This window comes from Natronoflexus pectinivorans (genome assembly GCF_004345615.1).
Classification (GTDB): Bacteria; Bacteroidota; Bacteroidia; order Bacteroidales; family Marinilabiliaceae; genus Natronoflexus; species Natronoflexus pectinivorans.
In genome coordinates, this window is sequence record NZ_SLWK01000016.1 from 1 (window position 1) to 57,671 (window position 57,671).

At 39.7% G+C, this 57,671-nt stretch carries 51 protein-coding genes (1 of these 51 running past the window's edge); 35 read left to right on the forward strand and 16 right to left on the reverse strand.

Going from position 1 to position 57,671, the window contains the following annotated elements; genetic code table 11:
* Positions 1-14 precede the first annotated feature (14 nt).
* Positions 15-302 carry a VOC family protein gene (locus tag EV194_RS14955; protein WP_132435027.1) on the reverse strand — a complete coding sequence of 96 codons (288 nt, stop codon included), beginning with the start codon at positions 300-302 and terminating at the stop codon, positions 15-17.
* A 472-nt stretch (positions 303-774) separates the two neighbouring features.
* On the opposite strand from EV194_RS14955, the gene EV194_RS14960 reads away from it, so the two are divergent.
* The 3 genes from EV194_RS14960 to EV194_RS14970 all read left to right on the forward strand — a co-directional run bounded on the left by EV194_RS14960 (position 775) and on the right by EV194_RS14970 (position 2,585).
* Positions 775-1,146, forward strand: a complete 372-nt coding sequence (locus EV194_RS14960; RefSeq protein ID WP_132435029.1) for a hypothetical protein — start codon at positions 775-777, stop codon at positions 1,144-1,146.
* Between the two features lie 98 nt (positions 1,147-1,244).
* A complete protein-coding gene (locus EV194_RS14965) occupies positions 1,245-1,769 on the forward strand; it encodes a hypothetical protein (protein WP_132435031.1) in 525 nt (174 codons plus the stop codon).
* Positions 1,770-1,823: 54 nt separating this feature from the next.
* Positions 1,824-2,585, forward strand: a complete 762-nt coding sequence (locus EV194_RS14970; RefSeq protein ID WP_132435033.1) for a metallophosphoesterase — start codon at positions 1,824-1,826, stop codon at positions 2,583-2,585.
* 225 nt (positions 2,586-2,810) lie between these two features.
* Here EV194_RS14970 and EV194_RS14975 read toward each other — a convergent pair whose 3' ends face one another.
* Positions 2,811-3,938: an FAD-dependent monooxygenase gene (locus EV194_RS14975; protein ID WP_132435035.1), complete on the reverse strand. Its 1,128-nt coding sequence runs from the start codon at positions 3,936-3,938 to the stop codon at positions 2,811-2,813.
* A gap of 314 nt (positions 3,939-4,252) precedes the next feature.
* A complete protein-coding gene (locus EV194_RS14980) occupies positions 4,253-4,876 on the reverse strand; it encodes a hypothetical protein (protein ID WP_132435037.1) in 624 nt (207 codons plus the stop codon).
* A gap of 150 nt (positions 4,877-5,026) precedes the next feature.
* Between EV194_RS14980 and EV194_RS14985 the strand changes: the two genes are divergently transcribed.
* The 14 genes from EV194_RS14985 to EV194_RS15050 all read left to right on the forward strand — a co-directional run bounded on the left by EV194_RS14985 (position 5,027) and on the right by EV194_RS15050 (position 21,874).
* Positions 5,027-5,974: an aldo/keto reductase gene (locus EV194_RS14985; RefSeq protein WP_132435039.1), complete on the forward strand. Its 948-nt coding sequence runs from the start codon at positions 5,027-5,029 to the stop codon at positions 5,972-5,974.
* A 166-nt stretch (positions 5,975-6,140) separates the two neighbouring features.
* Positions 6,141-6,455, forward strand: coding sequence for a single-stranded DNA-binding protein (locus EV194_RS14990; protein WP_132435040.1), 315 nt, complete (start codon positions 6,141-6,143; stop codon positions 6,453-6,455).
* Positions 6,456-6,722: 267 nt separating this feature from the next.
* The gene (locus EV194_RS14995; RefSeq protein ID WP_132435041.1) at positions 6,723-8,633 is read left to right on the forward strand and encodes a RecQ family ATP-dependent DNA helicase; all 1,911 of its coding nucleotides are present in this window, start codon (positions 6,723-6,725) and stop codon (positions 8,631-8,633) included.
* An 80-nt stretch (positions 8,634-8,713) separates the two neighbouring features.
* Entirely contained in the window at positions 8,714-9,358 is a 645-nt protein-coding gene (locus EV194_RS15000; protein ID WP_132435042.1) for a DUF5063 domain-containing protein, read from the forward strand.
* A 6-nt stretch (positions 9,359-9,364) separates the two neighbouring features.
* A complete protein-coding gene (locus EV194_RS15005; protein WP_132435043.1) occupies positions 9,365-9,973 on the forward strand; it encodes a 3'-5' exonuclease in 609 nt (202 codons plus the stop codon).
* 14 nt (positions 9,974-9,987) lie between these two features.
* Complete coding sequence (locus EV194_RS15010; protein ID WP_132435044.1) at positions 9,988-11,172, forward strand: class I SAM-dependent rRNA methyltransferase; 1,185 nt, start codon at positions 9,988-9,990, stop codon at positions 11,170-11,172.
* A 24-nt stretch (positions 11,173-11,196) separates the two neighbouring features.
* On the forward strand, positions 11,197-12,441 hold the full coding sequence (locus tag EV194_RS15015; protein WP_132435045.1) for a DEAD/DEAH box helicase: 1,245 nt from the start codon (positions 11,197-11,199) through the stop codon (positions 12,439-12,441).
* Between the two features lie 93 nt (positions 12,442-12,534).
* Positions 12,535-12,831 carry a type II toxin-antitoxin system HigB family toxin gene (locus EV194_RS15020; protein WP_132435046.1) on the forward strand — a complete coding sequence of 99 codons (297 nt, stop codon included), beginning with the start codon at positions 12,535-12,537 and terminating at the stop codon, positions 12,829-12,831.
* A 9-nt stretch (positions 12,832-12,840) separates the two neighbouring features.
* The gene (locus EV194_RS15025) at positions 12,841-13,209 is read left to right on the forward strand and encodes a helix-turn-helix domain-containing protein (RefSeq protein ID WP_132435047.1); all 369 of its coding nucleotides are present in this window, start codon (positions 12,841-12,843) and stop codon (positions 13,207-13,209) included.
* A 265-nt stretch (positions 13,210-13,474) separates the two neighbouring features.
* On the forward strand, positions 13,475-15,589 hold the full coding sequence (locus EV194_RS15030; protein ID WP_207916083.1) for a Tex family protein: 2,115 nt from the start codon (positions 13,475-13,477) through the stop codon (positions 15,587-15,589).
* Positions 15,590-15,869: 280 nt separating this feature from the next.
* A complete protein-coding gene (locus tag EV194_RS15035) occupies positions 15,870-17,309 on the forward strand; it encodes a sensor histidine kinase (RefSeq protein ID WP_132435049.1) in 1,440 nt (479 codons plus the stop codon).
* Positions 17,263-18,561 (forward strand): APC family permease, encoded by a 1,299-nt coding sequence (locus EV194_RS15040; protein WP_132435050.1) that lies wholly within the window; start codon positions 17,263-17,265, stop codon positions 18,559-18,561. Before EV194_RS15035 ends, EV194_RS15040 begins: the two co-directional genes overlap by 47 nt.
* A gap of 15 nt (positions 18,562-18,576) precedes the next feature.
* A complete protein-coding gene (locus EV194_RS15045; RefSeq protein WP_132435051.1) occupies positions 18,577-19,794 on the forward strand; it encodes a glycosyltransferase family 2 protein in 1,218 nt (405 codons plus the stop codon).
* A gap of 367 nt (positions 19,795-20,161) precedes the next feature.
* A complete protein-coding gene (locus EV194_RS15050; protein WP_132435053.1) occupies positions 20,162-21,874 on the forward strand; it encodes an alanine/glycine:cation symporter family protein in 1,713 nt (570 codons plus the stop codon).
* Here EV194_RS15050 and EV194_RS15055 read toward each other — a convergent pair.
* On the reverse strand, positions 21,871-22,128 hold the full coding sequence (locus EV194_RS15055; RefSeq protein ID WP_132435055.1) for a hypothetical protein: 258 nt from the start codon (positions 22,126-22,128) through the stop codon (positions 21,871-21,873). The genes EV194_RS15050 and EV194_RS15055 overlap by 4 nt on opposite strands.
* A gap of 130 nt (positions 22,129-22,258) precedes the next feature.
* Here EV194_RS15055 and EV194_RS15060 point away from each other — a divergent pair, with 130 nt between their 5' ends.
* From EV194_RS15060 to EV194_RS15070, 3 genes are all read left to right on the forward strand, one after another.
* Positions 22,259-22,546 carry a LysO family transporter gene (locus EV194_RS15060; protein ID WP_132435057.1) on the forward strand — a complete coding sequence of 96 codons (288 nt, stop codon included), beginning with the start codon at positions 22,259-22,261 and terminating at the stop codon, positions 22,544-22,546.
* 79 nt (positions 22,547-22,625) lie between these two features.
* On the forward strand, positions 22,626-23,234 hold the full coding sequence (locus EV194_RS15065) for a lysine exporter LysO family protein (RefSeq protein ID WP_132435059.1): 609 nt from the start codon (positions 22,626-22,628) through the stop codon (positions 23,232-23,234).
* 40 nt (positions 23,235-23,274) lie between these two features.
* Positions 23,275-24,165 (forward strand): polyphosphate kinase 2 family protein, encoded by an 891-nt coding sequence (locus tag EV194_RS15070; protein ID WP_132435061.1) that lies wholly within the window; start codon positions 23,275-23,277, stop codon positions 24,163-24,165.
* Positions 24,166-24,170: 5 nt separating this feature from the next.
* Here the strand turns inward: EV194_RS15070 and EV194_RS15075 are convergent, their stop codons facing one another.
* Positions 24,171-25,406 (reverse strand): PLP-dependent transferase, encoded by a 1,236-nt coding sequence (locus EV194_RS15075; protein ID WP_132435063.1) that lies wholly within the window; start codon positions 25,404-25,406, stop codon positions 24,171-24,173.
* Between the two features lie 452 nt (positions 25,407-25,858).
* Here EV194_RS15075 and EV194_RS15080 point away from each other — a divergent pair, with 452 nt between their 5' ends.
* From EV194_RS15080 to folK, 5 genes are all read left to right on the forward strand, one after another.
* Positions 25,859-26,377, forward strand: coding sequence for an RNA polymerase sigma factor (locus tag EV194_RS15080; protein ID WP_079558109.1), 519 nt, complete (start codon positions 25,859-25,861; stop codon positions 26,375-26,377).
* Positions 26,378-26,993: 616 nt separating this feature from the next.
* Positions 26,994-27,458: a GAF domain-containing protein gene (locus EV194_RS15085; RefSeq protein WP_132435065.1), complete on the forward strand. Its 465-nt coding sequence runs from the start codon at positions 26,994-26,996 to the stop codon at positions 27,456-27,458.
* Positions 27,459-27,461: 3 nt separating this feature from the next.
* Positions 27,462-28,184, forward strand: coding sequence for an SDR family NAD(P)-dependent oxidoreductase (locus EV194_RS15090; protein WP_132435067.1), 723 nt, complete (start codon positions 27,462-27,464; stop codon positions 28,182-28,184).
* A gap of 4 nt (positions 28,185-28,188) precedes the next feature.
* Entirely contained in the window at positions 28,189-28,539 is a 351-nt protein-coding gene (locus EV194_RS15095; protein ID WP_132435069.1) for a FolB domain-containing protein, read from the forward strand.
* Positions 28,540-28,549: 10 nt separating this feature from the next.
* Entirely contained in the window at positions 28,550-28,924 is a 375-nt protein-coding gene (gene folK, locus EV194_RS15100) for a 2-amino-4-hydroxy-6-hydroxymethyldihydropteridine diphosphokinase (RefSeq protein ID WP_132435071.1), read from the forward strand.
* Here folK and EV194_RS15105 read toward each other — a convergent pair.
* From EV194_RS15105 to EV194_RS15115, 3 genes are read right to left on the reverse strand one after another with little or no spacing between them, the layout of a single operon-like run.
* Positions 28,921-29,592 carry a DUF4956 domain-containing protein gene (locus EV194_RS15105; protein ID WP_132435073.1) on the reverse strand — a complete coding sequence of 224 codons (672 nt, stop codon included), beginning with the start codon at positions 29,590-29,592 and terminating at the stop codon, positions 28,921-28,923. The two genes, folK and EV194_RS15105, sit on opposite strands and share 4 nt — an antisense overlap.
* 15 nt (positions 29,593-29,607) lie before the next feature.
* On the reverse strand, positions 29,608-30,348 hold the full coding sequence (locus tag EV194_RS15110) for a polyphosphate polymerase domain-containing protein (RefSeq protein WP_132435075.1): 741 nt from the start codon (positions 30,346-30,348) through the stop codon (positions 29,608-29,610).
* 5 nt (positions 30,349-30,353) lie between these two features.
* The gene (locus EV194_RS15115) at positions 30,354-31,430 is read right to left on the reverse strand and encodes an HlyD family secretion protein (protein ID WP_132435077.1); all 1,077 of its coding nucleotides are present in this window, start codon (positions 31,428-31,430) and stop codon (positions 30,354-30,356) included.
* Positions 31,431-31,888: 458 nt separating this feature from the next.
* On the opposite strand from EV194_RS15115, the gene EV194_RS15120 reads away from it, so the two are divergent.
* Both EV194_RS15120 and EV194_RS15125 read left to right on the forward strand, forming a co-directional pair.
* Positions 31,889-32,944 carry a linear amide C-N hydrolase gene (locus tag EV194_RS15120; RefSeq protein WP_132435079.1) on the forward strand — a complete coding sequence of 352 codons (1,056 nt, stop codon included), beginning with the start codon at positions 31,889-31,891 and terminating at the stop codon, positions 32,942-32,944.
* Between the two features lie 776 nt (positions 32,945-33,720).
* On the forward strand, positions 33,721-36,159 hold the full coding sequence (locus EV194_RS15125) for a TonB-dependent receptor (RefSeq protein ID WP_132435081.1): 2,439 nt from the start codon (positions 33,721-33,723) through the stop codon (positions 36,157-36,159).
* 73 nt (positions 36,160-36,232) lie between these two features.
* Here EV194_RS15125 and tsaA read toward each other — a convergent pair whose 3' ends face one another.
* Positions 36,233-37,339, reverse strand: a complete 1,107-nt coding sequence (tsaA, locus tag EV194_RS15130; RefSeq protein ID WP_132435083.1) for a tRNA (N6-threonylcarbamoyladenosine(37)-N6)-methyltransferase TrmO — start codon at positions 37,337-37,339, stop codon at positions 36,233-36,235.
* A 149-nt stretch (positions 37,340-37,488) separates the two neighbouring features.
* Between tsaA and EV194_RS15135 the strand changes: the two genes are divergently transcribed.
* Entirely contained in the window at positions 37,489-37,869 is a 381-nt protein-coding gene (locus tag EV194_RS15135; protein WP_132435085.1) for a hypothetical protein, read from the forward strand.
* Here EV194_RS15135 and EV194_RS15140 read toward each other — a convergent pair.
* The 4 genes from EV194_RS15140 to nikR are packed head-to-tail and all read right to left on the reverse strand — an operon-like array spanning position 37,858 to position 41,148.
* Positions 37,858-38,613: an ABC transporter ATP-binding protein gene (locus EV194_RS15140; protein WP_132435087.1), complete on the reverse strand. Its 756-nt coding sequence runs from the start codon at positions 38,611-38,613 to the stop codon at positions 37,858-37,860. The two genes, EV194_RS15135 and EV194_RS15140, sit on opposite strands and share 12 nt — an antisense overlap.
* Position 38,614: 1 nt before the next feature.
* Positions 38,615-39,613, reverse strand: a complete 999-nt coding sequence (locus EV194_RS15145) for a FecCD family ABC transporter permease (protein ID WP_165921909.1) — start codon at positions 39,611-39,613, stop codon at positions 38,615-38,617.
* 29 nt (positions 39,614-39,642) lie between these two features.
* Positions 39,643-40,725 carry an ABC transporter substrate-binding protein gene (locus EV194_RS15150; RefSeq protein ID WP_132435091.1) on the reverse strand — a complete coding sequence of 361 codons (1,083 nt, stop codon included), beginning with the start codon at positions 40,723-40,725 and terminating at the stop codon, positions 39,643-39,645.
* Positions 40,726-40,749: 24 nt separating this feature from the next.
* A complete protein-coding gene (nikR, locus tag EV194_RS15155; RefSeq protein WP_132435093.1) occupies positions 40,750-41,148 on the reverse strand; it encodes a nickel-responsive transcriptional regulator NikR in 399 nt (132 codons plus the stop codon).
* 133 nt (positions 41,149-41,281) lie between these two features.
* Here nikR and EV194_RS17170 point away from each other — a divergent pair, with 133 nt between their 5' ends.
* A complete protein-coding gene (locus tag EV194_RS17170; protein WP_262708680.1) occupies positions 41,282-41,416 on the forward strand; it encodes a hypothetical protein in 135 nt (44 codons plus the stop codon).
* A 544-nt stretch (positions 41,417-41,960) separates the two neighbouring features.
* On the opposite strand, the gene EV194_RS15160 is transcribed toward EV194_RS17170, so the two are convergent.
* Positions 41,961-43,376, reverse strand: a complete 1,416-nt coding sequence (locus tag EV194_RS15160; RefSeq protein WP_132435095.1) for a LamG-like jellyroll fold domain-containing protein — start codon at positions 43,374-43,376, stop codon at positions 41,961-41,963.
* 394 nt (positions 43,377-43,770) lie between these two features.
* Here EV194_RS15160 and EV194_RS15165 point away from each other — a divergent pair, with 394 nt between their 5' ends.
* The 4 genes from EV194_RS15165 (at position 43,771) to EV194_RS15180 (ending at position 48,248) form a co-directional block, all read left to right on the forward strand.
* Positions 43,771-46,149 carry a TonB-dependent receptor gene (locus tag EV194_RS15165; protein ID WP_132435097.1) on the forward strand — a complete coding sequence of 793 codons (2,379 nt, stop codon included), beginning with the start codon at positions 43,771-43,773 and terminating at the stop codon, positions 46,147-46,149.
* Between the two features lie 53 nt (positions 46,150-46,202).
* Positions 46,203-46,670, forward strand: a complete 468-nt coding sequence (locus EV194_RS15170; RefSeq protein ID WP_165921911.1) for a DUF4625 domain-containing protein — start codon at positions 46,203-46,205, stop codon at positions 46,668-46,670.
* 170 nt (positions 46,671-46,840) lie between these two features.
* On the forward strand, positions 46,841-47,323 hold the full coding sequence (locus EV194_RS15175; protein ID WP_132435101.1) for a DUF4625 domain-containing protein: 483 nt from the start codon (positions 46,841-46,843) through the stop codon (positions 47,321-47,323).
* 160 nt (positions 47,324-47,483) lie between these two features.
* Positions 47,484-48,248 (forward strand): Eco47II family restriction endonuclease, encoded by a 765-nt coding sequence (locus tag EV194_RS15180; protein ID WP_132435103.1) that lies wholly within the window; start codon positions 47,484-47,486, stop codon positions 48,246-48,248.
* Here EV194_RS15180 and dcm read toward each other — a convergent pair.
* Positions 48,224-49,462 carry a DNA (cytosine-5-)-methyltransferase gene (gene dcm / locus EV194_RS15185; RefSeq protein WP_132435105.1) on the reverse strand — a complete coding sequence of 413 codons (1,239 nt, stop codon included), beginning with the start codon at positions 49,460-49,462 and terminating at the stop codon, positions 48,224-48,226. The two genes, EV194_RS15180 and dcm, sit on opposite strands and share 25 nt — an antisense overlap.
* A 348-nt stretch (positions 49,463-49,810) precedes the next feature.
* Between dcm and EV194_RS15190 the strand changes: the two genes are divergently transcribed.
* Both EV194_RS15190 and EV194_RS15195 read left to right on the forward strand, forming a co-directional pair.
* Positions 49,811-55,702 (forward strand): alpha-2-macroglobulin family protein, encoded by a 5,892-nt coding sequence (locus EV194_RS15190; protein ID WP_132435107.1) that lies wholly within the window; start codon positions 49,811-49,813, stop codon positions 55,700-55,702.
* A 112-nt stretch (positions 55,703-55,814) separates the two neighbouring features.
* Positions 55,815-56,795, forward strand: a complete 981-nt coding sequence (locus EV194_RS15195) for a tetratricopeptide repeat protein (protein WP_132435109.1) — start codon at positions 55,815-55,817, stop codon at positions 56,793-56,795.
* A gap of 107 nt (positions 56,796-56,902) precedes the next feature.
* Here EV194_RS15195 and EV194_RS15200 read toward each other — a convergent pair whose 3' ends face one another.
* On the reverse strand, positions 56,903-57,671 hold the final stretch of the coding sequence (locus EV194_RS15200) for a glycoside hydrolase family 15 protein (RefSeq protein WP_132435111.1). It continues 1,052 nt past the right edge of the window; only the last 769 of its 1,821 coding nucleotides appear in the window; the start codon falls outside the window, past its right edge; its stop codon occupies positions 56,903-56,905.

The following is a 57,671-nucleotide window of genomic DNA, read 5'->3' on the forward strand; positions in this document are numbered from 1 at the left end:
TAAAAAATTAATTCCTATTTTTGAAAAAAATGCAGACCTAAAAAGTGTCCGGATAAATCCGGAATGGGTGTCCGAATAAAACAGAATGTGCAGCACATATCCGAGGCCATAATGTTCAGATTTTCATTGGTTAAGGAGGCATGCATAACCTGGTTGTATAACTCTTTCGGAAACTGTTCTTTGGCAGGAGAGTCTCCAACAGTCATTACTTCCAGCTCTCCATCAAAAATGGATTGATAAAACTTCATTGCTTCGATGCAGTTGTCATTAAAATGCAAATAGGGTTGAATGGCTTGTTTCATAATTTTGATTTTTAATTTGGTCGTTATTTAAGTCGTTCAATTTGTCCTTTTCTTTTCACGATATACTCTAATTTGTTATTACAATGATCACAATTTGTCCCGATTTTTCGGGATAGCCTTCCGATTTGCGGAACAGGTCGTCTTGACTTGTCGGGAAATTTAAATTCCTAGAATCGGAAACTCGCTATTCCACTCATTGGCTAGGCCGATCTTCGATTCTTCTGTGTGAGAAAGCCTTTGACTTCGTCGATCTTTCGATTCTCATGGCTCGTTTCATGAGCAAATAATTTTGTTCGGGTTTTTAATTAAATTTGTTGAAACTTAACAATCAAGAGACCAATATGTTTTTATTGAATGCATAGCAATTTATCGATAGACCGCTTCTAACGGCACATACTTTTCAACTTAAATGAATTATTTCGCATTTGGTATATTAATTGATAAATGAACTTTATAAGACTATCTTTACATCATGACTAAACGTTTCAGAAATATCGCAATTTGCTTGTTTGCAACAATCTATTGCTTTGCAATGGTTGTTGTGCCAAGTTCATTGGCTGCATCTGATTCCTACGATGAGCAAACAGTTAATCAGGAGAGATTTATTTCCGGACTTTCTGTCATTAACTTCAACCACACTTCCCAAACGGATAGTTCTTTAAGTATTTTTACAAATTTATCTATCACCGATTCCCCTATCCCTTTTATTGGATATCATTCCATCGTCGATTTAATCAATCAGCTTTTTAAAGAAAAGCTGATAAAGTCAAGGTTTTTCACTGAAAACGTACTGATAAACCATCGCAAATCGGATATCATTTTTCCATTTCATTACTTCTGGTAAAATCAATTTTTTCTTTCCATGCCATACTGGCATAGTACTCTTTCAGGCTTATCAATATTGATGAGCTCAAATATTTAATACAATAAATTTAATAGCATATGGATACCGGAAGTACCATTATTGGTGCAATCATATTACTTGCTTGCATCGCTCCTTTTTTCCTGATTTATGTTTCCAGGAAAAGAAAAGAGAGCTTGAAACTGCAAATCATAAAAGGGTTTGCACAACAAAATAACTGTGAGATAGATGATTTTGAATTTGATGGAGATTATACCATTGCAATAGACAAAAATCAAAACTACATATTTTTCATCAAGGAGACCAAAAATGGAGTTATCAATCAGTTTGTGGATTTATCCGAAATTCATTTTTGCCGATCTGTTGTAAGCACGAGAAAGGTTCAAAATGGGAATAAATATTATGATGTGATTAATCGGGCTGAACTCTGTTTTGTCCCAAAAGATAAATTCAGAAGTGAAGTGCGATTTAACCTTTTTACAGATGATGAAGACATGCAGATTGATAATGAATTGCAGGTGGCTGAGAAATGGTCTCAGATTATCAACAACCAAATTGAAGTAAAGGCCCATTCTGCCAGAGGGTTTATACCGCCAAGCTGTTAGTTCCATTCAAAATCGTATATTTGATAAGTGATTTATAAAAAATCTTTCTCTTTTATGACGGTACAGTACTGCTCAGATTTGCATCTGGAATTTGCACAAAACGCTTTGTTTCTTCATAAAAATCCCATCAAACCTGTTGGGGAAATTCTTATTCTGGCCGGAGATATTACCTATTGGGGGCAAAAACATTTTAAACATTGGTTTTTCGATTACGTATCTGATCATTGGAAAGCGGTCTATTATGTACCGGGAAACCATGAGTTTTACTCCGGTAAAGACCTGAGGGTGTTGGATCATCCAGTATATGAAAACATCAGGGAGAATGTTTTTATTGTGAATAACAAGGTCGTATCGGTAAATGAATGTGATCTCTTTTTTACGGTATTATGGTCACATATTCCACCAGATAAAAGCCTGATTGTGGAATACGGTGTGAGCGATTTTCATTTAATTAAATATAGAGGGAGAAAACTGAAGAGTAGTGACTTTAATCATCTGCACCAGGAGAGTGTTGAATTTTTACGAGATGGATTGTCCAAATCAAATGCCAAACATAAAATTGTGGTAAGCCACCACGTTCCCAGTCAAATAGTAAATCCACAGATTTACAAAAATTCTGAAATCAACAGCGCATTCGTATCTGAGCAGTCAGATCTGATGTTTGAACTGCAACCCGATTATTGGATTTATGGCCATCACCATGCCAATATACCAGATACATTGTTGGATAACACCAAATTGGTTACCAATCAGCTCTGTTATGTGCATTTAGCAGAGCACTTCAATTATCGGAATGCAGCTGTTATTCTGGATTAATTGCATTAGATTTTAATCTGTGATTAAAGTGAACCATGTTATTGTCTCGAGATGAGAAAGCTGAATCCAGAATAAAAATACATTGACTAGATTTTGCTTGCTTTAATTTTGTGAATGATCCAATATAATTATAATCACCAACTGCTATATGTAAAACAAAACCTACAATAACACAATAGATATAGTTGTTGAGACAAATCGGGAATTTACATTCTCGTCAGCATCTTAATCCAATTTAAAAATCATAGCCATTTGCCTTTTATTGATTACTCTTGGTAAGTATTTTATAGTCGTGTTCCGTATCCATAGGCCAATACGATTTTCCCAATGAGCTATTTTTCCAACTGTCCAGCTCCTATTTACGATTCTGTGGGCTTTATTCCGTCTCAACTGCTCAAATTGCTCAAAAGACTGTTCAATCATAAATCCATCATCAATTAGCTTGCCCAAAACATAAGCGTCTTCAATGGCTTGACAAGCCCCTTGCCCCAGGTTTGGCGTAGTAGCGTGTGCTGCATCTCCTATAAGACATACATTTTCGCTTTGCCATTTGTAGATTGGCTTTAGGTCAATAATCTCATTTGTTATGATTTGATCTTTGGATGTTGATGAAATAATGGAGGGAATGTCCTTATGAAACTCATCAAATAGGTTCACTAAGTTGACTTCATTAGTTGTTACATTTTTTGCATTTGCCAAAGCGTACCAATACACTTTTTTTTCGTTGAGTTTTACAAATCCAAAGCGTTTGCCTCTTCCCCAGGCTTCATTGAGCTCTTTTTGGTAGTTTTCGGGCAGATCAATCTCACATACTCCTCTCCAGCAGATTTGGTTTGCATTTCGCAAGGTGTTTTCTGAGAATAATTGATCTCTTACGATTGATTTAATTCCGTCTGCCCCAATCAGCGTTTTAATCGCAATGGTCGAATCATCTTCAAAAGTCAGTTTGAAAAGCTCCTCCTTTTCAATTTTTATCAATCGCTTTGAAAGTTTTATGTTTTCATAGCCAATTTCTTCAGCAAGCAATCTTTGTAACTCGCCCCTATGAATTGCAATGTTTGCTACTCCATATTTTTGTTCATATTCAGAAAGGTCAACTACAGAAAGTGAATTTAGTTGGCTATCAGTAATTTTTATTTTTGAAATTCTGTTACCTGCCTTTTCTATTTTGGCTTGCATTCCCAGTTTTTGAAAGACCTGCATTGCATTGTTTGCGATAATTATACCTGCTCCAACCGGCTTGATTTCTGAGGAGCTTTCAAATATCTCCACATTAAACCCTTTTTGTTTCAGCATTAATCCAATTGTTAGTCCACCTATTCCTGCACCGATAATGGCTATTTTGTCTTTCATTTGTCAGAAATTTATTTTAATGATCTCCTTTTGTGGTTTTTATTTTTTTCAAAAACATAGTCAGGTGAATAATCCCTTTCTTGCTATGTTTTCCACCATGCAAAATTACATAAGTCCGAAATTAGGCGTTGTATAAACGTCTATTCAAAGATGCGAAAATCTGAAATTGAAAACTATTTCGTGTTCAAACCTACGATTGGTATAGTGGATATGCAACAAATATCGAGAATTCAGACGAAACCATTGGTATATGCTTATAAATATCTTCGAGGAATAGCTATGAGCTATCTGAATATGTTTGTGTATTTAGGAGTTTATTCGAAAGTCCTGAAGAGGCCGAAAAAATTGGGTTCTGAATATTCGAAAAGGCCACTCTCAAAAAAGGTATTTGCCATTTCCAATGCATCGCCATTCGAGTTTTTGTCTGCTCGAATGATATAGTGATGATTTGTAGTATCATGCTTTAATATTTCCACCTTATTTTCTTCTATTAATTCCATCAATTGATCTTGGGTTGAATTGCTCTTTAGTTTGCAGACAAAAACATCTGTAATCCCAAATGTGAAGCTTCCTTTCGTCATGAGGAACTTATTGCAATTACTAACTCTGGAATCCTCCTTGATAGAGTTAAAAAGCTCATCGGTTTCAAAACAATTTTTAGAATCAATGGATATTATAGAATGCCTGCTGCTAGATGGAGATGAAAGAAGTTCAACCTCTGGGTGATTTTCTAGTATTTCATTGATAATATCTGGTGGAAGTGTATCGTAAAATGAAATAGAGCCCATATTAGATATCTCTGTGAGAAAGACTTTCTCAGTTCCATAGTAATAATAGCGAGTTCCACAGTCAATGAATAAATCATTTTCTAAGTTGTTTTTATTACAACCTATAAACATTTGAGCAGTTGCTATAAGAGCAATTAATAATCGTTGCATGATGCTATCATTTAGTTTATGACAGATGATTGTATCATCATTTGGTTGCGTCAAATAATTCAATAGGAGAAGCTTCGTTTTGTAGGCAGTTAAAATCCAAAATTGCTATATTTGTTAGGGAGTAAACCAAATTATTTAAAAACCAGACTCATGAAACGAGAAATGGATAAATCTAACAGGATAAATCGGCGTCAGTTTATGCAAACCGGTGCCACGGTTGCTGCTGGGGCATTATTTGCCACATTGGGTGCTTCAAAATTATTTGGGTGCGCTAATACACCGGCAACAACATCGGTAAAAAATGTATTACTGAACAATGGAGTAAAGATGCCTGTGCTTGGCTTTGGCACTCTTTACTTGGGAGGGAGTGAAGGAGAAAGATGCGTATCCGACGCAATTTCTGTTGGGTACAGGCTTATTGATACAGCCACAATCTACAACAATGAAGATGCTGTAGGTGCCGGAATCAGGCGCAGTGGTATTGAACGTGAGAAACTATTTGTGACTTCAAAAGTTTGGGTTGATGACTCCGGCTATGAAAAAACCAAAAAGGCCTTTGAAACATCATTGAATAAATTGGGATTAGATTATCTGGATTTATACTTGATACATCGTCCGAGAGGCGATGTTAAAGGATCCTGGAAAGCCATGGAAGAACTATACAAAGAGGGCAAAATAAAGGCCATTGGAGTCAGTAATTTTGAACCCCATCAATTAAGAGACTTGATGGAATCAGGCGAAATTATACCGATGGTCAATCAAATTGAGGCACATGCATTTTTTCATCAGCCTGAATCTCTGGAATTCCTGAAACAAAACAACATACAAATGGAAGCCTGGTCGCCTTTTGCACAGGGACGGAATGGGCTTTTTTATAATGATGTTCTTGCCGAAATTGGAAAGAAATACAACAAAACCAATGCGCAGGTAAGCTTAAGATGGCATTATCAGCGGGGAATTGTAACCATTCCCAGAACCTCACAAAAAGCACATATGGTTGAAAATCTGAATATATTCGATTTTGAACTCAGCGATAAAGACATGAATCTGATCTCAAAATTAGATCTCAACACCACACAATTCCCTGAATGGGACTGATGTTTTAATGAAATTAATTTTTAATTTCTCACTCATAGTGTCGCACTCAAAACGTAATGCGTTTTGAGTATGGCATGGGTTGGTAATTTTTTTCTTGACATTAATATTTCTTATTGATAATTTTAATCCCGATATGATCTTAATTAATTAACCCAAAATTCAAGTTATGTTAAAACTTATTTTGTCAGGTGCTTTGGGCAACGATGCCGAAGTAAAAGATGTCGGAGGTAGTAAAGTCATCAATTTTAGTGTTGCCGTTTCTATGGATTACAAGGACAAGGACGGTAAGCGAGTTGAGAAAACAGAGTGGGTAAAAGCCGTTATGTGGCGCGACCAGAGCTCAAAAATCGCCGACTACCTGAAGAAAGGGAAAAAGGTTTTGATTGAAGGGGTACCCGAAAGTGAAGGGTATCAGAGCAAGGATGGTGAGGTTCGTTCTGCTCTTACCGTGAAAGTGAAGGAGGTAGAGTTTTTGAACTAATATAGCTTTGCTTATTGTTAAATGGTTCATTAACATTAACCCTTTAGCCATTAAGAGTGTAAAGCATTTATAAGACGTACAGGGTGTGGAATTTTTTCTTATATCTTTGTCTTAGCTTTATAATCTTAATGGCTTTTTTTTGCCGGATTATATAGAATTGAAAAAATAGCTTTAGCGTCTTTGTGGGTTGACTGTTAAGTGTGTAAGTTGGTTGAAATCAAGGGTGTACTCTTGTCTAAGCTCTGAATTTCTAAGGATCTATTATAAATGATAAACTATCGAGAAATATTAAAAAAGTACTGGGGGTACGATGATTTTCGTCCCATGCAGGAGGATATTATAAAATCGGTAGGCGAAGGAAAAGATACCTTGGGACTGCTGCCAACGGGAGGGGGGAAATCCATTACTTTTCAGGTTCCGGCTATGGCTAAACCCGGTATATGTCTGGTTGTTACACCTCTTATTGCTTTGATGAAAGACCAGGTAGAAAACCTGAAAAAGAAAGGCATCAAAGCCTATGCAGTCCATTCCGGATTAACCGGAATGGAAATTCAGATTGCTTACGATAATTGTATTTACGGGGAAGTGAAATTTCTCTATCTCTCTCCGGAAAGGCTCTCCACACCGGTTTTTCTTGAAAAGCTGCAACATCTGAAGGTGAATTTACTGGCCATTGACGAAGCACACTGTATATCACAATGGGGGTATGATTTTCGTCCCGGTTACCTTAAAATTGCCGATGTAAGGGAGCATTTACCCAATGTGCCTGTGTTGGCACTTACGGCCACAGCCACACCAAAGGTTGTGGACGATATCCAGGAGCAGCTTCGGTTTGAGAAAAAAAATGTCTTTCAAAAGAGCTTTGAGCGATCAAATCTTGCGTACGTGGTTCGCAAATGTGAGGACAAAGAGGGGCAATTGGTTAAAATTCTTGCTTCGGTACCGGGTACGGCGGTTGTTTATGTCCGGAACAGGAAGAAAACCCGCGAATATGCAGAAATTCTTCAAAAAAATGGAATACGGGCTGATTATTTTCACGCCGGGCTGACTCAGAAGGTGAAGGATTTTCGGCAGCAGCAGTGGAAAAGCGGCGCATGTCGGGTGATTGTTTCCACCAATGCATTTGGAATGGGTATTGATAAGTCTGATGTCCGGATTGTGGTGCACATGGATGCTCCTGACTCGCTGGAGGCCTATTTTCAGGAAGCAGGCCGAGCAGGGCGTGATGAGAAAAAAGCATACGCAGTGATGCTTTTTTCGCCTGTCGATAAGATGCAACTCAACAAGAGTGTAACAACGTCCTTTCCCGAAAAGGAGGTTATATTAAAGGTTTACGATTCGTTATGCAATTTTTTCCAGGTGGCTGTTGGACATGGCGAAGGTTTGGTTCTGGATTTTAACATCGGCAAATTTTGTTCTGCTTTCGGATTTAATGTACTCACGGTATTCAACAGCCTGAAAATACTGCAACGTGCCGGTTACCTCTATTATTCCGAAGATTCCGATATTCCGTCGAAAGTTATGATGCAGATGAGCGATTTTGAACTCTACAAATATCAGGTGGCCAATGCAAAACTAGACCCATACATCAAAGTTTTGCTCAGAAGTTATACGGGGTTGTTTACCGATTATGCTTCCATAGATGAAGATGTGTTGGCTCAACGACTAAAGGTCACACGGGACGATGTTTATCAGGCTTTTCTGGCACTTTCCAGAGCTAAGGTTTTGCATTACATTCCGCAGCGACGAACACCGTTGATTACCTTTCTGCAACGACGCGAAGAGCAGCGCCACCTTGTTTTAGCTCCCGAAATATACGAGTATCGACAAAAGGAGTACCGTCAAAGGGTGGATGCAGTGCTTGAGTATGCAACCACAACGCACATTTGCCGAAGCAGGTTGCTGCTTCACTATTTCGGACAGGGCAACAGCAACAACTGCGGACATTGTGATGTTTGTCTCGACAGGAAAAAGCAGAATCTCTCGGATGACGAATTTGCCAAAATTGAAGAGGCCATTTATGATACATTAAAAAAGGAGCCGGTCTCTGCTGAATCGCTCCCCGAAAAACTTTCGTTTGCACAGGATAAAGTGTGGAAAGTAATTCATTGGCTGGAGGATGTGGGGGCGGTTAGCGAAAATCAGGATGGCATGATGGAGTGGATTGGAAAACGATAGATTGTTGTAGTTACGTGCTTTTTTATATCTTTGTGTAATTAAAGAACATAAGATTGGTTTACTCGTGATATTTCAGGTAAATGGAAGATAGTTTTGAACACCCGGTGTATTCACCAAATGTTATTGAATTTGTGACGGTTAGCCGTGAGTTTTGCAATTGGTTGGAGGGCTCAACAGAGCAAACGCCAAAGGAGTTTGTCAATACTGCATTAAAAATACTTCCACTTTTATATCTGAAAGCAAGCATGTTACCCCGGTCAGAAACCATGTTGGACGATTTTGTCGAAAGCTTTGTTTCGGAAGAGGAGTATGAAGCGGTTCTTTTTCAGGTTAAAAGCCTGATGGGGCGTTTTGATGATTACCTGGAGGTGTTCACTGCTGATATGCAAAACAGTGAGCTTCCGCTCACTTCAACCGTTTCAGAGAATTTGGCCGATATTTACCAGGATTTAAAGGATTTCCTGATGAATTATCGTTCTGCGGTGACAGAAATTATGAATGATTCAATGGTTGAAATGACCAATCATTTTGAAAGTTACTGGGGGCAGCGATTGGTGAATGTATTACGGGCTTTGCATCAGGTTTATTATTCCGGCGAGAACCTGGATGCAATTGATGACGAGCCGGAACAAGAACCGGAGCAAAGAAAAACAGACCATTGGTTTATTTCCAGGCGACAAAAGGACTGGAGTGATGGTTCGAAAAAATCCGGAATTAATGAATAAATTCGAATGGATAGCACAATTAGCAAAGAGGCCATAGGAGAATTACCCTTATGTCAGTTCGAGGGTACAATTACCGTAGTGGAAGACCCGCAAAAGGTCGATGAAATTGTTGAAGAACTTCTGTCTGAGAAGGTGATTGGTTTCGATACCGAAACCAAACCATCGTTTAAAAAGGGAGCTCTTAATGAAATATCACTTCTACAGCTTTCTACATCTGACAAAGCATATCTTTTCAGACTCAATAAAACAGGCTTTAACGGTTCTTTGGTTAAACTGTTTGAAAACTCTGCCATCATAAAGGTTGGTGTTGGCATACGTGATGACTTACGTGGCCTAAAACGCCTGGCAAACTTTAAACCGTCCCGGTTTGTTGAAATACAAGAAATGGTGAAATCCTTCGGAATTGACGTGTTTAGTCTGAAAGCTTTGGCCGGATTGATTTTAAGTGTTAGAATATCGAAACGACAGCGATTAAGTAATTGGGAGTCGGATAGTTTAACGCCTGCGCAGATAGATTACGCTGCCACTGACGCCTGGATTGCCTATCGTATTTTTGAGGAGCTGATGCTGATTGAGCCTACCTATAAAGTAAAGAGCCTTCATTTTAAAAATTAGTACCACCGCAATATATGCAGTTACCTGTAGTTTATCTGAAACCCGGGAAGGAGCAAAGCCTGAAGCGATTTCATCCGTGGATTTTTTCAGGAGCCATCAAAAACGTCAATGCCGAACTTGAAGAGGGAGATTTGGTGCGCGTGCACGATTCGCACGATAATTTTCTGGCCATTGGCCATTACCAGATTGGCTCCATTGCCGTTCGTGTGCTCTCGTTTAAGGATGAACCCATCGACGACGCCTTTTGGCAGCGAAAAATTCGTGTTGCATACGGCATTCGCACTGCTATGGGGTTAACATCATCCGAAGTCACCAATGCGTTTCGGCTGGTTCATGGCGAAGGCGACGGGTTACCGGGTTTGATAGTGGATGTGTACGACCAGACTGCCGTAGTACAAATGCACACTGTTGGGATGTACAGGTGCAGAAATATTTTGGCAGATGCGCTTAAAGATGTTATCGGAGATAAATTAACAGCCATATACGATAAATCGGAAGGAACATTGCCTTTTAAGGCCAATGTTCAGCCTGAAAACGGATTTATTTGGGGCAAAAGCAGTTCCCACTTAGCCAAGGAGAACGGATTGCTGTTTCAGGCAGACTGGGAGAAGGGTCAGAAAACCGGCTTTTTTGTCGACCAGCGTGAAAACCGTGCTCTGCTTGAGAAGTACAGTGCAAACCGCACCGTGTTAAACATGTTTTGCTACACCGGGGGGTTTTCGTTCTATGCCATGCGGGGAGGAGCTAAAATGGTTTATTCCGTGGATAGTTCTGAAAGGGCGGTTGAGTTGACAAACCAGAATGTTGAGCTGAATTTTCCGGGCGACAAGCGCCACAGCTCTTTTGCGGTAGATGCATTTAAGTTTATGGAGTCGGCCACTGAGAATTATGACTTAATGGTGCTGGATCCACCGGCTTTTGCAAAACATTTGAAGGTGGTTAAAAATGCACTACAGGGATATAAAAGATTGAACGCGAAAGCCATTGAAATGATTGCTCCGGGTGGAATATTGTTTACGTTCTCCTGTTCGCAGGTGATTTCAAAGGAGGCTTTCAGAACCATGGTGTTTTCTGCCGCTGCACGAAGCGGCAGAAATGTACGGATTTTGCATCAGCTGGATCAGCCGGCTGATCATCCGGTGAGTATTTACCATCCCGAAGGCGAGTACCTGAAGGGATTGGTGCTTTATGTAGAATAGAATCATTCATTAATTTATTACAACTTGAAATTTACAGAGTTTGGATTTAATGCCGAAATCCTGGAGGGATTAGAGGCTATGCGTTTTGAAGAAGCTACTCCTGTTCAGCAGGAGACCATTCCGGTCATCATGACCGGAAATGATATCATTGCATGTGCGCAAACCGGAACCGGGAAAACTGCTGCTTACCTTTTGCCGGTTCTCAATGAACTTATTGAAACTAAGGACACCAACACGACTACGTTAATATTGGTTCCTACTCGGGAACTGGCCATTCAGATTGACCAGCAAATGCAGGGGTTTTCATATTTCGTGCCGGTTACATCGGTCGCCGTTTATGGCGGAAATGATGCCGGATTGTGGGATCAGCAAAAAAAGGCACTGATGACCGGAGCCAATGTGGTTGTGGCTACTCCCGGACGTCTTATTCAGCATCTTACCATGGATTATTTTAAATTTTCCAATTTAAAACATCTTATTTTGGATGAAGCCGACCGGATGCTGGATATGGGATTTCATGATGACATCATGCAGATTGTGAAAACATTGCCACAAAAGCGTCAAACGCTTTTGTTTTCGGCCACCATGCCGCCGAAAATCAGAGAACTTTCACGGAAATTGCTTTCCAACCCAAAAGAGGTGAGCATTGCCATCTCAAAACCGGCCGAAGGAATTCTTCAAGCGGCTTACCTGGTTTATGATACGCAGAAAATTCCCCTCATCAACTCCTTGTTAAAGGACAAAGAGATGAACAGCGTGATTATTTTCTCTTCCACCAAATTAAAGGTGAAGGAGATACATCGGGCGCTGGTTAAGGAGGGTTTTGCAGCTGAAGCCATTCATTCCGATTTGGAGCAGGCTGAACGTGAAAAAGTGATGTTGGGTTTCCGAAACAGGAGGGTAAAGATTCTTGTGGCTACCGACATCATCGCACGGGGAATAGATGTGGATGGTATCGACTTGGTTATTAATTACGATGTACCGGGCGATGCGGAAGATTATGTACACCGTGTGGGGCGAACTGCACGGGCAAAATCAACTGGCGTGGCGCTTACTTTTATTAATGATAAGGAGCAGGAAAAATTCTCCTATATTGAGAAGTTAATTGAAAAGGAGATTTTTAAATCTCCTTTGCCTGATGGTTTCGAGAAAGGACCCGACTATAATCCCGATGCTGCACCGCGCAAACGCTTCTTCAAAAAAGGACATCCTCCCAAAAGAAAATTTAACAAAGGGAAGAGACCTGATAACAGTGTGCAGAAGGGGTAGTTCTAAATTGAGACTTCATATTTTTAAATTAAATAAGAAGAAGTTCCCGTTTTGGGAATTTGTTTTATATCTTTGCATTAATCATCAAAGGTAATGGAAAGGGTTTTTGCGAAAAGCACTTTGAGAGAGTTTTGGGAGAGACATCCTGATTCGGAACAATATCTGAAAACATGGTACAACACGACCATGAACAGTGATTGGAAGAATCCCAATGAATTGAAAGGGAGTTATGCCAATGCCAGTATATTGAAAGAGAGCAGAATTGTATTCAATATCAAAGGAAACTCTTATCGACTAGTCGCAAAATTCAACTTTGAGAAGCAATGGGTTTTTGTCAGATTTATTGGGACTCATGCGGATTATGACAAGATTGACGCAAATACAATTTAATCTATAAAAATGGAACTAAGGCCAATAAAAACAGATGCTGATTTACAAAATGCGCTAAAAAGACTTGAGGAGATTTTTGACGCACCAATCGGTTCTTCTGAAAGTGATGAAGCTGATGTATTGGGGCTCTTAATTGACGAATACGAAAAGAAACATTATCCAATTGAGACTCCGGATCCAATTGAAGCAATCAAGATTCGGATGGAGGAAATGCAACTCAAGCAGGTTGATTTGGTTGCTGAAATTGGAGGAAAAAGCAGGGTCTCAGAAATACTAAGAAAAAAAAGGAAATTGACTTTAGAAATGATTCGAAATCTCACAAGAAAACTAAATCTTTCACCAGAATTGTTGATTTCAGATTACCAGCTTTTACGGTAGGTGGTTTAATTGGCTTTATTAGCTCTAGCTAATGATGTGGCATCAATGACATTCTCAAATTCTGATTCCGAATTATTAATGGCCAATCCCCATATTGATTCCTATGTTAAGTGAGTTGGTATTTGTAATTTAAGAGGTTTGTATTAATGTTAAGGTTCTGTATCGCTGTTGTCCGATAAATCTAAATTAATTAGCCGGTCAGTTGTGGTTCTGTATATGTAATAGTGTGTTTAAATATTAAACTAAATAATCACTTACCATTCCTATGTTTTCAAAATTAATTTCCACCGATTTAAATATTTCTCAACAGCAGGTAACCAATACTTTATCGCTTCTGGATGAAGGAGCCACCATACCATTTATCAGTCGTTACCGCAAGGAGATGACCGGCAGCCTCGATGAAGTTGTTTTGGGTGAAATAAAGGAAAAGTACGAGAAGTATCAGGAAATTGAGAAACGCCGTCAAACCATTTTAAATACCATTGAAGAGCAGGGGCAGTTAACCGATGAGCTTCGCAGACGCATTGAAGCCACATGGGATGCCACTGAGCTGGAGGATGTTTACCTGCCTTATAAGCCAAAACGAAAAACCCGGGCTGTTAAAGCACGGGAGAAGGGTCTTGAGCCTTTTGCGGAGATTCTGATGAACCAGCAGGAGAGGGACGTTGAAAGCAAGGCGGTTGAGTTTTTGAACGATGAGGTTCCCGATGTGGATGAGGCGTTGCAGGGAGCAAGGGATATCATTGCCGAATGGGTGAGTGAGGACATCAGGGCACGTGAAACCATTCGAAATATTTTTGAAAGGCAAGCCGTTATCAGCTCAAAACTGGTAAAAGGTAAAGAAGAGGAAGCGGCTAAATACCGGGACTATTTCGAGTTTTCGGAACCATTAAACCGGTGCCGTTCGCACCGGTTACTGGCCATGCGCCGGGGAGAAAAGGAAGGCTTTCTTAAAGTTTCCATCGCTCCTGAATCGGAAGGCGCCATTGAACGGCTGCAACGAATGTTCGTGAAAGGACGCAACGAAGCTGCTCACCAGGTAGAATTGGCCGTCGAAGACAGCTATAAACGCCTTTTGGCTCCATCCATAGAGAATGAAACCGCTTCACTTTTCAGAGAAAAGGCTGAGGAGGAGGCCATTCAGGTATTTACGGCCAATTTGCGGCAGTTGCTGCTGGCTTCTCCGCTTGGACAGAAACGGGTGCTTGCCATTGACCCGGGATACCGAACCGGTTGTAAGGTGGTTTGTCTGGACGCACAAGGTAATTTGCTGCACAACGAAACCATTTATCCCCATCCTCCCCAAAATGAGCAAAAACAAGCTTACCGCAAAATTGACACTTTGGTTGAGGCTTATAAAATAGAAGCCATTGCCATTGGCAATGGAACAGCATCCCGCGAAACGGAGTCGTTTATTCGCAATATGCGCCTGAAACAGGAGGTTTTGGTTTTTGTTGTAAGTGAAGACGGTGCTTCGGTTTACAGTGCCAGTAAAGTGGCACGGGATGAGTTTCCCGACTATGATGTTACAGTGCGAGGAGCAGTCTCCATTGGACGCAGATTAATGGATCCGTTGGCAGAACTGGTTAAAATTGATCCAAAATCCATTGGCGTGGGACAATATCAGCACGACGTGGATCAAACAAAACTTAAAGGTTCTCTGGATCAGGTGGTGGAATCGTCTGTAAACCTTGTTGGTGTTGAGCTCAATACGGCCAGTCATCACCTGCTGACTTACGTTTCTGGTCTTGGTCCTCAACTGGCTAAGAACATTGTGGATTTCCGCACCGAAAACGGAACTTTTAAATCGCGCAATGAACTCAAAAAAGTTCCCCGGCTTGGTGCCAAGGCATACGAGCAGTGTGCCGGATTTTTAAGAATTGGTGGAGCAGCCAATCCTCTTGATAACTCTGCGGTTCACCCTGAATCGTATGGTGTGGTTGAAAAAATGGCTGCGGATCTTAATTGCAACGTTTCAGATTTAATCAAAGATCCCTCTTTGCGGAAAAAGATTGACCTGAAAAAATATGTAACAGATAAAACCGGAATGCCGACTCTGTCCGATATCATCTCTGAGTTAGAGAAACCGGGACGCGACCCGCGACAGCAAATCAAGGTTTTTGAGTTTTTACCTGATGTAAGAACCATCGAAGACTTGAAACAAGGCATGGAACTGCCGGGAATTGTCACCAACATAACCAATTTTGGAGCATTCGTGGATGTGGGTGTTAAACAAGATGGATTGGTCCATATCAGTCAGTTGGCCGACAAATTTATTTCTGATCCCAATGAAGTGGTATCCCTTCATCAGCACGTTAAAGTTAGGGTGCTTGAAGTTGACACAGCAAGAAAACGGATACAGCTGACCATGAGATTTTAATCTCATGGTTAATGTAAACTGGATATTATTGACTATTTTTTATATTTTGCGGAATGTTTTAATTCCCCCATGGTATTAAAACGGCATTAAGAGGCTTTTCGTTGTATATTGAAATGACTTATTAGAAGTTTAGAGTGAGATTTGCCGAAAGAATATGAAAGTTGGATCTTTTAATATCAGGCAATCTCATCACATCTAATCTATCTGCCTTGTTTCTATACTTCAAAAAGACTGATGCGAATTTATCACTCAATATTATCCTCATTCAAAGTGTAACTGAATGGTTTCATTAAGCGACAGAGAACTTAGTACAGGATTTAAGGAGCATTTAATAGAATTGGTTAACCAAAAGCTTGGTTTAAAACTTGTAATTGGAATTCTAGTCCTTCTTTATTTTGGTTGGTCTGATATTTATGAGCTGAATAACATTCAGGCATTTTATACCCGCTTATTGCCTCTGGGGTTGATGTTGGTTTTGTTGTTTTTCGTTTGGTTAAATCGTCCATCTCACGCAGCTTTTCGAAAGGTTTTGTATAATGTCATGCTTGCATCACTGGCGGTCATGATGTACGCCAAATGTCTGGTTCATTTAAATTGTGATCATCTTGCCGCTCATGCCACGGGAACCATCCTGATTATTTTTTTAATCTCCATGGAGATTAAAACAACCATTATAAAGTCAGCTCTTCTGTATTTTGTGCCTCTTATTGTTTTTACCTGGTTATGGAAAATGGTATTCAGAGCCGGAAGCGATCAGTATTTGATACTTGTTAATATTTATCCCATCGTAATACTGGGATTCATGGTAAATACCATTCAGCAAGAGTTAAGACTAAAAGCCTTTAAATCAAGCATGCTGCTCGAAAAAGAAAAAGAGACCACCGATAAATTGTACCAACAAGCTGAAGTTCGAAACCGACACTTGAATGAAGTCAATGATAAATTGACCCGTTCAGAGGATGAGTTAAAGAGTGTAGTGAGGTTACGGGACAGGTTTTTGTCTATCGTAGCACATGATTTGCGGAGTCCGTTTACTGGATTGATGGGATTGAGCGAAGTTTTGATGAGGGATGGTAATGGTTTCAGCAAAGAGGAAGTTAAAAATTATGCAGGGGAGATTCATGAGTCTTCCAATTCCCTGTTAAGTTTAACGGACAATTTATTGTCTTGGGCAATGAATCAATCCGGAGAAATTAAGGTAAACCCATCGAATGTAGAAGTTAAGGATTCGATCGATAAAGTTTTTAAGGTTTTGCAGGTAAATACCATGCATAAATCTTTGCAGTTGGTCAATGAAGTGGAGGAAGGAGTTTTTGTTTATGCAGATCCCTCAATGTTTTCCATAATTGTTCGCAACCTTGTCTGCAATGCCATGAAGTTTTCTCACCCCAGCGGAACGATTACTGTAAAAAGTGAAGTTTCAGGAGAGAGGATTAAGCTATCTGTTATTGACGAAGGCATCGGCATCAGTGCTTCTAAAATCAGGGTGATTTTTAGCTTCGAGAAGAATCTCTCTTCTCAAGGAACGGCTGAGGAGACTGGTTCAGGTTTGGGATTAGTAGTTTGTAAGGAGTTTGTTGAAAAGAACGGGGGTGACATTGAAATTGAGAGTAAAGTGGGGAAAGGTACCACTGTGAATGTATATTTGCCAATAGAAAAGTCAGAGAATAATAATGACGCAGGAGAAGCTCAGAAGAGAGATCGGGGTTTGGGGGCTTAGTGCCAACCTTATTAACATCATTGTAGGAGCCGGAATATTTGTATTGCCGGCCATTGTAGCAGCCGGATTAGGTGCTGCCAGTATTTTGGCATATCTGTTTTGCGGGGTCTTGATTTTGCTAATTATGCTCTGCTTTGCCGAGGTAGGTAGTAAAGTTACCAACAGTGGTGGTGCTTATACTTATATTGAAGTGGCATTTGGCAAGTATGCCGGTTTTTTAACAGCCATCCTTTTTTTGAGTTCCTGTATTGCTGCCGATGCTGCTGTAGCCAATGCTCTGGTAGGAATATTGGCTTCCGTTTCTCCGTTTTTTGGTGAGGAGATTGTCAGAATTCTGTTTTTTCTGATGGTTTTTGGTGGATTGGCATTTGTTAATGTGCTTGGAGTGAAACAAGGAATTGGGCTCATCAAGTTCATTACCATTGCAAAACTGGCACCATTAATTCTGCTGGTTGTGTTAGGTTGGGGAGAGGTTTCAATGGAAAACCTGAAATGGGAATTTACCCCAGGAATTAGAAGTGTGGGGGAGATGGCTCTCATACTTTTCTTTGCATTTCAAGGTGGAGAATCAGGTTTGGCAGTCAGCGGAGAGGTTAAAAATCCTTCTAAAACCGTTCCCCGTGGCATATTTGTCGGCATATTGGGTGTTCTTCTATTGTATATGCTCATTCAAATGGTATCGCAAGGAGTGTTGGGTTCTGAATTGGTAACAAATCCTGAAACACCGTTGGCTCAGGTTGCATACCAGATTATTGGTCCGTGGGGTTTTACCATCATGACCATCGGTGCTGCAGTTTCCATGTTTGGGAATTTAAGCGGGGAAGTTTTGAGCATGCCAAGGGTATTATTTGGTGCAGCCAAAGACAAGGTCATTCCATCGGGATGGCTTTCCAGAATTCATGCCAGATACTCAACACCACACATTGCCATTGTTGTTTATGCAGCCATTGGTTTTACTTTGGCAGTTCTTGGTGGTTTCCGACAACTGGCGATTATTTCCGGAGCCTCCATATTACTGGTTTACCTGGGAGTTGCTTTATCGGTGATAAAGCTTAGGATGAATAACAATGGAAATTTAAGAAAAGCCAAATTTGTAATCCCCGGCGGATACACGGTGCCGGTTCTGTCTGTGGCCATCATTGTATGGTTTTTATCTAATCTTGATTATAGTGAAAAGGTTGGGATGGTGCTTTTTGTAGTCACATTGACAATCATATACTTTTTATTGCGTTTAGTTAAGAGACCAAATTAAATAAATCAATTTTTGATGACAGAGCCGGAAAATCAAGTTAAGCCATTATTATCTGTTGTTATTGTTTCCTATAATTCAAAACCTTTTATCGGATTAACACTGTCCTCTTTGTTAAGGAAGCCACATTCAGAATGTGAAGTGATTGTTGTGGATAACAACAGTACCGATGGTACTGTTGATTATATCTCCTCTTTTTTTCCGAAAATAAAATTAATCCGGAATCAGCATAATCCCGGTTTTGGCGTGGCATGCAATCAGGGCATGGCTGCCGCAAAGGGAGAGTTTTTTCTGATGCTCAACCCCGATACTGTAGTACCCGAAGATGTGGTGGAGAAGGTTCTTGATTTTATGAAGCTTCATCCCAATTGTGGCGCTATGGGGGTGAAAATGATTGATGGCAATGGGCGATATTTACCTGAATCAAAACGTGGGTTACCCACATTTTCAAGATCTGCATACCGGATGTTGGGTTTGGCTAAATGGTTTCCTGATTCAAAACGATTCGCCGGTTATTATTTGGGACACTTACCGATAGATGCCGTAAATAAAATTGAGATTCTGTCGGGCGCCTTTATGGTACTAAGCAGAGAAGCCATCGAGAAATGCGGAGGGTTTAATGAGCGATTTTTTATGTATGGTGAAGATATCGACCTCTCCTGGCGAATAAAGGAAGCTGGTTTTGATGTCTATTATAACCCTGACATCACCATCATCCATTTTAAGGGTGAAAGTACAGCCCGCGATTCTCGCTATTTACGTGTCTTTTATGAAGCCATGGAAATTTTCTATGATATCCATTTTGGTTCAAAACGCAATCCTTTTTTCAAGGTTTTGGTAAAGCTGCTTATTTTGGGTTCCCGACTTCTATCAACCCTGCGTTTGCTCATTTCGAAACGCCTTGCAAAACAGAAAACCATTTTTCCTTTAAAGGGGAAGTTCATGATTTTCTCAACAACAGAGAATATATCAAGCCTTATTCCGAAACAAATCCTTGCTGAAGACGAACATCAAATTGTTAATGCTCCAACCCAAATGGAAAATAATCTTTCGGGGAATATGTTGTTTGACTTCTCTTCCTATTCAGCAGATTTTGTGATCAGAACCATTGTGAAAAATGAGTATGACAGGGATGTTTTGATGCTGACCCACGATCGCCGCAACTTGCTTTATCCTGTCTCTGCTTCACGAAGAACTTATGTGTTTTCGTTGATCGACTTCAAAGTTGAAAGCTAAATGATAGTTTTTTTGCAATAAAAACTTATTTTTGTTGGAGAAAGAGTACGGGTACTTATAAAATCCAGCTCTTCCCTTATTTGAAATAACAATTCGATATCGTTTAGTTAAGACCTGACAGGTTTCGATATTCTTATTAGGACAGGATGATAAAAGAAATAATATCAATAGTTAACGGAAAAAGCCTGCCAGGTTTTTTCGCTTAACTAAACGACATTGGATAACAATTTTGAATTTTCTGGTTTTATGCAGATAAACCAGAATTTGTTTTTCCCGATTTCGGGAAAACTCCTTTGATGGAGTTCAATTTTATTTGTGTTTGTAGATTTTAGCAAACCTGTTCGTATTATGATTTAATCGATCAATTATGCAAAAACTTAACGACTTTTTATCCATTCTTGATTCCTATATTGGTGGGGGACAATGGTTTGTATTTCTTCTACTTGGTACTGGTCTTTTTTTTACAATATATCTTGTTTTTCCTCAAATTCGTTTTTTCAAATACGCCATTAAAATGGTGAAGGGAAAATTCGACAGGGATGGAGATGAAGGCGACACCAGTCATTTTCAGGCATTAACAACCGCTCTGTCCGGTACCGTTGGTACCGGAAACATCGCTGGGGTTGCACTGGCTGTTCATCTTGGAGGGCCGGCTGCCTTGTTTTGGATGCTTGTGACAGCATTAATCGGGATGACGACCAAATTTGTAGAGGTTACTTTATCACATAAACACCGTGAAAAAGCCGAAGATGGCACCATTGCCGGAGGGCCGATGTATTATATGAAAAAACGGCTAAACATTAAACTTCCTTCGGGAAAATGGCTCAATTTTGGTAAATGGATGGCCATTGTTTTTGCTGTGGCAACTGTATTTTCTTCTTTCGGAACAGGCAGCTTACCCCAAATCAACAGCATATCCAACTCTCTGTGGGAAACTTTCTCTATCCCGCATATGCTTACTGGTGCCGTTTTGGCTGTTTTGCTGGCTTTTGTAATTGTAGGAGGGATTAAAAGAATTGCAAAAGTTACCCAAACTCTGGTTCCGGTAATGGCTATCATCTATTTTCTGGGAGCATTTCTGGTTATTATCTATAATTATGAGAATATTTGGCCATCCATGGTGGCTATTTTTGCCGATCTGTTTACCGGTTCATCAGCAACCGGCGGATTTTTGGGAGCCTCTGTTGCTTTTGCATTTAACCGGGGAGTAAACCGAGGATTATTCTCCAACGAGGCAGGTCAGGGTTCTGCACCCATTGCACATGCTGCCGCACGTGCTCATGAGCCTGTTTCTGAAGGGATGGTGGCTTTGTTGGAACCGTTTATCGATACCATCATCATCTGCATGCTAACCGGAATGACGCTTTTGGCTTCCGGGGTGTGGCAGGAAAAACATGAAAACCTGTTCCAAATGGCCGATTTGGCCGTGGTTGAAGGATTTTATGACGATGGTAATGAATCCGACCGTCAACTACTTGGCGCACATGTTAATGGTAAAAAGTCGTTGCCACTGTTTACAGGAAACTTGAAAGTGACTGAGGGGCAAATTTTTGATGAAGTATCCATTATTCATGCCCGCTCATTGGCTGAAAATGTATTTTTGATTCAGGGCAACATGCCATGGACTGGTGAAGTTCCTGTTGTTAGGGGGCGAATGTCGCCACCTGAAGGCGTCAGGGTATTTGGAGAGTCGCTCATTCATAGTGCACCTCTAACAACCATTGCATTCTCCCGCAGTTGGCTTGGAGAATATGGAAAATACATCGTCTCAATAGGATTGTTGTTGTTTGCTTTTTCTACTGCCATTTCGTGGAGTTATTATGGCGAAAGAGCTATGATATACCTGTTTGGAATGAACTCTGTTATTTGGTATAAACTGGTTTATGTTGTAGGTTTCTTTGTTGCTTCTTTTGTTGATACTTCCATTGTTTGGGTGTTTTCCGGAATAACCATCGCTTTAATGACCATTCCAAACCTAATCGGAATTCTTATATTGCACCGGGAAGTAAAGAGTGAGGTGAAGAGCTTCTGGAAGGAATACGCAGAAAGGTTTCCCGATGAGAAAGCCCCAAAATACTAATGATTGAATTTCATAGCAAGCGAGTCAGATACTGATTCTGTTTCTGTTTCATTGGAGATTATCAATGTCTGGAATACCAATGGATTTCGGTATGAGATATTGGTGATTGCCATGATGGAAGAGTTTTGGGTTGAGGCTTGTTCTTTAATTGATGGAGTTATGTTGTTGTCTGCATTAGCATCTCCATTTTGCTGAAATTTTGCTATCCCGCCTATAATTGCTAAATATGCAAAAAGTTTAATGAACTTGATCATGGTATAAGGTTTTCGTTTATGACTATAACTATACGATGATGGTCATAGCAAAGGTTGCGCCAAATAGTTGTAATCTTTTAAAAAAAACTTTAATTCAATTTTATTTTATGTGTGTTAGTGTATTGATATTATGAGTGTTGTAGTCGTTATCGGGTTGTTTCTTGTTGGGCTGATTGCCGGTCGGTTTTTTAAATCATATTCAGTAGTGAGGAAAAGAGCCTCACTCTTTATGATGTGGGCAGTCTATTTGCTGTTGTTTTTTCTGGGAATCTCTGTGGGAAACAACCCCGATGTTATAGAAAATATTCCACAACTGGGGTTGCAGGCGTTTCTGTTGTCTGTGGGAGCAGTGATCGGAAGTGTGGTGGTTGTTGCATTATTGATGCTTTTATTTCACAAAAACAATCGCCTTTCGTAATTAATAAAAAAAGTTCCTACAAACAAACTATCAACGATATCTGAGGTTACGGTTTACTTAAAGACGAACTATTAATGAGATGAGAAGCAGTATCATCATTCTATCTTTTTTTGCATTGGGAATAATTTTGGCATTATCCGGTTTACTTCCCCGGTGGATGCTTAATGAATCTCTTTCAACTTATGCACTTTATTTACTGATGTTGATTGTTGGAATCAGTGTTGGAAGTGATAAATCCATGAGCGAAATTTTTCGTCGTATGAAACTGGTTCATCTGCTTGTTCCTGTTGGCGTTATTCTTGGGAGTTTAGCAGGTGCAGTAATCGTCTCCCTCTTTATCCATCAAATCAGCCACGGAACAGCCATGGCCATTGGTGCAGGTTTTGGATACTATAGTTTATCTGCAATTCTTATTAGTGGCATTCGTGGCGATGAGGCCGGGGTTGTAGCTCTTTTGGCCAACATCTTTCGAGAGGTATTCACTTTGGTCATGGCTCCTTTTTTGGTGAAACTGTTCGGTCGTTTCTCCATTATTGCTTCCGGAGGTGCCACAGCCATGGACACCACCTTGCCTGTTATTGTTCGTTTTTCGGGGAAGGAGATGACCGTAATAGCCATACTCAGTGGTATTGTATTAAGCCTTTTGGTTCCTGTTTTAGTCCCTTTTTTACTTATTTTCTTTTCATGACTGATGGTTTTTTCTTAAATTGAGGATAAAAATATCAGTTATGGAAAAATATCATCTTGACACACACTTTCAGGTCAAGCCTGGTTCTCGTGTCAAAGTCAGTGACTTTGACACTTCTTATTCAGCAGGATTTTATAATAAATCCGATGCAGAGAGTGAGGTTCTTTCCAATATTCAAACCATGCGGGAGCTACAGGACAAGCTATATGCCGGAAATAAATATTCAGTGTTAATTATTTTTCAGGCCATGGATGCTGCCGGCAAAGATGGTACCATTAAGCATGTCATTTCAGGTGTAAATCCTCAGGGAACCCAGGTTTCAAGTTTTAAATCGCCAACGGAACTCGAATTGAAGCACGATTTTCTATGGCGAATATATAAGAAGTTACCTGCCAAAGGATACATAGGAATCTTTAACCGTTCATACTATGAGGAGGTTCTGGTGGTAAGGGTGCACCCGCAATTTTTGCTCAGACAAAATTTGCCCGGCATTGACCAGGTTGAAGATGTGAACGATCAATTTTGGCAAAATCGCTTCCAACAAATCAATAACCTCGAGAAGCATTTAACTGCTAGCGGGACAATGGTGCTGAAATTTTTTCTTAATGTTTCTAGGGATGAGCAAAAAAAGCGCTTTATGAAGCGCATTGAAGACCCTGCGCGCAACTGGAAATTTTCCATGTCTGATGCTGAAGAACGCAGACACTGGGACAAATATATGCATGCATACTCCGAGATGCTTTCGGCAACTAGTACCAATTACGCTCCATGGTATGTAGTTCCTGCCGACAAAAAATGGTTCATGCGCATGGTGGTGAGCAATATTATTACCAATAAACTGGCTCAACTGCCATTAAAGTATCCTCAAATAGGTGACAAAGAGCGCGCCCGTTTGGAAGAGGCACGTAAGTGCCTGGAAAGAGAAGATTAGACTGTTTATAATGTACCAAGTGCCTGTTGGATGTCATCAATAATATCATTTACATCTTCCAGCCCAACAGAGAGTCGCAGCATGTTGTCATTGATTTTCATCAACGCTTTCTCTATTGCCGGAGTATCCCAGAATATAGTAGAAGCAGGATGTATGATCATCGATTTATTGTCGCAAAAGTTGGTGCCGCGCTTGATCATTTTAAGGTTGTTCATAAACCGGAAACAGTTCTCTTTGCCATCAAGTTCCACATTGATTAAACACCCAGACTTTCCTTTAAGGAATTTTTGGGTTAGATCATGGTATTTAGCACCTTTTAATGCAGGGTAATCCACGTGCTGCACTTTTTCTGACTTGCTAAGGAATTCAGCAGTTCTAAGCGCATTTTCGCATATTCTGTCAATCCTCAGGGTGATGGTTTCCAAACCAAGCAGTTGCAAGAATGCACTGTTGGGAGAGAGGCAGGCTCCGGTATTTCTGTAAATCTCCTTGTGCATACGTTTATAGAATGCCTCCTGACCAAATTTCTCATATTGCTCTGCAAGCTTGGGAACAGATGCCCATTTATCCGATGGGTAGCAAAGTATTGTGCCACCAATGGAAGTGGCTCCACCTGAAACGAATTTAGTGTTTGAAAAAATCTCAATGTCAATCCCGAGATTTTTACTTTCAAAAATATAGGGGGTAAGTACGCTGTTGTCAGCAATCAAAGGGATGTTTTTTTTAGAAGCGATGTCAGAAATTGCCTTAAAGTCGTACACGATCAATTGTGGGTTGGTCAGTACTTCCATAAATATTGCCCGCGTATTGCGGTCAATATTACCTTCTATTTCTTCTGGGTTCTCCAGATTGACGAATCGCACTTCAACGTTGAACTCTTTCAGGGTCTTTGCAAAAAACGACCAGGTATTACCAAAAAGATAAGGAGACGTAATAATATTATCGCCACTGCTACATAACGTCAGGAATACATTTGATACGGCCGCCATTCCAGAACTAACGCAGAGTGCATTGTCTGCGTTACTGAATAGAGCAAGCCTTTTTTCAAGTTCAGTCACGGTGGGATTTCCTATGCGGGAGTATATATATGCGTCACTCTCGCCACGAAAAGCCTTTTCAGCATCTTCTGCCGATTCAAAATCATAGGAAGCTGTCTGATATATTGGAGTTTTCAGACTTCTGTGTTGCTGGTCTTCTTTTCCGGTTGTGCCGTGGATTAGTTTTGATGAAATATGTCTCATGTTTTTATCTAATGTCTTTATTTCTTTCTATACAGGTTGAATCATTCTAAAAGCCGCTAATGGTATAGCTCGCAATAAATTGATTGTAAAGGTATTTATTTTCCTTCATTTTTCAATTTTAAGGACTCTTCAAATCGGATTCTTTTTGTTTTGGAGGTGCTTTATTTTCATTTTGATAGTTGAAATACTCTGCTAAACAGGAAAATAGGTAATAGAATAATAGAATGTGATTATTGTTTATGAGAGAATTTGAATTGTTTAACGTTGTGTTAACATCGAAAGCCGTGTTGCATCGCTGTTTGTTTGTATGAGAGCTGATTATCAATACTTATAAGCGATGACTATTTGTAATCAGTCTAATTTATATAAAAAAAAGTTGCAAAACTATTTGCATGTGTTTATATATTTCATACATTTGTTATACAAAAATAAACCAAAAAAAATCTTCAGCCATGACGACAATTCAATTTAACAACCATTTATTAGGACTACAGGACAAGTTGCGTTATTTCGCATTAAGTTTAACAGCCAACGATGAAGATGCACAGGATTTATTGCAGGAAACCATCTTGAAGGCTTTAACCTATCGGAATCAGTTTACGGCCAATACCAATTTCAAAGCATGGGTGTTTACTATCATGAAAAACACTTTTATAAATAATTACCGCCGTAATCAAAAAACAAAAAACACTTTTGATGGTGGAGACGATGCCAACAGGTTAGCTTACCGTAGTAATTATGCATCTGAAACCCCTGAGATGGTTCACAGTGTTACTGAAATGAATCGCTACATTGACCAGTTGGAAGATGAATTTCGTATTCCTTTCAAAATGCATACAGATGGTTATAAGTATAAAGAAATTGCCGAACAGCTTGATTTACCGATAGGTACAGTGAAAAGCAGAATTTTCTTCACCCGCAAGAAGTTGCAGGAAATGTTAAAAGATCGTGAAGGAAGCTATGTCTATTAATTTTTTTAAAAAATAATTAGGTAATAAAGAACTTAATTCGTTAAATTTGCATAGTTTTGGGTTTAGGTTTAGTAGATGAGTGAACAACCGGTTTTGACAAAGGTCGAAACCGGTTGTTTTTTTATAGTGGTTTATTTGAAAATAAACGAACCTTATTAAACTCCTTCTTCCTTCATTATTCTTCTCAACAGAAGCATGAATTTATCTGTTCTTATCTTATCTTTGGTTATAAGTTTTAAAATTAATAACTCAAGTTTCGCATTATAGCTAATTTGCTGTAAATTAAACAAGTTTAACCCTTTTAGGGTTCTGAACCCGTTGATTATCAGTCAGTCGTAAATTTCTTTATGGTTATTCAAGTTCAACCACATTCGTGGTTTAAAGCCTGAAAGGAGCCATAATAAAGTATTTCTCACACAGGAAAGTGACTGAAAAGCGAGTTCCATGTGGCCAATGAAAAACAAATTATAGACACATGAAAGGCTTAAATGTAAATAGTCGCGGGTGCTAACCCGGGGCTAAAGGTAGATTTTATATTCAGGGGCAACCCTGAAAAAGGTTGAATATAGTGAGAATTACAAGTGCGAAACTTAAATTAATAATAACAACCACATAAATGAGCACTGATAAATCTAAAACAGGGCGATACAATCGCTTGTATGATCAAATAAAAGAATTGGTTTTACCTGTGAACAATCCGGTTTCGCGTATGTCAACCATCACTGCGTTACTGCATCATAAAATGAAAGGTTATTTCTGGACCGGATTTTATTTTCTTGATGCGGGAGAATTGATTGTTGGTCCTTACCAGGGGCCGATTGCTTGCCTCAAACTTAAAAAGAATACTGGGGTTTGCTGGGCCGGCATCAACTCAGGGGAATCGGTCGTTGTTGAGGATGTTCATCAATTTCCAGGTCACATTGCCTGTTCGTCACTGAGCAACTCAGAAATTGTGGTGCCTGTAAGAAACAGCAACAACGAAGTTGTTGCTGTTCTGGATGTGGACAGTCGTGAATTTGCTATGTTTGACGAAACTGATCGCATACATCTTGAAAAAATTGTTGCATTGATTTACATGTAATATATGAGAAAAACAGTTCTGATTACCGGAGGAGCACGAAGGGTAGGAGCCGCTCTTTCACGTTTTTTTGCTCAAAAAGGTTGGAATGTGGTGATTCATTATAATCGCAGCAGTGATGTTGCCAGAGAATTGTCGCAGGAGTTGTCAGGACTGTTTGCTGATCAGCATTTTCCGGTTGTTCAGTGCGATCTGTCTGAGTTCCCTGAAAAACTGATAGAGTTTTTCAATCAATTACCACAAGAACTGAGTTCAATAGATGTAGTGATTAACAACGCATCGGTATTTGATCCGGGATTATTGAGTGAAACAACGCCGGAACTGCTCAAAAGTCAAATGAGCGTCAATTTTGAGGCACCTCTATTTCTGATGCAGAGCTTTGTTAAGTGTTTTAAATCCGGCGTTATTGTTAATGTTATTGATACAAGGGTAACCGATAACAGTTTTTCGCATGCAGCATACAGCATATCGAAAAAAGCACTGATGCACCTGACAAAAATGGCTGCATTGGAATGGGCTCCTGATGTCCGGGTAAATGCTGTTGCTCCGGGGCCGGTTTTGCCTCCACCGGGCAAAACCGATGATTATCTTCATGCAGTAATTAAGGAGACTCCTTTAAAAAAGCAGGTAAAACTTGATAATTTGTTGGAAAGTGTCTATTTTTTGGTTGAAAATGATTCCATTACCGGCCAGATCATCTTTTGTGATTCCGGAACACATTTAACCTGAATGAATGGCACAAATAAAAATCAAAAACTTACTGTTGAGAACTCAGATCGGGTTCAATGATCATGAAATAGGGAAGAAACAGGACTTGTTGCTGAATATAACCATTGATTATGACTTGGCAGGTGAGGAGGTGTCTGATGAACCAAATCAGGCATTGAATTACAGAACCATTTGCAAAGAGGTGATTAGATTGGTTGAAAACGGTCATTTTAACCTGTTGGAGAAAGTGGCTGAAAAAGTTGCGGCATACATCGTTTCAATTGATAGGGTAAAAGGAGTTTCTCTGGAAGTGGATAAGCCGCACGCCCTGCGTTTTGCCGAGAGTGTCTCTTTTTCTTTAACAAAAACTAAGTAGGAGAAGCGCCATGAACAGAATGATCATCAGCATTGGATCCAACATTGAACCATTTCACCATATTAAGGTGGCACTGGGGAAATTGCAGAATCATTTTGAGGTTTTGTCTGTTTCATCATTGCAAACCACCAAGCCCATTGGCATTGTTGATCAGCAAGATTTCATTAATGGTGCTGTTTTGGCTACAACGAATGAGGCTAAGAAGAAGGTGAATATCATTCTTAAAAAGATTGAGAACGAAATGGGGCGCGACCGGACAGTTCCTAAGTTTGGACCACGTAACATTGATTTAGACCTCTTAATCTGGAACGATGAAGTGGTGGACGATGACTATCATACTCGTCCGTTTTTGCAGGAAGCCGTTAAAGAACTTCAGAGTATTTAATCTTCATCAAAGAACAGGTTAACCTGGTGAACACCTTCAATTTTTCTGAGTTTTGAAACCAGTTCACTTCCCTTTTGCTGATCTTTTAAATTCACATAATAGGAGTACTCCATAATTTGGTCGTAATCGTCACCAATGGTTTTAACATTTACCAGTTTATGTGTTTTACAGTATTGCTTAAATGAGTCTCCAAAGGGATTTTCAGGCAGTCCATCGCCTTCGGTAGTGATGTGCATTAAGAATTCTCTTTTCCCCGAAAGGGAAAAGCTAAACTGTGTAACCAGTAAATAAGCTGATCCAACCATAAACGTTCCTAAAAATGCAATGGCATAGAGTTTTACCCCGGCTGCCAGGCCAATCGCCAGCGCAAAAAATATGAACATGATGTCCGATGCGTCTTTAACAGCTGTCCTGAAACGTATGATCGACATGGCTCCAACCATACCAAATGCTCTGGCCAGATTGTTTCCAATTACCATGATGACAATGGCTGTGATCATGGTCAGCATGATGATAGAGATGGTGAATGCCGAAGAATAATTTAATCCTTTATATGTGTGTTTGTATAGTAAGGCAATAATAAAACCACAGGTCATTGCCACCAATACGTTGGCAAATACATCCCGGGCAGTTATACTAAATGTGAAAATCGATTGAATATCTTCCATTCTGATGTTGTTGTTTTAATAGGTAAGCTTGCGATTATACTTGCTTACATCGTATCCAATGGTATATTTTGAAATGGCATCGTTACGGAGTTTGAACTCCTGTACCAGCGAACGTGCCCATATGGGCATTTCGTTGGTGAAATATTTTATTTCAAGAACAAAGTGGTTGTTAAACAGTCTTTTAAGATGCTTGTCTTCGTATAAAGCATCAAGTTTTGGGTAAACCTTGCTTCTGATGTTCTTATCAAATGTAATTCTTACGCCGGCATCTATTTTTCCCTGGTATGCTTCTCTTTCATAGACTATCAGATTACTGGGGCGGTACTGTTTTTTCTTCAAATGGAAGAAAAAACGTTTTGCATCGTCCAGTGCCTCTTTTCTGCTTCCCGTAATGATGTAGTCTTCCAGTCGTGAGTATTTCATCATATCCTCCAAATCTTTATAAAGAAGAGTGGAACGATGCTTTTTTATGCGATTGCCTATTTTTCGTTTAATCTCCAGGATAACTTTACTCTTATCATTGAGCGTGTCATAACCTCTGATGCGCAGTTTACGTCTCAGTTTTATTCCACTGTCCTTTTGCGTATAGCATTCCATGTCCAGAGAGTCCAGATAGATGCTGCGGACAGTATATTGATGTAAGCCATGTTGATTTGGATGAGCATATTTGTCGGGCACTACAAATGGCATCAAACGCTTGCGCAATGCATCCATTTGCTCATTCGGTACCAAATATTTACGCTCGTATCTAAGCATTACAATTAGTTGTGATAAATGTTTTTACTCATTCTGATTAGGTACTGCGCCAGTGAAATATTCCCGTAATCGATCCGTGCATTTACTTTCAGGTTAGGGCGCAGTTCTCCATCTGGATTTTCAAAAATGGCTGTCACAAATACTGCCTGCCGCTGGTTGATATGCTCTATATTATCATCTATATGGATGATATTCCCCGAAATGGAATTTCCTATATTATCAATGATTACTGCCATTCCATCTGTCACATAGTCCAAGTTGTAAACTTCAACAGGCATCAACAAAACCATTTGCTGGTTTTGTATAACTCGCATGAGGGTTTCATTGCTGGTTGTGTTTCTTATTCCTGAAGAAACTGTGCCCGAAATAGGAGAGGTGATGAAAAATGCATCAAGTCTTTGGTTCACATTTTCAATCTGTTCATTGATGGCTCCTATAACGGCTTCTACTCTTTCTACTTCCTCGCGCTTTGCCCCCGATGTAAGCACTTCATAATTGGCTCTGGCTATGTTGATTTGTTGCTTCTTTATGTTGTAGCTGTTTTGAGCCAGTTCATATTCCTGCAGTGCAATGACGTTTTCTTCATAGAGGGATTGTGTCCGTTCCCAGAGTTTTTTCTCTGTTTCGTATTCGGTTTGAGCCAAAATCATTTGCTGATAAGCAGCTGCAATTCTTTCAGGAGTTTCGCCCGTTAGGGTTATTTGCTTCATCCTCATTTGTTCTTCCAGGTTGCCTTTTAACTCCAAAAGCTTGAAATATTCCAGGTGAGAATGAATTTTTCCAATGGTATCGCCGGCAGTAATTTTTCCTCTCTGGTTTATCTCGGGAAACTTCCTGAATTCAACGTGATCGCCACGTTGAAATTCGGTGGCTGAGAATTTTGGGATGGTGTTGGTTCTGTTATCTTTAAGAGTGTTTACAATGGTTCCGTCAAATGATTTCTCCAAACGCCACTCCATTACGGGCAGCAAAACCCCATTTGTATTAATGGTGTACGGTATTTTAATATAAAATGTTACTGGTATTAAAAGTAGAAAAAATACTATAACAATAATTGGTCTCAGACCCTTTCCAATATTCATCCCGTATGTTTGTGGTTTGATTTTAATGAGATGCGAAAATAGTCAAAAATACTCCCTTAAGCAAATATCCATGTATAGATGTTAAGTAATTGTTAAATTTGTATTACATTTTTTTAAATCCATGACCATCCAGAAGAAGAGGGGTCCATTTTTCTTTTAACCTAATAGAACTTAATGTATCGGATTTGATCCCTCGGTAAATAATTAAAAACAAGCCAGGTATCTTGTTACAGCATTGTTGATCCCTTTTTAATCGACCGTAAAATGTAGTTGGTCAAATTGTTCTTCTGTTTCTTGTCTTTATTGTTTACTTTTAATTTGTGATAAATGGAATTGTATCGATAATTGTGCTATGAATAAGTTGACAGTCATGCTAAAATAGCAATAGAGCCCAAAAACTACTAAAAAAGCGGGGCGTACTGAAAAGCTAAATGAGTGTGAATTAAAAAAGGAATAAAATGAAGACAAGAAATAAAATTACAAGTATTTCTATGGTTTTGTGTTTGCTAATAGGCTACAGCATAGAATCAGAAGCTTGTACTAGAGTGGTCTACAAAGGACCAAATAATACGATTTTAACAGGAAGGACTATGGATTTTTCTATAGAAATACCTGCCAACCAATGGATATTTCCCCGTGGAATGAAACGAAACGGTGAAGTTGGTAAAAATTCGATTGAATGGGTATCCAAGTATGGTAGTTTAGGTGTTAGCACATGGGATATCGCCATTGCCGATGGATTGAACGAAAAAGGTTTGGTAGCTAACTTGCTTTGGTTGGTTGAATCAAACTACCCTACATTCGATAAGGAAGGTGAAACAAAAGGAATGGCTATTTCTCTTTGGGCACAATATGTATTGGATAATTTTGCAACCGTTGCTGAAGCCGTTGAAGAATTAAGTAAAGAATCATTTGCTATAGTTTCTGATTTTATCCCCGGCACAGACAAATTCACCACAGTGCATTTATCCATTTCGGATGCCAGTGGCGACAATGCCATTCTTGAATACATCAAAGGGAAATTGGTGATACACCACGACTCATCATACACAGTGATGACCAATGACCCGCCGTATGAACAACAGTTAGCCATAGCTAAATATTGGGAAAATATTCCGGGCAAAACTTTTCTACCAGGATCAGTAACAGCAGCTGACCGTTTCGTTAGAGCTTCTTTTTTTATAAACTCCATCCCACAAACTGATAATACAAGAGTGGCCGTAGCCGGGGTTTTTAGTGTGATTAGAAATGTGTCAGTACCATATGGTTTCGAAATTGAAGGATACCCAAATTTATCTACAACACGTTGGCGCTGTGTCGCAGACCAAAAAGAATTGGTGTATTACTTTGAAACGGCATTAACGCCAAATACATTTTGGGTTGACCTTAAGAAAATTGATTTTAGTGAAAAGGCAGGTGTACGAAAATTGGATTTGTCAGATAATGAAACCTATGCAGGCGAAGTTTCTGCAAAATTTAAAAAGTCCAAACCATTTCAATTTTTAGGATTGTGAACAAAAATTTGGTTAAGAGATTTTAAGTAGGTGTATTCTATTTTCTTTCAGCAATTATTGTTTTGTACATTGCATTAGAGTTGACGAAAACCTAGATAAAGATTTTGATTTAACAAAAATAGACCCCATTGATATTGCACATATTGAAGTTATCAAGAATACTGAAGAAAGCAAGTTATATAATAATGAAAACAGTGGAGTTGTGAAAATCAACACAAAAGAATTTGTTCTCAGTGTACTAATGAGAATGGTTGATTAGAAGTCCAAAGATGAGTTCGTTTTGCGTGATTATAATCAATTAAGGATTATCTTTTGTTCATCAATGAAAAGGAAGTTGACTTTGCAAAACTAATTAGCATTACGACTCCAACAATTGGGAAACAGGAAATTGTAAAATTAAAAGACGAAAAAAGTAAAATAATGATATATTTAAAGTAAATAATATTCAACCTCTTTTTGAGGCTTAAACCGATTTTAGAAATTAATGATTTGAATGATTGCATAAGCAATCATTTTTTTATCTTTGCATAGTGTTACTAAAATAAAAAAACGTAACACTAATTATTCTGCATATTTTATTCGGGAATTATAGAATGCGAATAAGTGAAAAGCTGGATGCACCGTCTGATTGTATGGAATTGAAAGATTTTCGATTTGTATCAGGGATATGAAACTTAGTTTGGCCTTAATCAATGAAAAATTATTCTTTTCAAAATATTGCAACGTTTTGGTTCCCAATTTATCGGGAACCAAATACTTAAACACATTATTTTCAAATGAGAAAATTAGTAAAACAACCGCTCCTTTTCATTTTAATATTACTATTCGGTTTTTTAAATGGTAATGCGCAGACCATAAGAGGCGTGATTACGGACATCGAAACATCTGATCCTCTTCCGGGCGCTAATATTACCATAGCTGGTTCTAGAGAAGGTGTAATAAGTGATTCCGATGGAACCTTTCTGATAAATATCGAGGATTGGAGCAATACAATTTTGAATATTACTTTTATAGGTTATCATAGTAAAGAGATTGACCTGGCTTCTCATAGTTCCGATCATATTTTAAGTATTCAACTGTATCCCAACCACCATACACTGAGTGAAATTACCATTTCCGGAGCTATTTCGAATCCAGTAAGAAGAAATGGGGATGCTCTTTTTACCGGAACCGCACTAACCTCCAAAGGACTCAGTATTGGTGGAGCGCCCGCATCTGCCAGTGTTTATCATGCTCTGGATATTCTTCCCGGAGTTTTAACCGAAGGCATTGATGGTTATGGTTTGTCCGATAAGTCGGTGCGTATTCGGGGCATACGTAGTACTTTTAGCGGGATGACATTAGAAGGTTTTCCTAATTACGGAATTATGCCCATTGGAGCCCGTGACGACATATACGATATGGAAAACATAGAAAGCATCGCTTTGTACAAAGGTGCATCTCCGGCAGATTTAGGAACTGCAACCGGTAGTAAGGGTGGTGCCATTGAATTGAGGTACCGCAGGCCAAATGAGGAGTTTGGAGCAGAAGTGAATCAATCAATTGGGAGTCACAATTTTTATAGGTCATTTGCAAGGGTTGATTTGGGTAAAACTGCATTTGGAACATCGGCATTCGTCTCATTTTCGGCAACCGAGGCGGATAAATGGAAAGGCCCCGGGAAAATGGGTCCCCGATACAATGCAGTAACAGGTATTTCTCAACAATTTAATGAAAAGTTTGAGGCCGAAGTATTTGTTAATTACAATAGCATCAAACGAAATGCTTATAGGAGGTTAAGCTATTCAGAGGCCATTAATTTGAATGAAAATTATACGAAAGATTTTTCATCAGAATTAACAGGGGTTGCGTCGCAAGATTTCAATTATTACGGTTACAATGACGGAACATTTACGAATATGGATTTTATGGGAATCGTTAGATATACTCCCGATGATAATACTTCTGTTTCGATAAAAGGATATGTATCCAATGAAGAGGCTGACTACGATGGTACAGTGCAGCGTGGACCTAATTTCTTCAAGACAACCAGCATGAGAGATATTAGCCGAATGGGAGTAATTCCTGAAATTCAGGGAAGAATGAATCAAATTTCATATTCAGCAGGGTATTGGTTGGAAATATTTGATAATGATGCGCAAGTATATAACACGCGTATTGCTGATCAGGGATTAATTCCCGTTGGTTATGGGTTTTTCTCTGTGAATGAGAAGAAAGGGATAATTCACAGTCCGTATGCTAAATTGGCATACTCACCGGGCAGGTTTAAACTTCAGGCCGGCTTGAAATACTTCCACTTTACAGATCCGGCAACAGAGAGGTATAATTCAGTTTCAGCCACCGAACTATCCGAATTGCCAAATGAGTCGTTATACACAAGAAAAATGACGCACCACGCATTATTGCCTTCATTTGGTATTGGATACTCTCTGAAAGATAATATGCAGTTATACATTAATTATGGAAAAAACTATATGCGCCCTTATATGTATAATCCCATTATATCGTTGTATGTGAACAATATGACTACATTTACTGATGCCGGGATGAATTTACAGGACATTTTTGACCAGTGGAAAATGGAAACCTCACATCATTTTGATTTTGGATTTAGATATGTTTCCAATTACCTGACTTTGTCACCGTCGATCCATTATGCCAGGCACAATAATGTGCTGGCTTCAGCATATGACTCAACTGTTGATCTGGATTATTTTCAAAACGTTGGCGAACAAACAGCCTGGGGTGTTGATACTGAGTTTTATCTACATCCGGTTTCGTGGTTCACTTTGATTCTCAACCCCACCTACACAAACATAAGCTATGATAAAAATCTGGAGCGCCAGGATGGAATAATTGAGATAAAAGGCAACCAATCACCTGCCACCCCCCGTTTCAGCCTGAAATCTGGAGCTCTATTCTCAACGAGCAATATGGACATATCTTTAATTTACAAACGCATTGGCAAAAGATACGGTGATGCCACCAACATCGAAAAGATTGATGCTTACGGACTTTTTGATTTCTCCATAAATTATAGTTTCGAAAACATAAGCTTCATCAGAAACATAACTGCCGGAGTTGACGTTAAGAATGTTTTTGACAAAAAACACATCGGAATTATTAACACATCGGATGACAGCCATCAGGGAAGTGCTACATATTTTGCCGGACCTCCAAGGATTGTTTCAGGAAAAATTAGTTTGAAGTTTTAACGGGTAAAAACATAAGAAGGCAGATTTTTTAAAATTTGCCTTCTATTTATGATGCCATCGAGTTTTTGCGCCTTCATGTGCATTTTATTCCATGGCCATCAAGAACATACTGGGAGGTTGCACTGCAGTCCAGACAAAGGTTCTCATTATTCACTTCAGTGATTCTCGATTTCATCGTGTTTTCTTTACAAACATCACAAACAATGCTTTCCATTATGGGGGCATAGGGAGGTATGCTGGTCTCTTTATCTTCAATTTTGAAAATATCGTTGAAGGGAATGGTTAAAGTTGCAAACGACGCTTTAGAAGCAGCTTTTCGGAATTCTCTTTTAATATTTTCATCATGGTTTTGTTCAATCACCACCTGCTGGAACAGATTACTGAATTCGGGCGACTTTTGATTGATGGTTAGCCTGGAGTCGTTTTTAGCACACACTCTTATTCCTTTGCCATTACGGGTGGTAAGCGTGAAAGCATTCTTTCCAATATCCCGAAAAATAAGAGCGTTGTTGCCAAATGAGCAGCCGGTTATGTACTGAACGCCATCTGCAAAGCAGTTGTTGGTCTCGGTAATGGCCAGAAGGTCTTCCATCCCGTCGGAATGATTTTTAATTTGGTTCATGGCTTTAACGGCAGCTATAACACCCATGGCTAATCCCGGACAGTAATGTCCGTGTATTTGAGCAGCACCAATGAGTAGTTTTTCCAGATTTTCTGATTTTATATCCATGATGATTTCAGCTCTGGGGTTACCCTTTAATCGTTCAACGCGGATTTTATTCTCTGATTTACTGTTTTCGTAAAAACTGTAATCGGCTGGTTTTATATCAAGAATGGGAGTCTCATTCATGGCATCAAGCCCCGTAACTGTGAGTTGATTTCCTTCTACTGAATGCAATTTTACAGTTGTTACTCCAATCCCATTTGGCCGATGCGGACTCCGACTGGCAAATACTCCTTTTATTTCTCCCGTGTAAATGGGGGTTATTAGCTTGTAGTTCTGCGAGCGGTGGAAATTAAATACAACATCAATGGCGGCCAGCTCATTTAAATTTTGCAAACCATCAGCAAATTCAGGTAAAATTTCCAGTACACTTTTCTCTTTTTTCAATACAAACCCGTCTTTAGGATCAATGATCTGATTCTTAACGTATCCTATTGGTTGAAAATGGATATCCATAGTTGTTTATTTTTATTTGATGACGATTGTTATATATTTGTTTTTCAGAATTTGTAGTCAATTGTTAATCCGTTGTTATTAACTTTGTCTCATGTAATCGATAATTAAAGGTTTATAACCCGGGATGTTGGGGGTAAATGTCATATTATATGGTTGTTACTTCGCTGGAACAGGTTAAGGATATCAGGAAAAAGAAACCCAAAGAGGTTTCTTTTGAGATTGTTGGGTATGATAATGATTTTAACAGCGAATGGACTCAACGTTTCAATCATCTTCTGGCAGAATGCGGATGCAGTTCTGGTCAGCAATATATCATGTATGCCTCTCCTCTTTATCTTTTGGCGATAATTGCTATGGCATCGTTCACATCAATTGGTAAACCATTAATTGTTGGTTTATTTCTTGGTGCCATTGTTGTTACCGGCGCTACCGGTAAAATTGCAGGTCTTATTGAAAAAAACAACAAACTTAAAGCTCTTACCGGAGAGTTGTATTCAGTTACCGGTTATATAGACTCATCAAATGGGTAGGATATAGGTCTGGCTACCATGTGATATTTTCTGAACTTCTGTTTCGTACAAGGTTTTTATGTTCTCTTCGTTGATGACCTCTTTCCCCCCGTGGGCAATAATGTGCCCTTTTTTCATAAGAAAAAAATTGCTTGCATACCTGGTTGCCAGATTTAAATCGTGAATGACCGTTACAATGGTTATTTTTTTATTTTCTGAGACCTGTTTTAGTAATTGCATCACTTCAATCTGGTATTTCAAATCGAGGCTTGAGGTGGGTTCATCCAGCAACAGCACAGAAGGTTCCTGTGCCAAAGCGCGAGCAATTTGAACGCGCTGAAGTTCTCCTCCGCTGATTTCATCAATGTTGCGCATGGTTAGATCTGAAAGTCCCAACTCATCAATAATCCGGTAAACCAATTTTCTGTCCTTATTTCCGGGGAGCCATCCCACATGTGGCCTACGGCCAAGCATTACCGTACTGAAAACATCCAATGGAAAAATTATTTTAGATGTCTGAGCCACGTAAGCCACCTTCTTTGCCAGATCTATTTTACGGATTTTATTTATGGAAACCCCATCTAACTCAATCGTCCCGGTATGTGGGTGGAGAATGTTGTCCAAACATTTAATAAGAGTGCTTTTCCCGCATCCATTAGGTCCCACAATGGCATAAAATCCTCCGGATTTTAAGTCTCCTGAAACGCCGTGCAGGACATCCTGATTTCCGTATGCAAATTTTATGTTTTGAAATGATATGGTCATCCTATCTTTTTTTGATGCGGTTAAACAACAGGTAAAGGAAAAATGGTGCACCAATAAAGGAGGTGATAATTCCCACGGGAATTACCACAGGAGCAACAATGGTACGAGCCACAATGTCGCTGGCAAGGAGAAAAAGTGCGCCAAAAATGGCCGATCCGGTTATGACGTAAGTTTCATTAAAACCCACCAACCTGCGGGTTACATGAGGAATTATCAACCCCACAAACGCAATAACCCCGAAAAAGGCAACGGTAACAGCCGTGCAAAGCGAGGCTGTAAGAACGGTTATCATCCTTAATCTGTTCACATTGATTCCAAGACTGGCAGCCACTTCATCGCCGGCATTAAGGGAACTTAAGTTGAACGTATTGTATATAAAATATGCCATGGAGGGAATGATCACGATGAGCAGAAACATGGTATTTTGATTGGTTGCCTTACCTAAATCTCCAAACATCCATGAAACAATGGCGGCAAGTTCCACATCGCTGGAGATATATTGCATCAGTGAAGTGGCGGAGCCAAAAAGTGCCGATAGAATTATTCCTGCCATTATGAGGGTTTCCGGGGTGGCTCCGCGCCATCGTGCAAAACCTGTAATGAGAAAAGTACAGGCCATTCCCCAAATAAAAGCCGATAACGTAATCAGATACGGACTGTTTTTCAATGATTGCGCGATTCCATGTTGTGCTGCGTAACCTAAAAGAACAATGGCCAATGCTGCACCAAACATAGATGCTGCACTTAATCCAAGTGTGTATGGTGATCCGAGGGGGTTGCGAATGACTGTCTGAATAACCGCTCCCGATACCGAAAGAGCAACTCCTGACAGTATGGCAGCCAATACCCGCGGCCATCTGATGTGAAATAGAATTTGTCTGCTTACATCATCTCCTTTTCCAAGGAGAAGCTCCGGGATGTTTAATATGGTGAGGTTAGAGCTTCCAATGGCCAAACCTGCAACTGACAATAGCAACAGGGCAACAAGACCTGTTGCCAAGATAATTATCCGATTTTGTTTTTGTCTTTTTATTGCATGCATGTCCAGCCGTTGTACATTTTTATCAACTCTTCACTTACATCGTTTCCAAGCATATACTCATAAATGGAAGTGCTTTTTTCTTTAAACATTAGCGGAGTTACTGCATCCGGATATAGTATTGAAGCAACATACCATGCGTTGGTCAGAACTGTTTCGAAATTTGTGGAATACCAGTTGTGTGGCATAAGAAAATGAACCTTATTATTCTGAACGGCTTGAAGAGTTGCTTGCAGAGGTGTTCCATTGGCAATTTGAGGCAGAACCAATTCTCGTCCTGCTGCGTCAACAAAAATCCTGTCGGGATTCCAGGTTATAAGTTGTTCTATGTCAATTTCAACAGTAGAGCCAATAGTCAGAGGCAAGTTGCTTCTTTGAGCCAATTCAGCAGCTACGTTTTCAGCATTTACAAATATAAATACATCAAAAAGCGGTATGGTGGAAGTGATGGAGCGTGAGCCGCTGTAGGATATGCCACCGGCATAGACCGTTTCATTTTTTTTGTGGGTTTTGGCTGACACCTTGTTTAGTTCTGCAATTTGATTATCAATAAAATGTATAACGGAATCGGCTCTGGACTCTGTGCCTGTTACAGTGCCAATGGTTTTAAGCGATTTGTTAAAATCGCTTCTTTGGTTTGTTAAGTTACCGGGTTTAATTACAACAACCGGAATTCCCGTTCTTCGTTGAAGGTCATTGGCTTCTCCAATGGTGGCGTTGGTCATAAATATTACATCCGGGGCATTGATGGCTATCAATTCAGCATCGCCTCCATGCATTGGTCCTATTATTGGTTTTTCAGTAAGTTGTGGTTGTGCAAATGCATAAGCACGTCCCGGCCGGCGTTCAATATCTTCAACTCCGGATATTTTTTCGGTTAGTCCCATATAAACCAACATTCGTAAAGCTCCGGATTTTAGGCCAACGATGCTCTCAATATTAACAGGGATTGTAACTTTTCGGTCTGCCATATCGGTTATGGTAACCGTTTCCTGAGCTATGCGCGATTGGGGATTCCCACAACCCACAATAAGGACGAATAGAATTGATAGTATCTGTTTGGCGTTGATCATATATTGGTGCGTGAATTTTTAAAATCAGGCTCTGCTCATGGTCAGTTTACCATGCTGAATCCCTTTTATGGCAATCAGTTTGTCCGACAGCTCGGTTAATAGCTTTGCTTCTCCTTTTACGGCAATAATCTCCATGCAAATGTCGTGGTTCAGGTGAAAGTGCTGCGAAGAGAGTATTTCATGGTGATAATGGTGCTGAATGTCATGAAGTTTATGAACCAACTCCCGTTTGTGGTGGTCGTAAATTAACGTTATGGAGCCAACCACAATATTATTGCACTCCCATTTGGAACGTGCAGTATTCTCAGCAATCAGTTGTCTGATGGCTTGTGAGCGATTGGTGAATCGGTTCTTTTTTACAAATTCATCCAAGTCGTCTAATAACTCCTTTTCAAGGGATACCCCAAAACGAACTACACTCATGGTGGCACAATTTAATAAATTCGTGTTATTATTACAAAAGTATTCTTTTTTACTAACTCATCCAATATTTAGGAAGGAGAGTTTTTTCGATGGGTGTAAGGTTTAGGGATGGAGGGTAGATTGGAAATCGGAAATGAAGCGTAGCGGAATTCCGCAAAGCGGAACCGGAGATCGGAAACTGGAGTTATGGCTGGGGAGTTTTGGGTTGATAGTTTATGGTTTTTTTGCGAAATGGAGTTCCGAAAGGAGGGATGTTGTGGTGCGATAGAAGTCAATAAGTCAATAGACCATTCGGTCAATGAATGAATGAAAACAAGAGACGAAGCGCAGCCGAAGTCCCGCAAAGCTGGATAAAGCATAGTTTAGTTTCACAAGGCGAAATAAATTGAAACGAAAAGCCGAGTATCAATACCCGCACAGCGGAAACGAAGTATAGCTATATCAGAATCCTTTTAGAAAAACCCATTACTCCACCGTAGGCGGCAAATGTTAATATAACATCAATTTAATAGTGATAAAAGCACCTCGCAGGTTTGCGTTATTCTAATCAAAGATTTGTATGTATGGGCTAAAACTCGTGAAAAATGGTAGATATACTTTTACAAAGTAAACTTACGCATGCCCTAAGGCATGCGTATTCTAAAATTAAAGTGTCTCTTCTTTTTTTAATAGCTCGTTAATAAATTTTTAATAACTTAAAAATCAATCATTTACGAATCTATTATGATGTTGTACAATCAGCTGATAATAAGAAATTGACTTGTGTCTAATCCCGATTATCTAAGGAATAACAATCTATTGATAATATAAACCTATTTCTTAATAAATTTAAGAACTTCAGACTCTTCTTGAGTACTCAGTTTTATGTAATATAATCCTTGTTCAAGTTGTGATAAATCTATGGAGGTTTTACTTACAAATTCGCCCTTTAGCATCGTTATGCCTTGTAAATTCAAGATAATAAATGTTGTTACTACATCATCCCTTTCAGTATCAATACTTAGCTGATTTGATGTGGGATTTGGGTAGATGACCGTCTTGTTGACTTTTTGTAATTGATCAACTGTTGTTGCTATTTCAAATGTAGCGGTTAGTTCAATGTCTCCCACTTCAGTGATCCACTCAATATTTCCTTCATCAACCCATAACCCTTGTTCTAAATGGTGAACGGTTAAGATTTGCGATGGAGAAAGTGCATAGTCGTATATTCGCATTAAATCAAGTTTGCCCTGCATTTGATGTTTTTCGTGCCACCCTGTCCAGTTCCAGGCTCCAAACCGGCAAGTTAAATTGTTGTGGAATGAAATGCCTCCGGGTGAATTTCCTGTGCTTTTTAATTCTCCATTGATGTATAGCCTTCTTTCTTTTCCTTTTTCCCAAGTGGCAACCACATGCAGCCAAGTGTTAAGGGGCACGTTTGTTGCGGCTGTAGCTCCGCCGTCTTTTATGCCAAAAACAATTCTTCCACCTTCATGGATATTGCTGCTTATGGCAAAGTCGTTTGCGGTGTTTTCGTTTCCATAGTTTGCTCCCTGAACAACTAAAACCCCTGCCTGGCTGGCCGGCCCGTAACTCTCAAGTTTTGTCCAAAAGCTGAAAGAGAATGCCTCGGTAAAGTTGAAATTTGTGTTGGTATCGATGTACCTCACCCCTCCGTCAAAATAATACGCACTATTTGGTTCATTTGTAATGCCTGTTGTCAAAGTTGCTCCGTTATTGGTGGCATCATGATTTCCGGTTTCATCATTTGCATTCCCGTTAAATTTGTAATATGCCAAATAATCATTTGCCGCATCACGTATCCATCCCTTAAAAGAGAATCCTTGTTTAGAAGCACTGTTTAATTGTATGGGCAGGTCGTAAACAGTAAAAGTGGCGGGATTATCGTGAGTGACTCCTTCAACATTCCTGTAATTAATTTGATATACTATGGCATCGCTCCATTTAGCCCACAACTCAATGTTGTTTGCTTCATTTATGATTTCTACAGATTCTCCTTCAAAAAGTTGGTTATTATACCATCCTTGAAAGTTGTAGCCGGCTTTTTTCGGATTTTTCAATAAAAGGGGTAAATCATCGGCAATAAAGTGTTCTGGGTTTTCCGGATGATTCTCCCCACCATTTAATTGGTAGGTTATAGAAATGGATTCTCCTAAGGCCGGAAAGCATATGAATCCCGTCATTGTTGTTAAAATCACAACAATCAAATTTAGTTTAGTGCTTTTCATCGTTGGTTTAATATTTATTTGGTTGCTAATGGTTTATGATGATTGCAAAATTAGAGATAATTCTTTGTGTTTTTCTGTATTTAAGAATAAAAGTAATCTTTTGAATTCATCTTTTCCCTTAAATTAACTATAGCTCTTTTTTTATGCTGTGAGTTTAATGTAAGATTAAAAGCCGCATAAGAGTGCCTAAATACTCCAAAATTAGATTTTTAGTGACTCTATCCCTATTATTAGGTATTAATTTACACCTCTATTTATAACTTCTTGAAAAATAGGGCTGTGGGATTTTCATTCCTATTATAAAACCCCTATTAATGGGGATTGTAGAGCCGATAGAGCATATATATTTTTGCATATGATTTTATTCAACCGAAACTAAACTAAGCTTTGTCTAATGATCCTTCGATCCGGTAAGATATTTATCCTCTTGTTGCTGTTGTTTTGTAACAGTGTTTATGGAAGCAATTATGGTTTATCTGTAAAGGGAGTGGTGCTGGATGAAAACAATAATCCTGTTCCCGGAGCGAATGTTGTTTACAATGGCGGAACAATGGGGGTTGTTACTGATGGGCAAGGTGTTTTTGAGATCAACAACCTACCGATAGAAAAACAAGAGTTGGTAGCTTCTTCAATGGGATATGAGGCAGTAACTTATGAATTGGATGGTCATAGTGATGAGTCATTTATTACGCTGCGTCTTAAGTCATCTGATTTTATTTTGAATGAGGTTCAGGTGGTGAGTAGTCAGCGTGACAACCGGCGTAGGTCTGAGAGCACCGCTGTTGAAGTAATCAATCAGGATTTTTTATTTAATAATTACTCCGGTTCGTTGATGCAAACCCTGCAGCGCGTTCCGGGTGTTAGTTCAATGGATGTAGGAACAGGAATTTCCAAGCCAGTTATACGTGGTTTAGGATTCTATAGGGTTGTGGTTGCTGAAAATGGGATAAAACACGAAGGGCAACAGTGGAACAGTCACAGTGGTTTATCAATTGATCAACAGGGAATTCATCAAATTGAAATCATAAAAGGCCCGGCATCTTTGCAATACGGATCTGATGCCATCGGGGGTGTTATAAATATTCTGCCTGCCCCGATTCCTCAGAATGGTGAGATCAGCGGAAATGTTTCGCTGACCGGAAAAACTAACACTGCATGGATGGGTGGCTCTGCTTCTGTGAGTGGTCGCAACGGAGATTTCTACTTTCACACCGGGTTTACACATAATAGCTTTGGCGATTTTAAAATCCCTGAAACCGATGAATTCATTCTTCCAGCTCCGGTAAGTGCTGCGGAGGCTTCTCATCGTGTTCCTCTGGGGAACCAGGTTTACAACACCGCAGGTCGTGAAAATGCAGTTTCATTAACCACGGGGTTGGTAAAATCATGGGGAACAAGCTATTTTGATATGAGCTATTACTCCAATAAAACCGGATTCTTTGATTATGTGGGCTTGCAATATGAAGATCAACGTGCCGATCATGCAAAAAATCGCCGGGATATTCGTGTGCCATATCAAAAAGTAGATAATTATTCCTTAAACCACTTTACCAACGTTGCCCTTGGAGAAAATCGATTGCAGATGGCTTTGGGGTATCAGTATAACGAGTCGGCTGAGCATAGTTTCCTGTTCGATCGAACAGGAAACCGTTATGAAGATTTAATCTATTACAGAGAAAAAGATAATCTGGAATTGTTGTTGAAACTTCATAATGTAAGCGCCAACTTTTTGTACTCCATCCGAAGTATCGAAAACCACACCATCGACTTTGTATTGAATTCTCAATATCATTATCATACAACCGATGGATACAATCATATTTTGCCACATTACAACAGGACTTCCATAGGTGCCGGTGTTTTATATAAGTATGAATTTTCGCCGCAATGGCTGTTTAATGCAGGCGCCAGGGCTGATTTTAATCGTTTTGAAATGGAGCAGTCGCTTAACCCTGATCCGGCATACGGTGATGCAGTATTTAATCCCGATTTCAATAAAAATTTCAACGGTTCCTCTTTTTCTGTTGGTGTAAATCATCTGCCGGACAATAATACCATCTGGAAATTGCATGTAGGGAAAAGTTATAGAGTTCCATCGGCCTATGAGTTAGGAGCCTATGGATTGCATCGACATGAGGGACGCTTCGAGAGAGGAGACCTGAACATTTCTCCTGAACAAGCCTGGCAGTTTGACGCCGGACTGGATAAACGTATCGGTGATTTTGAGTTTTCGGTTTCTCCTTTTGTAAATTACTTTACCAATTATTTATTCCTTAATCCAACACCCGAGTTGCGTCCCGAAGGGCAAGTTTATGAGTACCGCCAAACTGAAGCACTGCTTACCGGAGGCGAAATAAGTTTGGATTATATGTGGCGTCGATTCCAGTTTAATGCATCGGCAGAATATGTTTATGCTGTAAATCTGGAGTTGGAACGTCCTTTGCCTTTTACACCACCTTTTTCTGCTATAGTTGGTGTTAATTATCAGTTGAATGATGGCAATGTTTTTAAACGCAGCAGTATTGGGTTGGAAGCATTGACTGTGGCCGACCAGAATATGACTGTCCCAAATGAATTGAATACCCCGGGGTATCGTATTTATAATTTCAATGCCCGCACAACGGTTGCTTTTGGCAGACAAGAAGTTAATATGCGTTTAACTGTGCGAAATTTGCTGGATGAGCAATATTTTAATCACATTAGTTTTTATCGTAGAATGCGCATCCCGGAGCCGGGACGTGATGTTCAGTTATTTGTAAATATACCTTTTTAAAATAATTTATGTTTAACCAAACCCTGCACGGCAGGAATAATTTTTTTAACATTATGAAGTTATCAATTAAATTGTTTGCATTATTATTTGTATCTGTTTTTGTATTTGCATCTTGTAGCGATGACGATGATGATACAACCACACCTCCTGAAATTACCAATTTTAGTGCTGGATTGCATTATGGAGCAGGGAATACCATCGTAAAAGAACCGGGTGCTGAAATTATTGTGGATTTTGATGCCCGTTCCAGGAATGATGGACGTTTAGTTGCGTACCACATTGAAATTCATGATCATCCTGAGAGTGGAGATCCTGATGATGAGTATAAGATTATTGACGATTTGTTTGATAATGATCCAAAATTTATGAATACACGCAATGCTTCAATTCACAAGCATATTGCAATTCCGGCAGATGCTCCTCTTGGCGAGTATCATGTTGAGGTAATTGTTTTTGACGAGTATGGAAATACTTCTGATGTGGATGCCATCATCTTCCTGGTAGCTCCTGCTGACGAGTAAGATTCTATTATTAAATCAATAGATCGTTAGACTTTAAGATGTTAGATTTAAGACATTAGCAAGATTCTTATTGTCAGATAATTTCATTTTTTGCTTGCAAGTTTATATGTGCCTAATAATTAGGTTAATAAAAAAAGATTAACGAACTATTATAAATAAAACATTGATAAATGAAACGCTTGATTTTTGTAAGTTTGATTGTGGTATTGTTTGTTTCTTCTTGTGTGAAAGATTCAGATACAGAGGCCGAAGCACCAAAAGTTGATATTCTGTTGCCTTTTGCTTGTGATACCGTATATTTTGGTGAAGAATTTACCTTTCGTTTAAAATTGACCGATAAAAATGCGTTGGGTAATTTAAGTATGGATGTTCACAACAATTTTAATCACCATAGCCATGGTGATAACGTAACCTGCCAAATGGATGAACGGAAAGAAGCCATTCACCCCTATTCTAATGCCTGGATTCATTCATTACCTAAACAGCGTGAATATATTTTTGAGAAAATTCTGACCTTTCCCAAAGAAACAGAAGAGAATAATATCCATGACCATGGTGATTATCATTTTCATATATACGTAACCAATGAAGATGGCTACCAGGTTTTCACTACTCTGGATATTAAAGTTCTTCACAGGGATGATTTTGATTGATTTTGCTATTTGTTTTAGAGATTTACTTGAAAAATTGGAGCTTTTGGCTCCCATTTTTGCTTTTAACAAAATGCATTCATTGGAGTAGAGTTTATTAATCGCTAAGATAAAATCAAAAAATCTTTATACATTTGACTGAACCCTTCTATTAATAGATTTTATGAATAATAAATATGTTGATTTTATAACCGATGAGCATTTATTGCAGTGTATTGAAAATTTGTACGCTTCATATATAAAGGCAAAGGCGAGAATTTCAAAGAAGAAGTTTTACAATAATAAAATTGATACGATAAAGTTAACTTTCGATGCCAAATTCAATAATCTTGATGAAGAAAGCTTAATTGAAACAGAGGTTCTTCGGCAAATTGATAAATCCATTAACAATTCCATTGGAACTTTTCATGAACAAGTACTTGGTGGAATTGAAGGTTTTGAAATTGGAAATTTGAGTGGTTTTGACATAAAAGCATCTGATAATACATTGTTTGCCGACATTAAAAACAAGCACAATACGATGAATAGCAGTGCATCCGAAGCTCTTTTTCAAAAATTGGCGCGATATGCAGATGATTATAAACAAGCCAAATGTTATTGGGTTCAGATATTAGCAAAAGGAAGTTTTAACGAGCACTGGAAAGGAGATATTAACGGAAAAGAATATAGTCATAGCCGGGTGTGTAAGATATCAGGTGATCAGTTTTATGCACTTCTTACAGGAAAAAAGAATGCTTTTTTTGAATTGTATAAAGCTTTACCTGTTGCCATTGATGATTTCCTGAAAAATATTGAAAAGGAACAAGGTGAGTCGATTAACTCTGCACTTTCTGAGATAAAGAAAGAAACAGAACACTCACGTCGCTCTATCCTCGACCAAATAACATTTGAAAATTACAGTTATTATCTTGGGTTTGATAATTTATAGAACTCATTAAGGAGTTTTACTATTGAATAACCCACTTCTTGTGCGAGATTTACAGGAACTGCATTTCCTATTTGTTTATACTGTTGCGCCAATGAGCCTGCAAATTGCCAATCGTCCGGGAAGGTTTGGATTCTAGCATACTCACGGACTGTGAAAGGTCTGGTTTCATCGGGATGGCATCTCTCTGTCTGTTTTTGTGCCGGGCTGCAAGTTAAAGTTAAAGATGGTTCATCCCAGCCAATTCTTCTTGCCATTCCGGTTTTTCCACCACCGAGATAAAAACTGCCACCCATGTAATCTTTTTGAATTTCTATGGGTAAATCGCGCCAATAGCCTTTAGGCGGTATTAAATCAAGCACTTTCTTCTTATATTCAGGGTACTTTGCCCCTTTTGATTCAGGAACATCACTATCGTATAACTCACCTTTTTTTAAAGCATCTTCTAAATTGTATATTTTTCTGTGTGGCTTTGGGTATTCAAAATTAATGTCAATATCTTTTCTTATACCTACAAGAATCAATCTCTCTCTCTTTTGTGGAACTCTGTAATTAACCGCTTTCAAAATCTGCACAGGAGCTACTTCATATCCAATTTCGTTTAGAATTGAAATCATTCCATTTAGGGTTTTACCTTTTTCATGACTCAGCAGCCCTCTAACATTTTCTCCTATGCATATTGCCGGATTGACTTCCTGAACGACTCTTGCAAACTCGTAAAAAAGTGTTCCTCTTGCATCATTCAATCCCAGTTTTTTCCCCGCATAACTAAACGCCTGACACGGGAAACCTCCTGTAACGACATCTATCTTGTTTTTAAAATTGTGAAAGTTATAATTTTTAATGTCTCCTTCTAAAACATTCCAGTTTGGTCTGTTTTTCCGAAGAGTTTCACAGGCCCATTTATCAATTTCGTTCAGTGCTGCACAGTGTAATCCGGCTTTCTCTAACCCAATGGCTAATCCACCTGCCCCGGCAAACAGCTCTAAAACAGAGTATTTATTCTCAGGTTCAACAAAATTTGTAACATCGTCTTCAATAACTTCGTCAAAAAGACTACCTAATAAAGCTTGAACATCAGCCTTTCTATATACTCTATAGTTAGAAACGGGTTCACGAACAGCATTAAGAATACCTTCTTTATCCCATCTTCGCAATGTTTCCTTACTTTTACCTATAATTTCTGATGCTTCTGATAGTGTTAAATATTCTTGCATATAACCATGTTATTAAACCTTGCACAATGGTTACAAATATATGAATTGTTTTTTAACCAGAAAACAAAATTGAATAAGCATTAAATTAATAGTAGTTTATGTATTTTAGATTAGACTGAAGGGCTTAAATCTTAATAAACTTCGGTGAATCCGGAGGTGGAAAACTCCATAGGAGTTTGAACCCTGAAATGGGTTTGTGTTCCTATTTGATTGAATGTCATGGATTTTAAGTGGTTGTAAGTTTCAATTGCGTTTATTCAGAAATATCAAAAAAGATTCCTAAGTTTATGGTTTGGCTTGGTGATAAGCCAAATTCTTATGATTTTTAATTAGCTCTCACTTATTCCTATGTATAGACTAGTATTACTCCTCTCACTTGCACTGTATTTGTCATTCAGTTGCAGAACTTCAGAGACCATGGTTCATATCGATTTTTCAGAACTATGGCATCATACTGATTCTCTTAATAAGTTAAACAGACCGCAAGCAACCCTTGAGGTAGTGAATGAAATTGTAAAGCAGAGCCGTAATCAACAAAGCACAGAGGATTACATCAAGGCAATTGTTTTAAGATTTCAGTTAAAACAGGAAGTGTTTGATAATGCTCTGGAAGAGACCATATCCGAACTTGAATCGGAAGTACCTGGTTTATGGATGCCTGCCAAACAAATGGTTCATAGTTTTTTGGGAGATTTATATCATAGGTTTTATCTTGAGAACCACTGGAGGTTGCTACAGCAACCTCTAGCTGAAACAGATGCCGAACACCTTATTGAAATGAGCGCATCGGAAATATCTCAATTATCAATCAATCACTACTTGGCATCATTGGAGTGCAGAGAGGAGCTTATTTCTGAGTCATCCGTCAACTATCAAATTTTATTGGAAGGCGGAGCTGATAAGATTCATTTGCGCCCAACGCTTTATGATTTGCTGGCCGGAAGGTTGGTGGAGAAATTGCTTAGTGGTGAGTTGTTTGAGTTCCCTGAAATTGATACTTACCGGTTCTCTGATGATTTTCTGTTGCAGCATCGGGATTTATTTGTCAATGGTGTAATTGAAGAAATTCACTATGATGAATCCGACGTTAAAGCCATCCATATTTTGCAGGATTGGTTGCGTTTCAGAATAAATGTCGGTGATGTAGATGCTCTGGCCGATATAGACCTGTTGAGGTTGGAACTGATGTATGGTAAATATGAAGGTACCGACGGGTTGCAGCTTTTTGAAAAGGCGTTGAAACACCTGGCTTCAGAATCGAAGGATTCTGAAGTATATTCATCTATTCTCTATAGGCATGCCAGCCTGTTGCATAGTCAAACACATTTTGGCAAATTGGATTCCGATAGGAATTATCTTTTGGAAGCCCTTATTTTGGCACGTTCTGCAATGGAGGCATGGCCTGATAGTGAAGGTGCACGTTTATCACGCCAACTTGAGGAAGGTATTTTAAATCCAACCCTTCGGGTAAATGCTGAGTCGGTGGTTGTACCAGGTAGCCCTGTAATGTTTTCTGTAATTTATAGAAATATTGATACGCTCTATACAAGCCTTTTTCTTTTAGATGCCCATGAGTTTGGCCCTGAGCGTTATAATATGGCCGATAGAGCTATGGAACAGGTGGTTCAAAATACACCTGTTTTTTCCCGGGATTATGTTCTCCATGATTTCGGTTATTACCTTGAAAGATCTGCGGAACTGAAGCTTTCGGAGGGAATGGAGCCGGGTTTTTATTGTCTGGTGGTGTCATGTGAGCCAATAGAACCCAAATACCTGAAAGACAATAAACTGTTTTCGGTGCTCCCTTTTCAGGTTTCAAATCTCGTTTACAGCGAACATGTTCGTGAGGAGGGACTTATGATTTCAGTGGTGAACCGTACCAACGGACAGCCGGTTGCCAATGCAACCGTCTCTGTTCAACCCGAGAGAGCTTATGGACGGCCTCATAAAGAAGGGGAGATTTTTTCAACCAATCAGGATGGTCGATTGATGATTGATGACAAGGGTTTGTTTGATAGGGGTTTGCGGTTGATTATAAACAAGGGCGAGGATGTTTTATATTCCTTTGAACAATCTTACTTCTCATCTCCTCGTGAAAGGAGGAGTGCAACTCGTTCCCAGTTTTCATTTTTTACGGACAGGCAAATTTATCGTCCCGGTCAGTTTGTGCATTTCAAGGGAGTTCTGCTTGAAAATAGAGATGGGGAAGTTAAGGCTGTTGCCAATGAACGTGTTCAGGTTTTTATGCGTGATGCGAACGGTCAGGAGGTGGCATCTGAATATTTTGTTACCAACAAATATGGCTCCGTATCAGGCCGCTTTCTTTTGCCACGCAGCTTACTTACCGGCAGTTTTAGCATAGGTTCAGCTCATGGTCACAAGTTTTTTAGTGTAGAAGAGTACAAACGGCCTCGTTTTGAAGTTACATTTAAACCCCACACTGAAATAGCGTTGATTGGCGATACAATTACTGTGACAGCCATGGCTCAGGCGCTCACCGGGATGCCAATAACGAGCGCAGAGGTCAATTGGACAGTTACACGATACAGTTACATCGGATTTAGGTTTCCAAACAGGCACATGAATCAGATTGCATCGGGAACCGGCTTTACTGATGAGAACGGACATGTACCGGTACGTTTTATCGCTTTAGGAGAAAAGGATACAAATCATAATTTCAGAATAGAGTTAAGTGTGACTGATTCCAACGGAGAAACGCAAACTGGTTCGCTATCCGTAATGCTTGGAAAGCATGGGGTTGAGCCCTTTGTTGCAACTTCCAAACCATGGTATCCTGTCTCTGAGCTAAATGATTTTGTCGCCACTTTCGGGGTACATAATTTGTCTGGTGAGCCGGTTGCATCTGAAGTTCTGTATAAGATTGAAAGGTTGAGGGCACCCGAGTTAATACTTCCGGAAAGGATATGGGATGAACCCGACACTATTTTGTATGAAGGTGCTTTTTTTAGTTTTTCTTCAGAAAGAAAAACTAAACAGAGTCCTGATTACGTGGTGACCGAAGGACGTAAAGTCGTTGTTGGGAAAGAAGATACCGACATTAAACTTCCAGCCGGATTAAAATCCGGAAAATATCGGATTTCGATGATGGTACCTGATGTTTCGGGGGATACTTTGCTGACCACCACCGAGTTTATGGTTGTTGATGTCAATAATAAAAATTATAATTCAGACGAACCACTTACATTGTTGAATTTAACAAACCGGATTTTGCAACCCGGTGAAACAGTTTCGTTTTTGGCCGGAACCGGCCTTGAATCAGCAAGGATTCGGGTTTTGGCGGCAGGTGAACAGGGGATTATTCTCGACAGGGAATATGATTTGGACAGGGAGTGGCAGCACGTTTCTTTTAATGTTCCAAACGACCTTACAGGTCATCTGTTGGTTCAGGTTATTATTTTTTATCACAATCGGGTTTATTCAAAGGAGCTTAACCATCATGTGATAACGCCTGATAATAGATTGGAAATTGATTTAATTGAATATAAGGAAGAGATGTCGCCAGGAGAACCCGCAACATGGATGTTGCGGCTTGTGGATGGCAGTGGTCGTCCTGTTCAAACTGAACTTGTTGCTTTAATGTACGATGCCTCATTGGATGCCTATCAGCCAAATTCGTTGAATTTGCATGTGCCTGCAATCCATCGGGTTGTGAGTAAATGGCGCACAAGACCAGTCTCTTTGTCTCCTACGACTGGAAAGATGATGCATCATGGGTATCAAAGAATGGTACAAAAACCTTATCCCCGGTTCTTTTGGGAAACGAAAATAGGTGCGTCTCGGGATGGATTTTTAATGCGAGCAACGGCGGCAGGCTCTCATTTGAAAGAGCAATATGTAGTTTTGAATATTGTTGATGATGATGTAGATCTAGATATAGAAGAAATCGCTCCAATGACTCGACAAGAAGAGGTCATAATTCCTACAGAAGACACCTCTGCTTCATTACAAATTCGCCGCGATTTAAAGGAGACCGCCTTTTTCTTTCCTCACCTCGAAACCAACAGTGAGGGCATTGCAAAGTTCGATTTTACCATGCCGGAATCTCTTACCCGCTGGAGGTTTATGGCGTTGGCGCATAGGGAGGATGGTGTTTATGCAACCACTGAGGCGTTTGCAACTACGGTTCTGGATTTGATGGTGATACCCAATTTGCCACGCCTTGTTACCGAAGGTGATGAATTGGTTCTAAAAGCCAATATTGTGAATAACAGTTCCGAAACCATGCAGGGAACCGCCAATATGGTAGTAACGAATGCCATTTCGGGTGAAAAAATACCTTTGAAATCAGATTCAGAAAACGGGTGGCATCTTGCTCCCGGTCAAACCGTGCCGGTAAGTTGGCGGTTAGGCGTTCCCAAAGGCATAAAAGCTCTTGAAATAACGGTCTCTGCTGTTTCCGGTGAGCTGTCTGACGGAGAAGTACACCTGATTCCCGTAAGACCTGCACGAACGCTTATTACCGAAACCAAACCGGTAGTGCTTATCGGTTCAGGAGAACACAAAATTGAAATGCCTCTGCTAATGGATGCAACGGATCAGGATTTTGAAAGTTTTACCTTCACTTATACTCAGAATGCTGCTTGGGAAATACTGGGAGTTTTACCATGGCTCATGGAGAGGCCAAAGGAGAGTTCCGACCAAATATTTAACCGAATATTTTCTGCGGCTGTTGCCGGAGAGATTTTAAATCAGCATCCTCAAATAAAAAGAGTTCTGACTGCATGGGGAGATGAGTTACCGGGAGATTCAGATGCTTTGCTTTCAGCCATGGAGCGTAATCCGGAACTGAAACCTCTTTTTCTTGAAGCAACTCCCTGGCTGAACCAGGCACAAAGCGACACAGAGCGCCGCCGTTATTTTGCTGCTTTGGTGCGGGATGGTTACTTGGAAACTGAATTAAATGAATCTGTCCAGGCTCTTAAAAAGCAACAACTTCCCAATGGAGCATGGCCTTGGTTCAATGGAATGATGCCATCGGAACAGATCACAGCTACCATAGTGGCTGGATTCGGTTATCTCAAAATGCAAAACATCGATTTGGGTGATGAGGTTATTAACATGATTAAAAGAGCAAATCGATGGTTAATCAATGAATTGAAAGAGCGAAAGGGAAGGGGAGATGAGGCTGAATTTCCCGCTGCTGTTTTGAGCCAAATTTATGCCTTAAGCTATTTTACTGATGCTTTAGAGCATCAGGTTGTTGAATACTGGATCAATCAATTGGCTGAAAATATTCCTCGAGAACCGGTTTCACAAATGGCTTATGCTTCGGTAATTCTAAATCGTGCAGGACATATCAGCGAATCGGAGCAATTGCTCCGTTCCATTGAAGACAGGCTCATCGTTGGTGAAAATGAAACCCTCTTCTTCCGTTTGCCACACGGCCCATATTGGCATCAAGCTCCCATCGAAAGCCATGTTGTAGCTATGGAGGCTCTCAGAGAGGCAAATCCCGAAAATGTTCTGTTGGAAGGCATGGAAAACTGGTTGATTTCCCAAAAGAGAACCCAATCGTGGCAAACAACGCGGGCAACGGTGGCTGCAGTTTATGCTTTGGCCACTTCTTCCCGAAAGTTATTTGATTTGAGTGAGCTGGATCGTATTCAAATGGGAGGAGAAGAATTAAGGCCGTCAGAAATTAGTTCTGGGAGCGGGTTTTTTAGTCATACGGTGAAAGGAGCTGCAATCAATCCGGCATTTGGAACGGTTATTATTGATAAAAAAAGTTCCAATCCATCTTTTGCATCCATGCATTTGAGCTACTTTGAACAGTCAGGAGACGTAAAAGCAGGTGGTTTTTTGGAGGTGGATATTTCTAAGTATCTTCGCAATTTAGAAGAAGGAGTTGAGCAATGGGATTTGATTAAGGAGGAAACGTCATTGAAACCCGGCGACAGGATAATGATGCGGGTTGTGATGGAAACACCTCAGGCGTTGGACTTTGTACACGTGGATGCACCACGTGCATCCAACCTCGAACCTGTTGATTTGCTGTCAGGTTTCAGATATCAATCGGGGTTGGGATACTATATGTCAATTAGAGATGGAGGAAACTCTTTTTTTATTGATCACCTCCCACGAGGACACTATACATTTACATGGGAAGTGACGGTATCGCACAGCGGAGAAGCAGTTCAGGCACCGATCAGAGTTTCATGTTATTACGCTCCCGAATTTTCCGGCCACAGTAAAGGTGGCACGATTCGTGTAGAATATTAGATAAGTAGTAAGGTTGGAAGTGCGGAAGTCTGACTAGTACAAATTTTGCTCAACAACGAACCTGAATTTATTATAAAAAATGATCGAAAGATTAGGTAATCAGTTGATAAGGATGAAGATATTTTTAATAAGTATGTTGCTCTTTGGAGCCCTATTGCACCCGGTTTACAGTCAACTTGGAGGCACTGAATATAAACAACGTGGCTTACAGTTATTGCAAGCAGGTTCAGTAGATTCTGCCATGGTTTATTTGAACCAGGCAACTCTGCTTGGCGTCAATGATGGAGAGGTTCTTGGAGGATTGGCATTGGCCTATATCCTGCAAGGTGATGCGCAGAGAGCGTTGGAAAAAGCAGCCGATGCCCGTCGAGACCGATTGAACCCATCGCCGGATGCTTTTCTGGCCGGATTTTTAGCTCATGAGCAATTGGGAAATGTGCGACAGCGAAATCGTTGGATGGAGCAGGGGTTAGATCTGTTTTCCGGGGATTATCTGTTGTTGTTTCATGCCGGAAGAGTGCTCATCCCTTTTGACAAGGAGGAGGGAGAGCGTCTTTTATTAAAATCCATTCATGCCGAGCCTGCATTTGCTCCGGCGCACCTCTTATTGGGCGAACAAATGCACCGTAGGGGAGAGAATTTAAAAGCAGCATTACCTTTGTTATATTACCTTATGCTGCATCATGACACGCCTGAAAGTGTTGAACTGGTTCGTGTTCTTGAAAGGCTATATGACTCCTGGGGTGCTTCATCGGCAAGTATTTCGCGGCACAGCAATGTGAGCCGCGGTTTTTCAGTCCCTTTTGTACCGGAACTGCCCGAAAAAAGATTAGTCGATGATGCATCCCGTGCCAATTGGTATGTGAACCAGACCAATGCATTACTACAAAGTTTGCAGCTTGCAGATATCACCTCTGAGGATGCTTTGTGGGTTTTTTATTCTGACTTTTTTGCGCAAGTAGCCCGGCTTAACTTTTCAATGCCACTGGCCATGCATACTGCCTACAGCCGATATCCTTCAGAAGTTATGGTTTGGATGTCGGAAAATGCACGACAGTACGATATGTTGGCCAATTGGTTGCTGATTAAGTGACGACTGTTTTAAAATTTAGTTCAAAGTTCAAAGTTTTTAGTTTATGGTTGATAGTTTTGTAAACCCTAAACTATAAACCCTAAACCCTAAACCATCAACTCTAAACCCTAATGCAACATTTGCAACAAAATCTCCTCCCTGCTTAATTGACCGCCGCCAAGCACCATGGCCGTTTCAATTAAAGCCAGATGAGAGTATGCCTGAGGGAAATTTCCCAGCAGTCGTTTGGTCTCAAAATCAAGATCTTCACTAAAAAGTCCCAGGTGATTAGAGTAAGAGAGAAGTTTCTCAAATTTTTCAATGGCCTCCTCTTTTTTTCCTATCATGTACAAACTTTTGATCAGCCAGAATGAGCAAATAGTGAAAGCTGAAGATGGTTCACCGAAATCATCCTTGTTTTTGTATCGGTACATCAACCCTTTGTGCTCAAGTTCTTTTTGAATGGCCAGTACAGTGCTGACATACTTCGGATCCTGGGGTGACATAAATCCATAAGTTTCCATCAACAGCACCGATGCATCCAGATCTTCATGTCCATAAGCCTGTGTAAAGGATTGTTTCTCTTCCGACCAGGCATTTTCCATGATGTCCGCTTTTATTTTATCTCGCAGTGGAAGCCATTCATCAACTTGTTTGTTTTGTTGAAGAAGCGAGGCAATTTTTACTGCCCTGTCAATGGCCACCCAGCACAACACTTTACTAAAGGTAAAGTGTTTGTTGTTTTGCCGCATTTCCCAAATTCCTTTATCAGGTTTGTGCCAGTTTCTTTGCACAGATCGCACCATGTTTCTGGTGATGGTCCAAAGCTCTTCGCTATGTTCCAGTGTGACCGAAAATAGGTGAAAATGCTGGTAAATCACATCCATCAGGATGCCG

Coding starts and splice junctions, on each gene's coding strand:
- EV194_RS14970 (WP_132435033.1), top strand. CDS start 1,824: ATGACGGTACAGTACTGCTCAGATTTGCATCTGGAATTTGCACAAAAC.
- EV194_RS15020 (WP_132435046.1), top strand. CDS start 12,535: ATGGAAAGGGTTTTTGCGAAAAGCACTTTGAGAGAGTTTTGGGAGAGA.
- EV194_RS15125 (WP_132435081.1), top strand. CDS start 33,721: ATGAGAAAATTAGTAAAACAACCGCTCCTTTTCATTTTAATATTACTA.
- EV194_RS15025 (WP_132435047.1), top strand. CDS start 12,841: ATGGAACTAAGGCCAATAAAAACAGATGCTGATTTACAAAATGCGCTA.
- EV194_RS17170 (WP_262708680.1), top strand. CDS start 41,282: ATGAAGCGTAGCGGAATTCCGCAAAGCGGAACCGGAGATCGGAAACTG.
- EV194_RS15135 (WP_132435085.1), top strand. CDS start 37,489: ATGGTTGTTACTTCGCTGGAACAGGTTAAGGATATCAGGAAAAAGAAA.
- EV194_RS15005 (WP_132435043.1), top strand. CDS start 9,365: ATGGATAGCACAATTAGCAAAGAGGCCATAGGAGAATTACCCTTATGT.
- EV194_RS15075 (WP_132435063.1), bottom strand. CDS start 25,406: ATGAGACATATTTCATCAAAACTAATCCACGGCACAACCGGAAAAGAA.
- EV194_RS14960 (WP_132435029.1), top strand. CDS start 775: ATGACTAAACGTTTCAGAAATATCGCAATTTGCTTGTTTGCAACAATC.
- EV194_RS15000 (WP_132435042.1), top strand. CDS start 8,714: ATGGAAGATAGTTTTGAACACCCGGTGTATTCACCAAATGTTATTGAA.
- EV194_RS15030 (WP_207916083.1), top strand. CDS start 13,475: ATGTTTTCAAAATTAATTTCCACCGATTTAAATATTTCTCAACAGCAG.
- EV194_RS15175 (WP_132435101.1), top strand. CDS start 46,841: ATGAAACGCTTGATTTTTGTAAGTTTGATTGTGGTATTGTTTGTTTCT.
- EV194_RS15050 (WP_132435053.1), top strand. CDS start 20,162: ATGCAAAAACTTAACGACTTTTTATCCATTCTTGATTCCTATATTGGT.
- EV194_RS15195 (WP_132435109.1), top strand. CDS start 55,815: ATGAAGATATTTTTAATAAGTATGTTGCTCTTTGGAGCCCTATTGCAC.
- tsaA (WP_132435083.1), bottom strand. CDS start 37,339: ATGGATATCCATTTTCAACCAATAGGATACGTTAAGAATCAGATCATT.
- EV194_RS15140 (WP_132435087.1), bottom strand. CDS start 38,613: ATGACCATATCATTTCAAAACATAAAATTTGCATACGGAAATCAGGAT.
- EV194_RS15180 (WP_132435103.1), top strand. CDS start 47,484: ATGAATAATAAATATGTTGATTTTATAACCGATGAGCATTTATTGCAG.
- folK (WP_132435071.1), top strand. CDS start 28,550: ATGAACAGAATGATCATCAGCATTGGATCCAACATTGAACCATTTCAC.
- EV194_RS15165 (WP_132435097.1), top strand. CDS start 43,771: ATGATCCTTCGATCCGGTAAGATATTTATCCTCTTGTTGCTGTTGTTT.
- EV194_RS14990 (WP_132435040.1), top strand. CDS start 6,141: ATGTTAAAACTTATTTTGTCAGGTGCTTTGGGCAACGATGCCGAAGTA.
- EV194_RS15120 (WP_132435079.1), top strand. CDS start 31,889: ATGAAGACAAGAAATAAAATTACAAGTATTTCTATGGTTTTGTGTTTG.
- EV194_RS15115 (WP_132435077.1), bottom strand. CDS start 31,430: ATGAATATTGGAAAGGGTCTGAGACCAATTATTGTTATAGTATTTTTT.
- EV194_RS15095 (WP_132435069.1), top strand. CDS start 28,189: ATGGCACAAATAAAAATCAAAAACTTACTGTTGAGAACTCAGATCGGG.
- EV194_RS15065 (WP_132435059.1), top strand. CDS start 22,626: ATGAGAAGCAGTATCATCATTCTATCTTTTTTTGCATTGGGAATAATT.
- EV194_RS15085 (WP_132435065.1), top strand. CDS start 26,994: ATGAGCACTGATAAATCTAAAACAGGGCGATACAATCGCTTGTATGAT.
- EV194_RS15080 (WP_079558109.1), top strand. CDS start 25,859: ATGACGACAATTCAATTTAACAACCATTTATTAGGACTACAGGACAAG.
- EV194_RS15150 (WP_132435091.1), bottom strand. CDS start 40,725: ATGATCAACGCCAAACAGATACTATCAATTCTATTCGTCCTTATTGTG.
- EV194_RS15035 (WP_132435049.1), top strand. CDS start 15,870: ATGGTTTCATTAAGCGACAGAGAACTTAGTACAGGATTTAAGGAGCAT.
- EV194_RS14955 (WP_132435027.1), bottom strand. CDS start 302: ATGAAACAAGCCATTCAACCCTATTTGCATTTTAATGACAACTGCATC.
- EV194_RS15010 (WP_132435044.1), top strand. CDS start 9,988: ATGCAGTTACCTGTAGTTTATCTGAAACCCGGGAAGGAGCAAAGCCTG.
- EV194_RS15170 (WP_165921911.1), top strand. CDS start 46,203: ATGAAGTTATCAATTAAATTGTTTGCATTATTATTTGTATCTGTTTTT.
- dcm (WP_132435105.1), bottom strand. CDS start 49,462: ATGCAAGAATATTTAACACTATCAGAAGCATCAGAAATTATAGGTAAA.
- EV194_RS14995 (WP_132435041.1), top strand. CDS start 6,723: ATGATAAACTATCGAGAAATATTAAAAAAGTACTGGGGGTACGATGAT.
- EV194_RS15090 (WP_132435067.1), top strand. CDS start 27,462: ATGAGAAAAACAGTTCTGATTACCGGAGGAGCACGAAGGGTAGGAGCC.
- nikR (WP_132435093.1), bottom strand. CDS start 41,148: ATGAGTGTAGTTCGTTTTGGGGTATCCCTTGAAAAGGAGTTATTAGAC.
- EV194_RS15105 (WP_132435073.1), bottom strand. CDS start 29,592: ATGGAAGATATTCAATCGATTTTCACATTTAGTATAACTGCCCGGGAT.
- EV194_RS14980 (WP_132435037.1), bottom strand. CDS start 4,876: ATGCAACGATTATTAATTGCTCTTATAGCAACTGCTCAAATGTTTATA.
- EV194_RS15190 (WP_132435107.1), top strand. CDS start 49,811: ATGTATAGACTAGTATTACTCCTCTCACTTGCACTGTATTTGTCATTC.
- EV194_RS14975 (WP_132435035.1), bottom strand. CDS start 3,938: ATGAAAGACAAAATAGCCATTATCGGTGCAGGAATAGGTGGACTAACA.
- EV194_RS15110 (WP_132435075.1), bottom strand. CDS start 30,348: ATGCTTAGATACGAGCGTAAATATTTGGTACCGAATGAGCAAATGGAT.
- EV194_RS14985 (WP_132435039.1), top strand. CDS start 5,027: ATGAAACGAGAAATGGATAAATCTAACAGGATAAATCGGCGTCAGTTT.
- EV194_RS14965 (WP_132435031.1), top strand. CDS start 1,245: ATGGATACCGGAAGTACCATTATTGGTGCAATCATATTACTTGCTTGC.
- EV194_RS15040 (WP_132435050.1), top strand. CDS start 17,263: ATGACGCAGGAGAAGCTCAGAAGAGAGATCGGGGTTTGGGGGCTTAGT.
- EV194_RS15055 (WP_132435055.1), bottom strand. CDS start 22,128: ATGATCAAGTTCATTAAACTTTTTGCATATTTAGCAATTATAGGCGGG.
- EV194_RS15045 (WP_132435051.1), top strand. CDS start 18,577: ATGACAGAGCCGGAAAATCAAGTTAAGCCATTATTATCTGTTGTTATT.
- EV194_RS15160 (WP_132435095.1), bottom strand. CDS start 43,376: ATGAAAAGCACTAAACTAAATTTGATTGTTGTGATTTTAACAACAATG.
- EV194_RS15070 (WP_132435061.1), top strand. CDS start 23,275: ATGGAAAAATATCATCTTGACACACACTTTCAGGTCAAGCCTGGTTCT.
- EV194_RS15060 (WP_132435057.1), top strand. CDS start 22,259: ATGAGTGTTGTAGTCGTTATCGGGTTGTTTCTTGTTGGGCTGATTGCC.